This is a genomic window from Mesorhizobium sp. BR1-1-3 (assembly GCF_020165455.1).
Taxonomy (GTDB): Bacteria; Pseudomonadota; Alphaproteobacteria; order Rhizobiales; family Rhizobiaceae; genus Mesorhizobium; species Mesorhizobium ciceri.
On sequence record NZ_JAIUIC010000021.1, the window covers coordinates 1 to 50,989 of the forward strand.

53 protein-coding genes and 1 pseudogene are annotated in these 50,989 nt (G+C 63.7%); 20 read left to right on the forward strand and 34 right to left on the reverse strand.

What is annotated here, in order from left to right:
- Positions 1-231: 231 nt before the first annotated feature.
- From LB559_RS30795 to rplS, 6 genes are all read right to left on the reverse strand, one after another.
- Entirely contained in the window at positions 232-867 is a 636-nt protein-coding gene (locus LB559_RS30795; RefSeq protein ID WP_027163296.1) for a class I SAM-dependent DNA methyltransferase, read from the reverse strand.
- A 56-nt stretch (positions 868-923) separates the two neighbouring features.
- Entirely contained in the window at positions 924-1,733 is an 810-nt protein-coding gene (locus tag LB559_RS30800; RefSeq protein WP_027163295.1) for an amino acid ABC transporter permease, read from the reverse strand.
- A gap of 201 nt (positions 1,734-1,934) precedes the next feature.
- Positions 1,935-2,732: a transporter substrate-binding domain-containing protein gene (locus tag LB559_RS30805; RefSeq protein WP_013528864.1), complete on the reverse strand. Its 798-nt coding sequence runs from the start codon at positions 2,730-2,732 to the stop codon at positions 1,935-1,937.
- A 177-nt stretch (positions 2,733-2,909) separates the two neighbouring features.
- Positions 2,910-3,419: a MarR family winged helix-turn-helix transcriptional regulator gene (locus LB559_RS30810; protein WP_013528863.1), complete on the reverse strand. Its 510-nt coding sequence runs from the start codon at positions 3,417-3,419 to the stop codon at positions 2,910-2,912.
- The gene (locus tag LB559_RS30815; RefSeq protein ID WP_224675747.1) at positions 3,416-3,829 is read right to left on the reverse strand and encodes an organic hydroperoxide resistance protein; all 414 of its coding nucleotides are present in this window, start codon (positions 3,827-3,829) and stop codon (positions 3,416-3,418) included. Before LB559_RS30815 ends, LB559_RS30810 begins: the two co-directional genes overlap by 4 nt.
- 154 nt (positions 3,830-3,983) lie before the next feature.
- On the reverse strand, positions 3,984-4,535 hold the full coding sequence (gene rplS, locus LB559_RS30820; RefSeq protein ID WP_013528861.1) for a 50S ribosomal protein L19: 552 nt from the start codon (positions 4,533-4,535) through the stop codon (positions 3,984-3,986).
- Between the two features lie 329 nt (positions 4,536-4,864).
- Between rplS and LB559_RS30825 the strand changes: the two genes are divergently transcribed.
- Positions 4,865-5,617 carry a sulfite exporter TauE/SafE family protein gene (locus LB559_RS30825; RefSeq protein WP_027163293.1) on the forward strand — a complete coding sequence of 251 codons (753 nt, stop codon included), beginning with the start codon at positions 4,865-4,867 and terminating at the stop codon, positions 5,615-5,617.
- On the opposite strand, the gene trmD is transcribed toward LB559_RS30825, so the two are convergent.
- Entirely contained in the window at positions 5,599-6,300 is a 702-nt protein-coding gene (gene trmD, locus LB559_RS30830; RefSeq protein WP_224675748.1) for a tRNA (guanosine(37)-N1)-methyltransferase TrmD, read from the reverse strand. The genes LB559_RS30825 and trmD overlap by 19 nt on opposite strands.
- Positions 6,297-6,896: a ribosome maturation factor RimM gene (gene rimM, locus LB559_RS30835; RefSeq protein ID WP_013528858.1), complete on the reverse strand. Its 600-nt coding sequence runs from the start codon at positions 6,894-6,896 to the stop codon at positions 6,297-6,299. Before rimM ends, trmD begins: the two co-directional genes overlap by 4 nt.
- A 97-nt stretch (positions 6,897-6,993) precedes the next feature.
- On the opposite strand from rimM, the gene LB559_RS30840 reads away from it, so the two are divergent.
- Entirely contained in the window at positions 6,994-7,932 is a 939-nt protein-coding gene (locus LB559_RS30840; RefSeq protein ID WP_024504979.1) for a tyrosine recombinase XerC, read from the forward strand.
- Between the two features lie 229 nt (positions 7,933-8,161).
- Positions 8,162-9,232 carry a TraB/GumN family protein gene (locus LB559_RS30845; protein ID WP_224675749.1) on the forward strand — a complete coding sequence of 357 codons (1,071 nt, stop codon included), beginning with the start codon at positions 8,162-8,164 and terminating at the stop codon, positions 9,230-9,232.
- Between the two features lie 10 nt (positions 9,233-9,242).
- On the opposite strand, the gene LB559_RS30850 is transcribed toward LB559_RS30845, so the two are convergent.
- The 13 genes and pseudogenes from LB559_RS30850 to LB559_RS30910 all read right to left on the reverse strand — a co-directional run bounded on the left by LB559_RS30850 (position 9,243) and on the right by LB559_RS30910 (position 23,609).
- Positions 9,243-9,836 (reverse strand): DUF2867 domain-containing protein, encoded by a 594-nt coding sequence (locus tag LB559_RS30850; RefSeq protein WP_224675750.1) that lies wholly within the window; start codon positions 9,834-9,836, stop codon positions 9,243-9,245.
- A gap of 183 nt (positions 9,837-10,019) precedes the next feature.
- Complete coding sequence (locus LB559_RS30855; protein WP_224675751.1) at positions 10,020-10,436, reverse strand: hypothetical protein; 417 nt, start codon at positions 10,434-10,436, stop codon at positions 10,020-10,022.
- Positions 10,437-10,551: 115 nt separating this feature from the next.
- Positions 10,552-11,967 (reverse strand): annotated as a pseudogene (gene lpdA, locus LB559_RS30860) (dihydrolipoyl dehydrogenase); the annotation flags it as partial.
- Between the two features lie 76 nt (positions 11,968-12,043).
- Positions 12,044-12,799, reverse strand: coding sequence for an SDR family oxidoreductase (locus LB559_RS30865; RefSeq protein WP_013528853.1), 756 nt, complete (start codon positions 12,797-12,799; stop codon positions 12,044-12,046).
- Complete coding sequence (locus tag LB559_RS30870) at positions 12,796-13,314, reverse strand: hypothetical protein (protein ID WP_224675752.1); 519 nt, start codon at positions 13,312-13,314, stop codon at positions 12,796-12,798. The genes LB559_RS30865 and LB559_RS30870 overlap by 4 nt, the downstream gene beginning before the upstream one ends.
- 59 nt (positions 13,315-13,373) lie before the next feature.
- Complete coding sequence (odhB, locus tag LB559_RS30875; RefSeq protein WP_013528851.1) at positions 13,374-14,648, reverse strand: 2-oxoglutarate dehydrogenase complex dihydrolipoyllysine-residue succinyltransferase; 1,275 nt, start codon at positions 14,646-14,648, stop codon at positions 13,374-13,376.
- A 47-nt stretch (positions 14,649-14,695) separates the two neighbouring features.
- Entirely contained in the window at positions 14,696-17,683 is a 2,988-nt protein-coding gene (locus tag LB559_RS30880; protein WP_027163286.1) for a 2-oxoglutarate dehydrogenase E1 component, read from the reverse strand.
- A 126-nt stretch (positions 17,684-17,809) separates the two neighbouring features.
- Positions 17,810-18,712 carry a succinate--CoA ligase subunit alpha gene (gene sucD / locus LB559_RS30885; protein WP_063173365.1) on the reverse strand — a complete coding sequence of 301 codons (903 nt, stop codon included), beginning with the start codon at positions 18,710-18,712 and terminating at the stop codon, positions 17,810-17,812.
- 41 nt (positions 18,713-18,753) lie between these two features.
- The gene (locus LB559_RS30890; protein ID WP_013528848.1) at positions 18,754-19,125 is read right to left on the reverse strand and encodes a cupin domain-containing protein; all 372 of its coding nucleotides are present in this window, start codon (positions 19,123-19,125) and stop codon (positions 18,754-18,756) included.
- A gap of 4 nt (positions 19,126-19,129) precedes the next feature.
- Positions 19,130-20,323 carry an ADP-forming succinate--CoA ligase subunit beta gene (gene sucC, locus LB559_RS30895; RefSeq protein WP_024504973.1) on the reverse strand — a complete coding sequence of 398 codons (1,194 nt, stop codon included), beginning with the start codon at positions 20,321-20,323 and terminating at the stop codon, positions 19,130-19,132.
- Between the two features lie 43 nt (positions 20,324-20,366).
- Positions 20,367-21,335 (reverse strand): malate dehydrogenase, encoded by a 969-nt coding sequence (gene mdh / locus LB559_RS30900; RefSeq protein ID WP_013528846.1) that lies wholly within the window; start codon positions 21,333-21,335, stop codon positions 20,367-20,369.
- Between the two features lie 369 nt (positions 21,336-21,704).
- Positions 21,705-22,904 carry a cell division protein ZapE gene (zapE, locus tag LB559_RS30905; protein ID WP_224675753.1) on the reverse strand — a complete coding sequence of 400 codons (1,200 nt, stop codon included), beginning with the start codon at positions 22,902-22,904 and terminating at the stop codon, positions 21,705-21,707.
- A 165-nt stretch (positions 22,905-23,069) separates the two neighbouring features.
- Positions 23,070-23,609 carry a protease inhibitor Inh/omp19 family protein gene (locus LB559_RS30910; protein WP_013528844.1) on the reverse strand — a complete coding sequence of 180 codons (540 nt, stop codon included), beginning with the start codon at positions 23,607-23,609 and terminating at the stop codon, positions 23,070-23,072.
- 279 nt (positions 23,610-23,888) lie between these two features.
- On the opposite strand from LB559_RS30910, the gene LB559_RS30915 reads away from it, so the two are divergent.
- From LB559_RS30915 to LB559_RS30950, 8 genes are all read left to right on the forward strand, one after another.
- Positions 23,889-24,908 carry an MBL fold metallo-hydrolase gene (locus tag LB559_RS30915; protein ID WP_224675754.1) on the forward strand — a complete coding sequence of 340 codons (1,020 nt, stop codon included), beginning with the start codon at positions 23,889-23,891 and terminating at the stop codon, positions 24,906-24,908.
- Positions 24,909-24,990: 82 nt separating this feature from the next.
- A complete protein-coding gene (locus LB559_RS30920) occupies positions 24,991-25,152 on the forward strand; it encodes a DUF1328 family protein (protein ID WP_013528842.1) in 162 nt (53 codons plus the stop codon).
- A 96-nt stretch (positions 25,153-25,248) separates the two neighbouring features.
- Positions 25,249-26,133, forward strand: a complete 885-nt coding sequence (gene dapF, locus LB559_RS30925) for a diaminopimelate epimerase (RefSeq protein WP_224675755.1) — start codon at positions 25,249-25,251, stop codon at positions 26,131-26,133.
- Positions 26,133-27,446, forward strand: coding sequence for a tRNA (N(6)-L-threonylcarbamoyladenosine(37)-C(2))-methylthiotransferase MtaB (gene mtaB / locus LB559_RS30930; protein ID WP_013528840.1), 1,314 nt, complete (start codon positions 26,133-26,135; stop codon positions 27,444-27,446). Before dapF ends, mtaB begins: the two co-directional genes overlap by 1 nt.
- Positions 27,447-27,458: 12 nt before the next feature.
- On the forward strand, positions 27,459-29,264 hold the full coding sequence (ftsY, locus tag LB559_RS30935; RefSeq protein ID WP_224675756.1) for a signal recognition particle-docking protein FtsY: 1,806 nt from the start codon (positions 27,459-27,461) through the stop codon (positions 29,262-29,264).
- A gap of 61 nt (positions 29,265-29,325) precedes the next feature.
- On the forward strand, positions 29,326-30,000 hold the full coding sequence (locus tag LB559_RS30940; RefSeq protein ID WP_013528838.1) for a septation protein A: 675 nt from the start codon (positions 29,326-29,328) through the stop codon (positions 29,998-30,000).
- A gap of 25 nt (positions 30,001-30,025) precedes the next feature.
- On the forward strand, positions 30,026-30,646 hold the full coding sequence (locus tag LB559_RS30945; RefSeq protein ID WP_024504968.1) for a pyridoxamine 5'-phosphate oxidase family protein: 621 nt from the start codon (positions 30,026-30,028) through the stop codon (positions 30,644-30,646).
- A gap of 40 nt (positions 30,647-30,686) precedes the next feature.
- Positions 30,687-31,217 (forward strand): NADPH-dependent FMN reductase, encoded by a 531-nt coding sequence (locus tag LB559_RS30950; RefSeq protein WP_224675757.1) that lies wholly within the window; start codon positions 30,687-30,689, stop codon positions 31,215-31,217.
- Between the two features lie 208 nt (positions 31,218-31,425).
- Here the strand turns inward: LB559_RS30950 and LB559_RS30955 are convergent, their stop codons facing one another.
- Positions 31,426-31,632: a tautomerase family protein gene (locus tag LB559_RS30955; protein ID WP_013528835.1), complete on the reverse strand. Its 207-nt coding sequence runs from the start codon at positions 31,630-31,632 to the stop codon at positions 31,426-31,428.
- A 76-nt stretch (positions 31,633-31,708) separates the two neighbouring features.
- Complete coding sequence (locus LB559_RS30960; protein ID WP_013528834.1) at positions 31,709-32,629, reverse strand: SMP-30/gluconolactonase/LRE family protein; 921 nt, start codon at positions 32,627-32,629, stop codon at positions 31,709-31,711.
- A gap of 259 nt (positions 32,630-32,888) precedes the next feature.
- Between LB559_RS30960 and LB559_RS30965 the strand changes: the two genes are divergently transcribed.
- Complete coding sequence (locus tag LB559_RS30965; protein ID WP_013528833.1) at positions 32,889-33,056, forward strand: hypothetical protein; 168 nt, start codon at positions 32,889-32,891, stop codon at positions 33,054-33,056.
- Between the two features lie 158 nt (positions 33,057-33,214).
- On the opposite strand, the gene LB559_RS30970 is transcribed toward LB559_RS30965, so the two are convergent.
- From LB559_RS30970 to ccmA, 4 genes are all read right to left on the reverse strand, one after another.
- Positions 33,215-33,790: a DsbE family thiol:disulfide interchange protein gene (locus LB559_RS30970; protein ID WP_063169543.1), complete on the reverse strand. Its 576-nt coding sequence runs from the start codon at positions 33,788-33,790 to the stop codon at positions 33,215-33,217.
- Positions 33,787-33,954 (reverse strand): heme exporter protein CcmD, encoded by a 168-nt coding sequence (gene ccmD / locus LB559_RS30975; RefSeq protein ID WP_063173371.1) that lies wholly within the window; start codon positions 33,952-33,954, stop codon positions 33,787-33,789. Before ccmD ends, LB559_RS30970 begins: the two co-directional genes overlap by 4 nt.
- A gap of 123 nt (positions 33,955-34,077) precedes the next feature.
- Positions 34,078-34,743: a heme exporter protein CcmB gene (ccmB, locus tag LB559_RS30980; protein WP_024504965.1), complete on the reverse strand. Its 666-nt coding sequence runs from the start codon at positions 34,741-34,743 to the stop codon at positions 34,078-34,080.
- A 28-nt stretch (positions 34,744-34,771) separates the two neighbouring features.
- Positions 34,772-35,395, reverse strand: a complete 624-nt coding sequence (gene ccmA, locus LB559_RS30985; RefSeq protein ID WP_224675758.1) for a heme ABC exporter ATP-binding protein CcmA — start codon at positions 35,393-35,395, stop codon at positions 34,772-34,774.
- Between the two features lie 280 nt (positions 35,396-35,675).
- Here ccmA and acnA point away from each other — a divergent pair, with 280 nt between their 5' ends.
- On the forward strand, positions 35,676-38,366 hold the full coding sequence (acnA, locus tag LB559_RS30990; RefSeq protein WP_013528828.1) for an aconitate hydratase AcnA: 2,691 nt from the start codon (positions 35,676-35,678) through the stop codon (positions 38,364-38,366).
- A 79-nt stretch (positions 38,367-38,445) separates the two neighbouring features.
- On the opposite strand, the gene LB559_RS30995 is transcribed toward acnA, so the two are convergent.
- Positions 38,446-39,117 carry a ceramidase domain-containing protein gene (locus LB559_RS30995; RefSeq protein ID WP_224675759.1) on the reverse strand — a complete coding sequence of 224 codons (672 nt, stop codon included), beginning with the start codon at positions 39,115-39,117 and terminating at the stop codon, positions 38,446-38,448.
- A gap of 172 nt (positions 39,118-39,289) precedes the next feature.
- Here LB559_RS30995 and LB559_RS31000 point away from each other — a divergent pair, with 172 nt between their 5' ends.
- Entirely contained in the window at positions 39,290-40,075 is a 786-nt protein-coding gene (locus tag LB559_RS31000; RefSeq protein WP_224675760.1) for a DUF1223 domain-containing protein, read from the forward strand.
- Between the two features lie 429 nt (positions 40,076-40,504).
- Positions 40,505-40,888, forward strand: a complete 384-nt coding sequence (locus tag LB559_RS31005) for a DUF2794 domain-containing protein (RefSeq protein WP_013528825.1) — start codon at positions 40,505-40,507, stop codon at positions 40,886-40,888.
- Positions 40,889-41,019: 131 nt separating this feature from the next.
- Here the strand turns inward: LB559_RS31005 and LB559_RS31010 are convergent, their stop codons facing one another.
- The 4 genes from LB559_RS31010 to LB559_RS31025 all read right to left on the reverse strand — a co-directional run bounded on the left by LB559_RS31010 (position 41,020) and on the right by LB559_RS31025 (position 45,952).
- The gene (locus tag LB559_RS31010; RefSeq protein ID WP_224675761.1) at positions 41,020-41,592 is read right to left on the reverse strand and encodes a GNAT family N-acetyltransferase; all 573 of its coding nucleotides are present in this window, start codon (positions 41,590-41,592) and stop codon (positions 41,020-41,022) included.
- A 108-nt stretch (positions 41,593-41,700) separates the two neighbouring features.
- Entirely contained in the window at positions 41,701-42,480 is a 780-nt protein-coding gene (locus LB559_RS31015) for a Bax inhibitor-1/YccA family protein (RefSeq protein WP_013528823.1), read from the reverse strand.
- 227 nt (positions 42,481-42,707) lie between these two features.
- Positions 42,708-45,257: an ABC transporter permease gene (locus LB559_RS31020; protein ID WP_224675762.1), complete on the reverse strand. Its 2,550-nt coding sequence runs from the start codon at positions 45,255-45,257 to the stop codon at positions 42,708-42,710.
- A complete protein-coding gene (locus LB559_RS31025) occupies positions 45,257-45,952 on the reverse strand; it encodes an ABC transporter ATP-binding protein (RefSeq protein ID WP_224675763.1) in 696 nt (231 codons plus the stop codon). Before LB559_RS31025 ends, LB559_RS31020 begins: the two co-directional genes overlap by 1 nt.
- A gap of 88 nt (positions 45,953-46,040) precedes the next feature.
- Between LB559_RS31025 and LB559_RS31030 the strand changes: the two genes are divergently transcribed.
- Both LB559_RS31030 and thpR read left to right on the forward strand, forming a co-directional pair.
- Positions 46,041-46,685 carry an arylesterase gene (locus tag LB559_RS31030; protein ID WP_024504016.1) on the forward strand — a complete coding sequence of 215 codons (645 nt, stop codon included), beginning with the start codon at positions 46,041-46,043 and terminating at the stop codon, positions 46,683-46,685.
- Between the two features lie 125 nt (positions 46,686-46,810).
- Entirely contained in the window at positions 46,811-47,407 is a 597-nt protein-coding gene (gene thpR / locus LB559_RS31035) for an RNA 2',3'-cyclic phosphodiesterase (RefSeq protein ID WP_013528819.1), read from the forward strand.
- On the opposite strand, the gene LB559_RS31040 is transcribed toward thpR, so the two are convergent.
- Entirely contained in the window at positions 47,311-47,829 is a 519-nt protein-coding gene (locus tag LB559_RS31040) for a low molecular weight protein-tyrosine-phosphatase (protein WP_084015491.1), read from the reverse strand. The genes thpR and LB559_RS31040 overlap by 97 nt on opposite strands.
- Positions 47,830-47,879: 50 nt before the next feature.
- Here LB559_RS31040 and LB559_RS31045 point away from each other — a divergent pair, with 50 nt between their 5' ends.
- From LB559_RS31045 to LB559_RS31055, 3 genes are all read left to right on the forward strand, one after another.
- Entirely contained in the window at positions 47,880-48,176 is a 297-nt protein-coding gene (locus LB559_RS31045) for a 4a-hydroxytetrahydrobiopterin dehydratase (protein WP_013528817.1), read from the forward strand.
- Between the two features lie 123 nt (positions 48,177-48,299).
- Positions 48,300-48,662 carry a YkvA family protein gene (locus LB559_RS31050; protein WP_027162884.1) on the forward strand — a complete coding sequence of 121 codons (363 nt, stop codon included), beginning with the start codon at positions 48,300-48,302 and terminating at the stop codon, positions 48,660-48,662.
- Between the two features lie 271 nt (positions 48,663-48,933).
- Positions 48,934-49,437 carry an invasion associated locus B family protein gene (locus tag LB559_RS31055; RefSeq protein WP_013528815.1) on the forward strand — a complete coding sequence of 168 codons (504 nt, stop codon included), beginning with the start codon at positions 48,934-48,936 and terminating at the stop codon, positions 49,435-49,437.
- Between the two features lie 55 nt (positions 49,438-49,492).
- Here the strand turns inward: LB559_RS31055 and LB559_RS31060 are convergent, their stop codons facing one another.
- The gene (locus LB559_RS31060; RefSeq protein ID WP_224675764.1) at positions 49,493-50,842 is read right to left on the reverse strand and encodes a chloride channel protein; all 1,350 of its coding nucleotides are present in this window, start codon (positions 50,840-50,842) and stop codon (positions 49,493-49,495) included.
- Between the last annotated feature and the right edge of the window lie 147 nt (positions 50,843-50,989).

Consider the following 50,989-nt stretch of genomic DNA (forward strand, 5'->3'; position numbering starts at 1 on the left):
AAGCTCGACGGAGTGGGGGTCGACCGGCTCAAGTGTTGTGATTTCGGGTCGAGGCGATGCATGCGCTGGGTTACCCGGCTGCACGAGATTTGGAGCCAGCCTGATCGTGCTCGCCTGTCGGCGACTGTGCCTTCGAGAACCGCCTTCCCCCCACTCCGTCGCTGCTTCGCAGCGCCAGCTCTCCCCCCTCCGGAGGGAGAGGAAGGAAGCCAAGATCGGAGAACGCGCCGCTCAGATCACTTCAAACACAAACGTCTTCACCAGCGCATCCGGCTCGGCGATCGCATAGCAGCGGAACCACGGGCTTTCCTCGACCGGCCGCCATTTCCCAGTCTGCTCCAGCTCATCGAACACCGCCTGGAAGCCGCCGCTCTCGAACACCCGGTCGCGCACGGTAAAGATCGCATGGCCGCCCTTGCGGGTGATGCGCACCAGTTCGTGCAGGCCTGTCGCCGGCGCATGGCTGATGGTGAACACGCCTGTCGAGAAGAAGGCGCGGAAATACCCGTCCGGCCACGGCAGCGGACCGCCCAGCATTGCCTGCTTCAGTTCGCTGTAGGCATTGCGGCTGCCGGCGATCTTCAGCATATCGTCCGAGAGGTCGAGCCCCGCAATGTCGCGGTAGCCGAGCGCATTCAGCGACGGTCCCGACAGGCCGGTGCCGCAGCCGGCATCGAGCAAGGGGCCATCGTCCGCCGGCACATGGCGCGCCACCCAGGCGGTGATCAGGAAAGGCAGGAGGTAGCCGAGCGAGGCGGTCTCGCTGTCATAGGTCGCGGCCCATGCGGCATAGGCCTCTTCAAGCGCTTCCGGCGTGTCGGCCGTATACACGGAATCCAGCGCCGCATTGGCTTTGTCGACGATCATGGGGGACCTCCTCAACGGGAATGCTCGGGGATCGTAGCGCTGCCTTGGCCGAAAAACTATTCCTCGTGCTGGCGGCGCAGCCGCCGTTCCAGCGCCCTGAGCGCCAGCGACAGGCCGACGGTCAGGATGAGATAGATGTAGGCTGTTATCGAATAGGTCTCGAAGAAACGGAACGAGCCGGCGGCGTAGACCTTGCCCATCTGCGTGATGTCGGCAACGCCGAGCACCGAGACCAGCGAGGAATCCTTGACCAGTGCGACGAAATCATTGCCGAGGGGCGGCAGGATGGTGCGGATCGCCTGTGGAAACACGATGAGCCGGAAGCGCTGCGCGCGGGTCAGCCCGAGCGCCTTCGCCGCTTCGATCTGGCCCTTCTCCACCGCCTGGATGCCGGCCCGGAAAACCTCCGAGATGAAAGCCGAATAGCCGATGGTCAGCGCCATGATGGCGCGCCACAACAGCGACACGTCGCGCACCAAAAGCTCGCCGAACAGGCCGGCGCTTTGCAGCGGCGCGGTCAGCGCGTTCCAGGCCGCGACGAAGGCCGGCGCGCCGGCAAAGGCGATCCAGAACAACAGCACCAGGATCGGCACGCCGCGGATGATCTCGACATAGAAGCGCGCGATCTGGCGCAGCCAGCGCGAACCCGACATTCCCATCAGCGCGATGCCGAGACCGATGGCCGACGCCAGCACGAAGGCGATCACGGTGACGAAGATGGTGACGCCGATACCCTTGGCGACCGTGGCGAACACCTGGGCATAGAGATTGCTGGTGGCGACGAAGACGGCCACCGCGATCGCGATGGTCACGGCCACGACGAGCCACCAGGGGAAGTCGGCTTTGGAGGAAGAGGCGGGAGGCATCAAAAGGATTGCGCCAAGGCAGCCCCCTCTGGCCTGCCGGCCATCTCCCCCTCAAGAGGGGAGATTGGCAGCTTCGTCGACGGCACTCTTTTTACAACTTTGGTGATTGGCGAAAGCGGAAAAAACAGCCAATCTCCCCTCTTGAGGGGGAGATGCCCGGCAGAGCAGAGGGGGGCGTTCAAGCGCGAAGTCAGTGCGAAATCACTGCCCCATCTTGTAATCAAGAAACCACTTCTTGTTCAGCGCATCGAACGTCCCGTCCGCCTTCAACGCCGCAATCGCCGCATTGACCGGCTTCACCAGGTCGGAACCCTTCGGGAAGATGAAGCCGAAATCCTCGGTGCCGAGCGGTCCGCCGATCAGCTTCAGCTTGCCCTCGGAGGCGTCGACATAGCCCTTGCCGGCGGTGCCGTCGGTCAAGACGACGTCAACGTCGCCGGATTTCAGTGCCTGCACCGTGGCGCCGAAGGTCTCGAACAGCTTGATGCGCGGGTTCTGCTCATTGCCGTCGAGCACGCTGTAGACGGCGGTGTAGAAGGGCGTGGTACCGGCCTGCGCGCCGATCAGCCCATCCTTGAAGGCGCCGAAGGTCTTGGCGTCGGTGAAACGGCTTTCATCGCCGCGCACCAGCATGAACTGTTCCGAGCGCATATAGGGGTCGGAGAAATCGACCTTCTCCTTGCGGTCGTCCTTGATGGTGATGCCGGTCATGCCGATGTTGTACTGGTTGTCGGAAACCGCCTGGATCATCGCGTCCCAGGATGTGTTCTGGTACTCGACGGCGAAATTCAGCCGCTTGGCGATCTCGTTCATCGCATCATATTCCCAGCCGATCTGCTTGCCGGTCTTGGCATCGATGAACTGCAGCGGCGGATAGGCGTTTTCGGTCACAACCACCACCTTTTTGCCGCCGAGGTCGGGCAGCGCCTGCGCAAAGGCGGCAACGGGTACCAGGACGAGGGCAAGCAGGCCTGCCAGCAGCAGTTTCGATTTGGTCATGACACACTCCCCGGAAATTGACGGACCCGGGCACGGCCGGGCTTGCAGGAAAATCCGGCGCCGACTTTAGCTTTCCGCAAGCGTCATGCAAGACGGTCCGCTGCGTCAGCGCGCGCGAAAAGGGATTCCGATGCCTTCATTTCCGGGATTCAGGAATGAACGGTGTCGCGGCAGCGATCAGCTCCGCTTCACGATGCCGGCATCCGCCTTGCGCAAGCCGGAGACGAACCGCGTCAGCGTGCGGTGCAGGGATTTCAACTCGTCGGCATCCAGCGGCAGGTTGCAAAGCATCGCCGCCGGCACGCTTTTGGCCTGCTCACGCAACGCTTGTCCCTTCGCTGTCGGCTCGACCAGAACCCGGCGCTCGTCGGCGGGGTCGCGCCGGCGTGTGACCAGGCCACCGGCCTCCAGCCGCTTGAGCAGCGGCGTCAGCGTCGCCGAATCCAGCCCGAGCGCTTCGCCAAGCTCGCCGACCGTGCTTGGAGCCCGTTCCCAGAGCGCCAACATGGCCAGATATTGCGGATAGGTCAGGCCGAGCGGATCGAGCAGCGGGCGGTAGAGCTTCGTCATCAGCCCGCTTGCCGAATAGAGCGCGAAGCAGAGCTGTTGGTCGAGCCGCGGAACGTGAAACGTCCCGGTGGCCTCCGCCGGGACGTCCCTGGTGCTCTTTGTCGTCTTTTCCGTCATGCCGCCTTTACCGAAAGCGCTACGTCGACATTGCCCCTGATGGCGTTGGAATAGGGGCAGATCTTGTGCGCCTCCGATACAAGCGCTTCCGCCGTCGCCTGATCAAGGCCTTTCGTTTCCGCCGCGAGCGCGACGCCGAGCTTAAAGCCTTCGCCATCGGGAAGCAGGCTGACGGTGGAGGTTACCCCGGCATCCGTCAGCGACAGCTTCTGTTTGCGCGCGACAAAGCGGATGGCGCTTTCGAAGCAGGCGGCATAGCCGATAGCGAACAGTTGCTCGGGATTGGTGGCGCCCCCCGGCCCGCCGAGTTCCTTGGGCATTGCCAGATCGACCTTGAGCAGACCGTCGCTGGTCTCGCCATGGCCGGCGCGGCCGCCGGTGACGTGAGCCTGTGTGGTGTAGAGTGCCATATCAAATCTCCAATTACTTTGTGCGCGATTATTTAGTGCACAAAGTAATTCGCCGTCAACAGCCGGATCCTGTGTCTGGCGCTGAAAGCGTTCACAGTCTGGTGAAACGAAAAAAGGCGGCCGAAGCCGCCTTTTTGAATGAGTTCCGAAAATCTTATTCGGCAGGGGTCGCTTCTGCGGCGGCCTTGGCTGCTGCTTCGGCCTCGGCGGCGGCCTTCTTCTCGGCGGCGTCCTGGGCGGCCTTCTCGACGGCCAGGGCCTCGGCTGCTGCCACCTTCTCGGCTTCGATGCGGGCCTTCTCGGCGTTCAGCGCATCGCGCTCCTCATCGTTCAGCTTGCGGGCGCGCACGCCGGTGTTTTCCGAAATACGGGCCGATTTGCCGCGACGATCGCGCAGGTAGTAGAGCTTGGCGCGACGCACCTTGCCGCGGCGAACGATCTCGACGCCTTCAACCATCGGCGAGTAGACCGGGAACACGCGCTCGACGCCTTCGCCGTAGGAAATCTTGCGAACCGTGAAGTTCTCCTGGAAGCCGGCGCCGGCGCGGGCGATGACGACGCCCTCATAGGCCTGAACGCGGGTGCGGGTGCCTTCGGTCACGCGGACCTGGACGCGCACGGTGTCGCCGGGCTGGAATTCGGGAAGCTTGCGCTTGGCTTCGATCTTGGCGGCCTGTTCGGCCTCGAGCTGACGGAGAATATCCATCTCAAAAGTCCACTTCTTGTTCTTCCGACAGTCAGAGCGTCCGACACTCGCCTTGCAGTTCCATTGACCGCTTGGCTATGCCTTTTGTCTCCAAGACATTTGTCTTTGAAACATCAGGCAGGGGCGACTACACCGTCATTGTTGACGGGTCCGGCAGATTCTTTCTGGCCGGTACGGGCGGGCACATACAGCTATTTCGCCGCTTTGTCACGCCTTGGGCGCGCATTTTCTGCTCGCATGGCACCATCGTAATCCTGCCGTGCCGGGTTGCGCCGGTCGTTCAGGCTTTCTAAAGCCTGAAATAACACAGTTTTGAGCGGCCGCAATTCATGTCTGTCTTCGATGCCATCCTGCTGTTTCTAGCGGGCTTTCTGTCAGGCGCCGCCAATGCGGTCGCCGGTGGCGGCACCTTCATCACCTTCGGCGCCATGACGTTGGTCGGCCTGCCGCCGATTGTTGCCAACGCCACCTCCTCGGTGACGCAATTTCCAGGCTACATCACCTCGACCCTCGCCTACTCGGCCGATATCAGGCACTTCTGGCGCGGCGCGCTGCTGCTGTGCCTGATCTCGGCCGTGGGTGCACTGGCCGGCGCTCTGATCCTTTTGGCGCTCGACAATCCCTCGTTTCGCGCTCTGGTGCCGTGGCTGCTGCTAGCCGCGACGGCCCTGTTCGCCGCCGGCCCCTGGCTGAAACCAGTGCCAAAGCCCGGCCATGAAGCGGCGGTGGGCTCGCTGGCCGGCTCGCTCGCACAATTTCTCACCGCCATCTATGGCGGCTTCTTCGGCGCCGGCATGGGCGTGATGATGCTGGCGACGCTCGGCCTCACCCAGGCCGGCGACTATCACCGGCTGAACGCGTTGAAGAACATGCTGGCCATGGTCATCGCCGCTGTCGCGATCGTCGTCTTCGTCTCGGGCGGCGTCGTCGCCTGGCCGCAGGCGATCATCATGATCCCGGGCGGCGCGCTCGGCGGCTATGCCGGCGTCTGGATCGCCAAGCGGGTGCCGCAAAACGCGGTGCGCGGCTTCGTCGTCGCCGTCGGCCTGTTTTTGGCCTTCTATTATTTTGCCAAGGGCTGAGCAGCGGCAAGCAGGTCCGGACGCCTCTCGGCTGTCAGTCTTTCTGACTCCGCCCGCCGCCAGGCGGCGATCTTCTTGTGATTGCCGGAAATCAGGACCTCGGGAATGTCACGGCCTTCGAACTCCTGCGGCCGCGTATAGTGCGGATGTTCGAGCAGGCCGTTTTCAAAACTCTCTTCCTCGCCCGACATCGCGTTGCCCATGACCCCGGGCAGCAGCCGCACCACCGCGTCGAGCAGCACAAGGGCGGCCGGCTCACCACCCGAGAGAATGAAATCGCCGATCGAGACTTCCTCCAATCCCCGCGCGTCGATCACCCGCTGGTCGACGCCTTCGAAGCGGCCGCACAGGATGACGGCGCCCGGCCCAGCGGCCAGCTCGTGCACACGCGCCTGGGTCAGCGGCTTGCCGCGCGGGCTCATCAGCAGCCGAGGCCGCGCATCGCCTTCCGGCGAAGCATGGTCGATGGCTTTCGCCAGCACGTCAGCGCGCATCACCATGCCGGCGCCGCCGCCGGCGGGCGTGTCGTCGACGGTGCGATGGCGGTCGGTGGCGAAGTCACGGATCTGGATCGTCTCCAGCGACCACGTCCCGGCCTCGAGCGCCCGGCCAGCCAACGACAGGCCGAGCGCGCCGGGAAACATCTCGGGGTAAAGCGTCAGCACCGAAGCGGAAAAACTCACCGGTTGCCCCCGGCATCGCTCGGTCCGCGCGGCCTGCCCTTCGGATCGAAGTCTTCCTCACGCGGACCACCGCCATCCTCGTCATCGACCAGCCCGGCTGCCGCCGGATCGACACGAACAAAACCCTCTGCGATCGACACTTGCGGTACGGCAGCCTGTGTGAACGGGATCAGCACGCCCTTGCGCCCGCCCAGCGTCACGTCGAGAATGTCGCCGCCGCCGAAATTGTGCACCGCGACCACCTTGCCAAGCACGGCACCCGTGTCGTCGCGGACTTCGAGGCCGACGAGGTCGGCATGGTAGAATTCGTCTTCCTCGCCATCGTCCGGCAGCATCGAACGGTCGACGAACAGCTCCGTGCCGGCCAGCGCCTCGGCCGCATTGCGGTCGGCAATGCCCTTGAAACGGACCACGACGACGGTGTTGGCGGGCCTGATGTCGACGATCTGGAAGGCGCGCCCGTCCCTGGCGTAGAGCGGCCCGTAATCGGCCAGCGCCAGCGGCTCGCCGGTGAAGGTCTTCACCCGCAATTCGCCCTTGATGCCATGGGCGGCGCCGATCACGGCCATCTGGACAGGATTCTGGAGCTTGCTCATGGCGAAATATCCTTTGGCCTGCTCTAGCCCCACGCGGCTGTCATTTCAATGACGGGCTATTCACCGCTTCCTAACCCGAATATCCGAAAATGCCGCCATGCAGGAATTCCTCATCCCGGCCAAACCCGATCTCCAGGCGGCGCGCGAAAGCTGGCTGAAGATGCTGGCGCGAGAACGTCGGCTGTCGCCCGAGACGGTGGAAGCCTATGAGCGCGACACGCGTCAGTTCCTGCATTTCCTCACCGGCCATTGCGGCGGCTCGCCCGGCATTTCGGACATCGCCGATCTGCGCCCGGCGGATTTGCGCGGCTTCCTTGCCGCCCGCCGCAATGCCGGTGCCGGCGCCCGCACGCTGGGCCGGGGTCTCGCCGGCATCCGCTCGCTGCTGCGTTTCCTCGAGCGGCGCGGCCTCGCCAATGCGGCCGGTGCGGCGGCACTGCGCGCGCCGCGCCAGCCCAAATCGCTGCCCAAGCCGCTGACGGCGAGCGATGCCAAGCATATCGTTTCCATCGAAGGCCAACTGGCGGAGGAACCCTGGATCGCAGCCCGCAACGCCGCCGTGCTGACGCTGCTCTACGGCTCTGGCCTGCGCATTTCCGAGGCGCTCGGCCTGACCGGCGCCGATCTGGCGTCGGCGGCCGACACGGTGCTGCGCGTTGCCGGCAAGGGCGGCAAGACGCGCCTGGTGCCGGTGCTGCCGGTGGCGCTCAGGGCAATCGCCGAATATCGCCGGCTCTGCCCCTACCATCTCGACCCCAAGGGCCTGTTGTTTCGCGGCGCCCGCGGCGGCCCGCTCAACCCGGCCATCGTCCAGCGCGACATGGCCAAGCTGCGCTCGGCGCTCAACCTGCCCGATACCGCGACGCCGCATGCACTGCGCCATTCCTTCGCCACGCATCTGCTCGGCCGCGGCGGTGATTTGCGCACCATCCAGGAACTGCTCGGCCACGCCAGCCTGTCGACGACGCAAATCTACACCGGCGTCGACACCGCGAGGCTGCTCGAGATTTATGAGCAGGCGCATCCCAGGGCGTGAACGCCAGTACCGTTCACCATTTGGCCGAAAGCCTCCCCAACGTCGTCGTCCCTGGGCGAAGCAGGAGCGAAGCTCCGTCGCGGAGACCCTGGGATGACGAGAAATGGGCGTTTCCGCTAATCGTTGAAGCATGAGCCCCATCGACGTCAGTTGAGGGCGATAGCCAGTCCAAGACAATTTCTCAGCACAGGTTAACCGTTTTGCCGCTTTTCAGTCCTAGAAGAGGCCCATGAAACGCGTCATAGCCATCGCCGACCGTGCTGCTTCCGTGTCGCTGAAGCTGCTCGTCGCGCTCAATGTTCTGTTCTTCCTGTCGTTCCTCGCCGTGCTGCTGTTCGCGGCCGGCAAGGCGCATGCCGAAGTCCCGACCTGCACCGGTGCCGACATGCTGTCGGCCCTGCAGAAGAACGATCCGGCGTCCTACCGCAAGATCGAAGCGGAAGCCGCCGCGACGCCGAACGGCAAGGGCCTGTTGTGGAAGCTGGAAAAGCCCGGCGAGAAGCCGTCCTTCCTGTTCGGCACCATGCATATGACCGACCCGCGCGTCACCACGCTGCCTCCCGAAGCGCAGAAAGCCTATGACGCCGCCGGCACCATCATCATCGAAACCACCGACGTGCTCGACAAGCAGAAGATGATGGTAGCGATGCTCAAGGAGCCGGACCTGATGATGTTCACGGATTCGACGACGCTGGCGTCGCTGCTGTCGCCCGACGATGCGGCGGCCATGAACACCGCGCTCGACGCACGCGGCATTCCGCCGGCAACGGTTGCCAAGATGAAGCCGTGGATGCTCTCGGCCATGATGGCACTGCCGGCCTGCGAGCTGGCCCGTCAGTCAGGCGGCGCCCCGGTGCTCGATGTCAGGCTGGCGGAAGGCGCGAAGGCTTCCGGCAAGCCGGTGGAAGGATTGGAGACGGCTGAAGGCCAACTGCGCGCCATGGCCTCGCTGCCGCTGGCGTTTCACATGAAGGGCCTCGTCGACACGCTGAAGCTCGGCGACAAGGTCAACGACATCAACGAAACCATGATCGTGCTCTACCAGCGTGGCGACACCGGCATGTTCTGGCCGCTGTTTCGTGCCGCGATGCCGGACCAACAGGACGACCCCGCGGGCTATGCGGCGTTCGAGGAAACCATGATCACCAGCCGCAACAAGGTGATGGTCGAGCATGCCGAACCGATCCTTGCCAAAGGCAATGTCTTCATGGCGGTCGGCGCCCTCCACCTCCCCGGCCCCGAAGGCTTGGTCGAGGATTTCCGCAAGGCCGGTTACACCGTCACGCCTGTCGGACTTTAGTGACTTCAGCTTACTTCGCCAGGATCTGGGCCAGCATCGCCGGGACGACCATCCGGTGAAACGGCATGATGATCGCGAGATAGGCGCGCCCGAGCCAATTGTGCGTCTTGACGATCGTCGTCGCGGCCACCTCTTGCCGGCCGCTGCCAAGATCCCTGACTTCGACCAGAACACGGAAATCGAGATGTCGGTCGTCGAGGCCAAGCACAACCTTGCCGGGAAACTGGCTGATGAGCGCAAATATCCCGATCCGGCCCGACGGCAACACCGCAGTTTCCAGGCCCGTCTTCAGCCGGAACGGCCTGACGGCAAGATTGCGCAGCGCCATGAGCCTGCCGACCCAGGGCGGCGTTCGCCCCAGAGCGCGTTCGGCCGCGCCGAATGCGGTTAAGGAAAGGCCTTCAGTGACCAGCACATAGCGGTCTGCGAACTGGGCTCTGGCGAGAGCATCGCAGTGATTCGGGACAAGCTGAGCTGACGGATTCGTCACGGCAAAACCCTCTGATTCGACCTTAACAGACGCAAACTTGGCGCGCTGCGTGGCGAAACGACGCCATTCCGGCTGCGGAAGGGCAGGATTGTCCTTGTTTTTGGCGTTTTCCAACCCTAGCGTGAAACCAGTTCAATGATTGCGCGTTGTATGGTGTTGATTGATATTTTTCATCCACGGAGGACACTTTTATGGCGAACACACCGAATCCAAACGACCCGTTCAATTCGTCCACCAACGCACCAAGGCCAAGTGGCGGCGGCGGTGGTAGCGGTTGGCTGATTGCCCTGGTCGTCGTTATTCTGGCGGTTGTCGCGTATTATGTTTTCGGAAGAAGTGGTGAGCACCCGGCACCCGCCGAGCCGCCGGCGGCCAGCACACCGGCCCCAGCGCCTGCACCGGCGGAACCGATGAAGCCGGCTGAACCTGCGCCCGCGCCTGCTCCGGCACCTGCAGAACCGGCGCCTGCCCCGGCACCCGCGCCCGCACCGGCTCCTGCGCCGGCACCAGCCCCTGCGCCGGCACCTGCACCGGCCCAGTGATTGGCTCGATATCAGTTACGAACGGCCCGCTGAAAAGCGGGCCGTTTTGTTTTGTAGGGGCCGCCAGAAAGGCCTTTCCAGAAACTCGCTTCGAGAACCGGAGCGCAGCGGACATTGGGTCCGTGAGCAGCGCATGACCCCGAAGATCAGTCCGATTTTCGGAGAGGATCATGCGCCAATCAAAAAGGGTCACAGCATCCTTTAAGCGTCCAGGAGGGACGCGCGGCGCTGTGAAAGCGGAGAAAACCTCGCCAGATGGCCGACGGAGTAGAGTTTATGAAAGGGCTTTAGATGTGGATCGGCTTGAAGAACGTCGCCAGCGCCGCCTCCTTGATCGCCTCCGACATCGTCGGGTGCGCATGGCAGGTGCGGGCGAGATCCTCCGACGAACCGCCGAACTCCATCAGCACCGCCGCCTCGTGGATCATCTCGCCGGCGCCGAAGCCGACGATATGGACGCCGAGCACACGGTCGCTTTGCTTGTCGGCGAGGATCTTCACAAAACCGTCCGTGTGCAGCATGGCGCGCGCCCGGCCATTGGCGCTGAACGGGAACTTTCCGATCTTGTAGTCGATGCCGGCCTTCTTCAATTCTTCCTCGGTCTTGCCGACCGAGGCGATTTCCGGGCTGGTGTAGACGACGCTCGGAATGACGTCATAGTTCACGTGGCCGGCCTGACCGGCAATGGTTTCCGCTACCGCCACGCCCTCATCCTCGGCCTTGTGCGCCAGCATCGGCCCGGCGATGACATCGCCGATGGCATAGATGCCCGGGATATTGGTCTTGAGATGGCCATCGGTCTTGACCCGGCCGCGCTCGTCGACCTCGACGCCGGCTTCCCCGAGCCCGAGGCTGTCGGCATAGGCGCGGCGGCCGGTGGCGATCAGCACGGCATCGGCCTCGATGGTCTCGGCGGCGCCGCCCTTGACCGGCTCGAAGGTGACGGTCGCACCCTTCTTGGCCTTGGCCACGCCGGTGACCTTGGCGCCGAGCTTGAACTCGAAGCCCTGTTTGCCCAGCAACCGCTGGAATTGCTTGGAGACCTCGCCGTCCATGCCGCCCAGGATGGTGTCGAGGAATTCGACCACGGTGACCTTGGCGCCGAGCCGAGCCCACACCGAGCCGAGCTCGAGCCCGATGACACCGCCGCCGACCACCACCAGATGGCCGGGAACCTTATCCAGCGACAGCGCGCCGGTCGACGACACGATCACCTTCTCGTCGATGTCGACCTTGACGCCGGGAATGCCGGCGACATCCGAGCCGGTGGCGATGACGATGTTCTTGGTCTCGATCTCCTCGACCTTGCCGTCCTCGGAGGTGACCGACACCTTGCCGGCGGCGAGCACCTTGCCGGTGCCGCGGAAACTGTCGATCTTGTTCTTCTTGAACAGGAAGGCGACGCCGTTGACGTTCGACGACACCGTCGCATCCTTGTGCGCCATCATCTTCTTCAGGTTCAATTTCGGCGCCGATATCTCGACGCCGAGCGTGTCGAAGGAGTGGCCGGCCTCGGCGAACATCTCGGAGGCATGGAGCAGCGCCTTGGACGGGATGCAGCCGATGTTCAGGCAGGTGCCGCCGAAGGTCGCGTTCTTCTCGACCACCGCAACCCTGAGCCCGAGCTGCGCCGCCTTGATGGCGCAGACATAGCCGCCGGGTCCCGATCCGATGATAACGACGTCATAAGCCATGATACTGTCCTTCTGTTTTGAGCATGATGCCGAAAAGTGTGACGCGGTTTTCGGATAACATCATGCTCGATCTGCTTGAGAGCGCTCAGCGGCCGCCGCTTACATTCAGGATCGCGCCCGTCGTATAGGACGCGGCGTCGGAGAGAAGATAGAGAACCGCGCCCGCGACTTCATCCACTGTACCGGCTCTTTTCATCGGCAGCAGATCGCGGAACCGCTCCACCCGGTCCGGCTGCCCGCCGGAGGCGTGGATGTCCGTGTCGATGATGCCCGGCCGCACCGCATTGACGCGGATGCCTTCTAGCGCCACCTCACGGGCGAGCCCGACGGTGAAGGTGTCGATGGCGCCCTTGGAGGCGGCATAATCGACATATTCGCCCGGCGAGCCCAATGTCGCCGCGGCCGACGAGATGTTGACGATGGATCCGCCCGACCCGCCATGACGGGTCGACATGCGCTTCACCGCCTCGCGGGCGCAGAGGAACGAGCCGACGACATTGATGCGCATCATGCGCTCCAGCCGCGAAACATCCATCTCGTCGACGCGCGCCTTGACGTCGACGATGCCGGCATTGTTGACGAACGCATCGAGCCGTCCATAGGCGCGGTCGACGGCCTCGAACATGGCCACGATATCGGACTCCTTGCCGACATCGCCCTTGACCGCGAAAGCCTCGCCGCCTGCGGCCTCGATCTCGGCGACCAGCGCCTTGGCGGCCTCCTGGTTCGAAGCGTAGTTGACCGCGACCCGGTAGCCGGCCTTCGATCCGAGCCGGCAGATCGCGGCGCCGATGCCGCGGCTGCCGCCGGTGACCAGCAGCACCTTTTGCGTCCCGCTCATTCCTGGCATCCCTTCAAGGCAAACACATCCCACGGCACTTTCGAAAATCCGCTGCCGCCATAGGCGCTGGATTGGCGCAACGCCGGCCCGAGGTCCGGTAGGATCAGCGTCTTCGGCGCTTCGACGCCTTCAGCCGGCAGCAGTCCGATGTTGCCCTTTTCATCCGCCGTGTAGATGACGCCATGCCAGGGCGTGCAGGCGGCAAGCTCCTCGCCGGTGACGTCGCCCTCGGGGCATTTGTGCATCAGCGCGCCGTTCGGCCGCGATACGCCTTCGTTCCACATGACGATGCCGTTGAGCACCACATCATTGTCGAGAATCATGCGGAAGGTGTTGGTGACGGGCGCCGAGGTGCCGGTCGGCGTGAAATCGATCTCGCTGCCGCTCTGGGCGTCGCCATAGACAGCGAGTTCTATCGGGCAGGCGGCATGGGCGCCGGCAGCGGCCAGCACCATGCCGGCCGCGATCGATGCGATCGAAAGCACCTTGGAAAGGCTAAGGGAACGGGTCGTCATTCTGCCGCGCAGATCCCTTCCTCCGGCACACATTCCAACAGCCGGATCAGCACCAGACCTCAGAGATCAAGCACCAGCCGTTCCGGATCCTCCAGGCTTTCCTTGACGCGCACCAGGAACGTCACCGCTTCCTTGCCGTCGACGATGCGGTGATCGTAGCTGAGCGCCAGGTACATCATCGGCCGGATGACGATCTGGCCGCCCACCACGACAGGCCGGTCCTGGATCTTGTGCATGCCGAGAATGCCCGACTGCGGCGCGTTGAGGATCGGGGTCGACATCAGCGACCCGTAAACGCCGCCGTTCGAAATCGTAAACGTGCCGCCCTGCATGTCGGCGACCGACAGCTTTCCGTCACGCGCGGCGATACCCAGCCGGCCGATGTCCTTCTCGATCTCGGCGATCGACATCTGGTCGGCATCGCGCACCACCGGCACGACGAGGCCCTTTTCAGTGCCGACGGCGACGCCGATATGGGCATAGTTCTTGAAGATGATATCGGTGCCGTCGATCTCGGCATTGACCGAGGGGATTTCCTTCAACGCGTGCGTGACGGCCTTGGTGAAGAAGCCCATGAAGCCGAGCTTCACGCCGTGCTTCTTCTCGAACACATCCTTGTATTTGGTGCGCAGCGCCATCACCGCTGACATGTCTACCTCGTTGAAGGTGGTCAGCATGGCTGCGGTCGACTGCGCTTCCTTGAGGCGGCGCGCGATGGTCTGGCGCAATTTGGTCATGCGCACGCGCTCCTCGCGCGATGCATCGTCGCCCGAGGACGGCGCCCGCACGGCAACCGGTGCCGGTGCTGCTTTCGGCGTCTCGGCCGGCTGCGACGGCGCGCCCTTGGAGATGGCGTCGAGCACGTCACCTTTCAGCACCTGGCCGCGCTTTCCCGAACCGGAGATCTGGTCGACCGAGAGATTGCTTTCGGCGATCAGTTTCGCCGCGGCCGGTGCCGGTGGCATGGTGCGCGGCTCGACCGGGCCGGCATCGCCGGCGATCTTGGCGGTCTCGGCCGCGGCCTGCTTGCCGGTCGATGCCGCATCCGGCGACGAGGCCTGCGACACCGCTTGCGGCTTCGTGGCGGGAGCCGCGCCGCCTGCCGAAATCGACCCCAGCAGCGCGCCGACACCGACCGTCTCGCCTTCCTTGACGGTGATCTCACCCAGAGTGCCGGCGGCGGCGGCAGGCACCTCCACCGTCACCTTGTCGGTCTCGAGCTCGACCAGCGGTTCATCGGCGGCGATTGTATCGCCAACCTTCTTGAACCATTTGCCGACGGTCGCTTCAGTGACGGATTCGCCGAGAGTGGGAACGCGGATTTCGGTAGCCATTGTGCCTGTCCGTTTTCTTTCGGTTCTGTTGTTCGCCCAGATCTTCTCTATTCACCAAGCGCGTCTTCGAGCAAGGCGGCGAGTTGGGCGAGATGCTTCGACATCAGTCCGGTCGCCGGCGAGGCGGCGGCCGGACGGCCGGTGTAGCGCACCCGCTGATGCTTGGCGTCGATATGCGCCAGCACCCATTCCAGATACGGGTCGATGAACGACCAGGCGCCCATGTTCTTGGGCTCCTCCTGGCACCACACCATCTCGGCATTGCGGAACCGCGACAGTTCGGTGATCAGCGCCTTGGCCGGGAACGGGTAAAGCTGCTCGACGCGCAGCAGATAGATGTCGTTGATGCCGCGCTTTTCGCGCTCCTCATAGAGGTCGTAATAGACCTTGCCCGAACACAGCACGACGCGGCGGATCTTGGAATCCTTGACCAGCTTGATCGCTTGTCCGGAAAGCAGCTGCGCATCGTCCCACAGCAACCGGTGGAACGAGCTTTCGCCCGAAATTTCCGGCAGCGTCGACACCGCCCGCTTGTGGCGCAGCAGCGACTTCGGCGTCATCAGAATCAGCGGCTTGCGGAAGTCGCGCTTCAGCTGCCGGCGCAATATGTGGAAGTAGTTGGCCGGCGTGGTGCAGTTGGCGACTTGCATGTTGTCTTCGGCGCAAAGCTGCAGGAAGCGTTCGAGCCGGGCCGAGGAATGTTCCGGACCCTGGCCTTCATAGCCATGCGGCAACAGGCAGACGAGGCCCGACATTCTGAGCCACTTGCGTTCGCCTGACGAGATGAACTGGTCGAACACCACCTGGGCGCCGTTGGCGAAGTCGCCGAACTGCGCTTCCCACAAGGTCAGCGCCTTGGGCTCGGCCAGGCTATAGCCGTATTCGAAGCCCAGAACCGCCTCTTCCGACAGCATCGAGTTGATGACTTCATAGCCGGCCTGAGCCGCCGACAGATTGTTGAGCGGGATGTAGCGGGTCTCGTCGCGCTGGTCGTAGAGCACGGAATGGCGCTGCGAGAAGGTGCCGCGTTCGGAATCCTGCCCCGACAGGCGGATCGGATTGCCGTCGAGCAGGATGGCGCCGAAGGCCAGCGCCTCGGCCGTCGACCAGTCGATGCCTTCGCCGGACTCGATCGCCTGGCGGCGGTTTTCGAGGAAACGGATGATCGTCTTGTGCGCCTCGAAATCCTTCGGCACCTCGGTCAGCTTCCTGCCGATTTCCTTCAGTGTCTTGACCGGCACGGCGGTCTTGCCGCGCCTTTGTTCGTCCTGGTTGTCGGCAGTGCGCAGGCCCGACCAGGCGCCGTCGAGCCAGTCAGCCTTGTTGGGCTTGTAGTGCTGGCCGACTTCCCATTCGGATTCCAGATGCGCCCGCCAGTCGGCCTTCAACTGGTCGAGCTCGGCCTGGGTGAGGTGACCCTCGGCGATCAGCCGGTCGCCATAGATCTGCACCGTCGTCTTGTGGTTGCGGATGTTGCGGTACATGATCGGCTGGGTGAAGGCCGGTTCGTCGCCCTCATTGTGGCCGAAGCGGCGATAGCAGAACATATCGACCACAACAGGCTTGAAGAACTTCATGCGAAACTCGATCGCCACCTTGGTGGCGTGCACCACGGCTTCCGGGTCGTCGCCATTGACGTGGAAGATCGGTGCTTCGATCATCTTGGCGACGTCGGACGGATAGGGCGAGGAGCGCGAAAAGCGCGGGTTGGTGGTGAAACCAATCTGGTTGTTGATGATGAAATGCAGCGTGCCAGCGACGCGGTGGCCGCGCAGGCCGGACAGGCCGAGGATCTCGGCGATCACGCCCTGACCGGCGAAGGCGGCATCGCCATGCAGCAAGAGCGGCAGCACCTTGGCGCGCTCTTCCAGCGGCACGATTTCCTCGCGGCTGCGGCCGAACAGATAATCCTGCTTGGCGCGCGCCTTGCCCATCACTACCGGATCGACGATCTCCAGATGCGAAGGATTGGCGGTCAGGGACAGATGCACCTTGTTGCCGTCGAACTCGCGGTCCGACGAGGCGCCGAGATGGTACTTGACGTCGCCCGAGCCTTCGACCTCATCGGGTGCCGCAGAGCCGCCCTTGAACTCGTGGAAGATGGCGCGGTGCGGCTTGGCCATCACCTGGGAGAGCACGTTCAGCCGGCCGCGATGCGCCATGCCGAGCACGATTTCCTTCATGCCGAGCTGGCCGCCGCGCTTGACGATCTGCTCCAGCGCCGGGATCAGCGCCTCACTGCCATCGAGGCCGAAGCGCTTGGTGCCCTTGTACTTGACGTCGATGAACTGCTCGAAGCCTTCAGCCTCGACCAGCTTCTGCAGGATCGCCTTCTTGCCGGCGGCGGTGAAGGTGATCTCCTTGTCGGCACCCTCGATGCGCGCCTGGATCCAGGCCTTTTCCTCAGGGTCGGAAATATGCATGAACTCGACGCCGAGCGTGGAGCAATAGGTGCGGGTCAGGATTTCCAGCATCTGCCGGATGCTGCCGAATTCAAGCCCCAGCACATTGTCGAGGAAGATCGGCCGGTCGTAATCGGCTTCGGTGAAGCCGTAGTTTTCCGGCGACAGCTCGTTGTAGTCCTCGAGCGGCTTGGCGATGCCGAGCGGATCGAGATTGGCGTGCAGATGGCCGCGCATGCGGTAGGCGCGGATCATCATGATGGCGCGCACCGAATCGCGCGTCGCCTGGTGCACGTCGGCGTCGGACAAGACGACGCCATTGGTGACCGCCTTGTCCTTGACCTTCTTTTCGATCGTCTTCTCGACGATGCCCCAATTGCCGTCGAGCGCCGACACCAATTCGCCATTGGCCTGCAGCGGCCAGGAGGGCTTGGCCCAGGAGGCGCCCTTGGCGTTCCTGCGCACATCGCCGGAATCGTCTTTCAGCCCGGCGAAGAACTCCTGCCATTCGGGATTGACCGAGGCTGGATCGTCCTCATAGGCGGCATAAAGCGCGTCGATGTAATCGGCATTGCCGCCATAGAGGAAAGAGGTGAGCGAAAATTGGTCGTTGGCCTGATCTTGTCTTGCCATTTTTGTCCGCGGAGCCCGGCTCCGTCTCCTGTTTTTGGAGGGGAGTAGGGGAATAAGGGTAGGGGAGTAGGGCTTTTTGCCGCTGCTATTTTCCCTACTGCCCTACTCCCTTACTCCCCTATTCCCTTACCCTTTGATCGCTTCGACCAAGGTCGTGCCCAGCCTTGCCGGCGACGGCGAAACTTTTATCCCGGCCGATTCCATTGCCGCGATCTTGTCTTCGGCGCCGCCCTTGCCGCCGGAGATGACCGCGCCGGCGTGGCCCATGGTGCGGCCGGCCGGCGCCGTGCGCCCGGCGATGAAGCCGGCCATCGGCTTCTTGCGGCCCCGCTTGGCTTCGTCCTTGAGGAACTGCGCGGCGTCTTCCTCGGCCGAACCGCCGATCTCGCCGATCATGATGATCGACTTGGTCTCCTCGTCGGCGAGGAACATCTCGAGCACGTCGATGAACTCGGTGCCTTTGACGGGGTCGCCGCCGATACCGACGGCGGTGGTCTGGCCGAGGCCGACATTGGTGGTCTGGAACACTGCCTCATAGGTAAGCGTTCCCGACCGCGAAACAACGCCGACCGAGCCCTTGCGGAAGATGTTGCCGGGCATGATGCCGATCTTGCATTCGTTGGGGGTGAGCACGCCCGGGCAGTTCGGGCCGATCAGCCGCGAGGTCGAACGGTCGAGCCTGGCCTTGACCCTGATCATGTCCATCACCGGTATGCCTTCGGTGATGCAGATGATCAGCGGGATCTCGGCCTCGATCGCTTCGAGGATGGCTTCGGCGGCGCCTGCCGGCGGCACATAGACGACGGACGCATTGGCACCGGTCTTTTCCTTGCCCTCGGCGACGGTGGCGAAGATCGGCAGGCTTTCGCCCTTGGCGCCGGTCCAGGTCTCGCCGCCCTTTTTGGGATGGATGCCGCCAACCATTTTCGTGCCGTGATAGGCCAGCGCCTGCTCGGTGTGGAACGTGCCGGTCTTGCCGGTCAGGCCCTGCACCAGCACCTTGGTATTCTTGTCGACGAGGATGGACATGGGAGCCCTTTTCTAAAAACCGTTGATCGAGGGAAACATGGTCAGAGCCGCTTCAAGTCGGCGACAGTGAGGTCGCTCTTGGCGTTGCCGGTGTTGAGCGTCGTTGCCGGCTCGAACATCAGCACCACGGGCTCAACGGTGAGCGAGCGCGGCCGGTGCTCGACGCCGCGCGGCACGACGATGAAATCGCCCTCGCCGAGTTCGACCGGGCCGTCGCGGAAATCGATGGCAATACGCCCACGCAGCACGAGGAAGGCTTCGTCCTCATTGTCATGCGCGTGCCAATCGAAGACCTCGCCGAACTTGGCGACCTTCGCCTGGCTGTCGTTGACGTCGCCGGCGATATGCGGATCGAAGACCTTCTTGATCTTTTGATCCGCAGCCTCGACCAGGTTTATCTTATGCGGAGGCACCAGATCAGCCCTTCACCGCCGCCACGATCTTCTTGGCTGCATCGTCGAGATCGTCGGCAGACACGACGTTGAGGCCGCTGTCGTTGATGATCTTCTTGCCCAGCTCGGCATTGGTGCCTTCCAGGCGCACCACCAGCGGCACTTCCAGGCCGACTTCCTTGACCGCGGCAATGACGCCCTCGGCAATGATGTCGCACTTCATGATGCCGCCGAAGATGTTGATCAGGATGCCCTTGACCGCCGGATCCCTGGTGATGATCTTGAACGCCGCCGTCACTTTTTCCTTGGACGCACCGCCGCCGACATCGAGGAAGTTGGCGGGTTCGGCGCCATAGAGCTTGATGATGTCCATCGTCGCCATGGCAAGGCCGGCGCCGTTGACCATGCAACCGATATTGCCGTCGAGCGCGACATAGGCGAGGTCGTATTTCGACGCCTCGATTTCCTTCTCGTCCTCTTCGGTGGTGTCGCGCAGTTCGAGCACGTCGGGGTGACGGAACAGCGCGTTGTTGTCGAACGACACTTTTGCGTCGAGCACGCGCAGCCGGCCGTTCTTCATGACGATCAGCGGATTGACCTCGAGCAGGCTCATGTCCTTCTCGACGAAGGCCTTGTAGAGGATCGGGAACAGCGTATCGCCGTCCTTGGCCGCATCGCCGTCGAGCTTGAGCGCGCCGTTGAGCGCCTTCAGGTCGGCTGAAGTGACACCTTTTTCCGGGTCGATGGCGACGGTGATGATCTTTTCCGGCGTGTCATGGGCGACCGCCTCGATGTCCATGCCGCCCTCGGTCGAGACGACGAAGGCAATGCGGCCGACCGAACGGTCGACCAGGATCGACAGATAGAGCTCGCGTTCGATGTCGGCGCCGTCTTCGATATAGAGGCGGTTGACCTGCTTGCCGGCCGGGCCGGTCTGCTTGGTCACCAGAGTGTTGCCCAGCATCTCGTTGGCGTTGGCGACGACATCGGCCACCGATTTCGCCAGCCGCACGCCGCCCTTGGCGTCCGGGCCGAGCTCGGTGAATTTGCCCTTGCCGCGGCCGCCGGCATGGATCTGGCTCTTCACCACATAGAGCGGGCCCGGCAGCGCCTTGGCGGCGGCTTCCGCTTCGCTCGCCTTGAACACCGGCACGCCTTCGGCCACCGGCGCGCCGAACGACTTCAGCAGTGCCTTGCCCTGATACTCATGGATGTTCATCTGTATGGTCTCCGGATCGACTGGGGGTTCACTTACTGGAGATTCATTTGGAGGCGAGTTGCGGCGCGATCTTGACGCAGGCCTCGGTCAGGCCCTGCACCGTCGCCACGGAGGAGTCGAACATCTTCTGCTCGCTCTTGTTGAGCTCGATCTCGATGATGCGCTCGACGCCGCCGGCGCCGATCACCACGGGAACGCCGACATAGGTATTCTTGACGCCATACTGGCCGGAGAGATACGCCGCGCAGGGCAGCACGCGCTTCTTGTCCTTGAGATAGGCTTCGGCCATCGAGATCGCCGAAGCGGCCGGCGCGTAATAGGCCGAGCCGGTCTTGAGCAGGCCGACGATCTCGGCGCCGCCGTCGCGGGTGCGCTGCACGATCTGGTCGAGCTTCTCCTTCGAGGTCCAGCCCATCTTGATGAGGTCGGGCAGCGGAATGCCCGATACCGTCGAGTAGCGGATCATCGGCACCATGGAATCGCCGTGGCCGCCGAGCACGAAGGCGGTGACGTCCTCGACCGAGACCTTGAATTCCTCGGCCAGGAAATAGCGGAAGCGCGCGCTGTCGAGCACGCCGGCCATGCCGACGACGTGGCTGTTGGGCAGGCCTGAGAATTTCTGCAGCGCCCAGACCATGGCGTCGAGCGGGTTTGTGATGCAGATGACGAAAGCCTTCGGCGCATACTTCTTCAGCCCGGCGCCGACCTGCTCCATGACCTTGAGGTTGATGCCCAAAAGGTCGTCGCGGCTCATGCCGGGCTTGCGCGGCACGCCGGCGGTGACGATGCAGACGTCGGCGCCTTCGATGCCGGCATAGTCGTTGATGCCGGTGAGCCTGGAGTCGAAGCCATCGACAGGCGACGACTGCGCGATATCGAGCCCCTTGCCCTGCGGGATACCTTCGGCAATATCGAACAGCACCACGTCGCCGAGGTCCTTGAGGCCGATCATGTGAGCGAGCGTGCCGCCGATCATGCCAGAGCCGATAAGCGCTATCTTGTTGCGTGCCATGTGAGGATGTTTTCCCTTTGTCGGTGACGACGTCTCAAATCTCTGTGACTTGATGGCGGCGTCGAAGAAGAGGCCGGAATGCTGCGGGGAACCGCGAATTTTCGCCGCACCCAATAGCCCCGGCACGGAAAAAATTCAAACGATTATTTTGGCGTTAGTGTTTTCAATCGGTTAGATCATTTGGGATTTACGTAAACGTCAAAGTTTGTAAGCCGACTTGGGAGGAAATAACCGACGAAGATGGAAATCGTAAGGCTGAATGCGGGTAATGACGCCCTTGTGATGCGGGTGGCCGAGGAGGTTCGAGTTGTAGACGTTGGCATGACAGAGGGGGGGCAAAGGATCGCTACCGACGCATTCCCTGGAAATTCAGGCCTGCGCCTGCTGTGCCTCTGGCGCCGGCTTCCCTTTCTGCCGCTCCGCCCAATCCTCCAGCCAGTCGCGACTTTGCATCTCGATCAGCCGCGATGCGGTGCGCTCGAACTCGAAGACCTCCACGCCGCGCTTGGCGGCATAAAGCGCTTGCGGCGGCGCTTCGGCGCTCACCACCAGCCGCACATGATGGTCGTAGAGCGTGTCGATCAGAAGGATGAAGCGTTTGGCCTCGTTGCGCTTGCCTTCGCCGAGCACCGGGACGTGGTCGATGAAAATGGTTGAGAAGCGCCCGGCGATCGCCAGGAAATCGCGCGCGCCAAGCGGCTTTTCGCAGAGATCGGCGAAGGAGAACCGCGCCGCATCGCCTGCCGCACGCGGCACGATCACCTGCCGCCCTTTGAGGGCAATCGATGTCTCGGCGGTCGGCGCGTTGCGCGTCATGGCTTGCCAGGCCTCGTCGAGTAGCTGGTCCGCCGCCGCATCGGCCGGCGTGACATAGACCGGTGTCCGGGCGAGCTTTTCCAGCCGGTAGTCCTTGTCGGCATCGAGCGCCAGCACCTGTGTGTGCCGCTCCAGTATGCCGATGAAGGGCAGGAAAAGCTGACGGTTCAGCCCGTCGCTGTAGAGGTTTTCCGGCGCCACATTCGAGGTGGCGACCAGCACCACACCGCTGGCAAACAGCGCCGAAAACAACCTGGACAGGATCATCGCGTCGGCGATGTCGGTGACCGAGAACTCGTCGAAGCACAGCACCCAGGCTTGCTCGGCAAGGGCCTTGGCCACCGGCGGGATCGGGTCGTCCTGCTTGACATCGCCGTTCTTGCGCGCCTGCCGGTGCTTCTGGATACGGTCCTGCACGTCCGCCATGAAGTCGTTGAAGTGGACGCGGCGCTTGCGCCGCACCGGCAGCAACTCGAAGAACATGTCCATCAGCATGGTCTTGCCGCGACCGACGCCGCCATGGATGTAGAGGCCTTTGACGGCCTCATGCGTCTCGCGCTTGCGGGCGAACAGCCAGCCCAGCGCGCTCGACTTATGCGCCAGCCGCTTGGCCGAAATCTCATCGGTCAGCAGGTCGAGCGCCGCAACGATCCGTTCCTGCGCCGGATCGCGGTCGATCGTACCGGTTTCCACCAGATGGTAGTAGCGCTGCCTGACGGTCGCATGGGTCTGGAGGCCGTCACGCAGATGCATCGGTCACGTCATTTGTTTATGCATGTCGCTGTCCCGAAACCGGGTCACTTCTGCGCGACATGCATTCGGAGGACTAAAGCGGTCGTGTCTGAACGGATTCAGACGACCCGCTTTAGATCTTTGTTTTCCCAAAACCGCGGCCACTTTTGGGCGACATGCGTTAGCCTACCTTGTAAGCGAAATCGGCTGGCCGTTGGAAGTCTGGCCGTCGAATTTCGAGCCGCCCGAGGAATAGAGCCGCGCCAGCGCACCGCCACTCTCGTCATAGAGCGTCAGCTGCTTGCCGGCGACGTTCCACGACTTGACGCCGTCCATCGGCGCCGGGCAATGCAGCGGCCCGGCGCGGAAGCCGGCGCCGAATTTGGTCTGCGGTGTCGCCACCTTGCAGCTCTGGCCCGCAACGCTGGCGTTCCAGACACCGGCGACGCTGGCGGCAGTCACGTCCGAAGCGCCGGCCGGCGCCGAACCATCCGAAGGCAGCGCGGCAACCTGCGTGTTCGCAGGAGCGGTCGGGAATTGAGACGGGTCGGTGGTGCCGGGCGATGCCGGCGGCGGCAGTTGGTTCGCCGTCACCTTGCCGGCGGGCGCGGCCTCCAGCGGTGCCGGCTGCTGGTCATCCATCGAGGAGAAACGCGAGGTCGAACAGCCGCTCGCAACGAGCGCCGCCAGCGATACGGCCACCAGACCGGTTTTCGAAAAAGTCATTCCAACCTCCGTCGGATCCGGCTGGGGGGAAGCCGTCCGCACAATCTCACCCCCACCAAGATGGAGAAGGTGGCGAAATTTCAACCCGATATGGTTAAAATACAGTTTGCAGCAAGAATTGTTGCAAATTTATCGCAATCGCGGCGGCTGACCGCTTGTCGCGCGTCGCCTGGGGATCCGGTCAAAGCAGTGCAGCGCCGACATTCGACGGTTGGACGCTTGCGCGAGCCGCCTTAGCGCCTATGTCTGGAAAACGAAACACCTGCCGGAGCCGCAAAATTGGCCGCGAGAAAGACAGCCGCCAATCGCTATTATAGCGGCCCGCCCAGCGACCATTTCGACGGCGCATTGTTCTTCAATCCCGACGGCCAGCCACCCGGCCGTTTCGCCGACCTGCTGAAATGGCAGTTGAATGGCCAGCGCTCGAAATGGCCGGCGAGCGATGCAAGCCCCTTTCCGCAGGCGAAACCGACGGCTCGGGTCGAGGGCGCCGCGCTGAAAGTGACCATGGTTGGCCATTCCACCTTGCTGGTCCAGACGGCCGGTCTGAACATCCTTACCGATCCGGTGTGGTCGCTGCGCGCCTCGCCGCTTTCCTTCGCCGGACCAAAACGCATCAATGCGCCAGGCATCGCCTTTGCCGACCTGCCGCCGATCGATCTCGTGCTGGTCAGCCACAACCACTATGACCATCTCGACCTCGCCACGTTGAAGCGGCTGAAGGCCGGCCACGACCCGCTGGCGCTCACTCCGCTCGGCAACGACGCCATCATCGAAGCCGCCGTGCCCGGCATGCGGCTGTCGGCGCATGACTGGGGCGACAGGGTCGAGATCGGCGACGGCGCCGCCGTTCATGTCGAGCCGGTGCATCACTGGTCGGCGCGTGGCGCCCGCGACCGGCGCATGGCGCTCTGGGCCGGCTTTGTCGTCGAAACGCCTGACGGCAAGCTCTATTTCGCCGGCGATACCGGCTTCCACGATGGCATCAACTACCGGCTGATGGCCGAGAAACATGGCGGTTTCCGCTTCGCCATCCTGCCGATCGGCGCCTATGAGCCGCGCTGGTTCATGGCGCCGCAGCACCAGAATCCCTGGGAAGCCGTGCAAGGCATGACGCTGTGCAACGCCGCCCATGCCGCCGGCTGTCACTGGGGCACCTTCCAGCTCACCGACGAGCCGATCGACGAGCCGGCGCGCAAATTGACCGAGGCGCTTGACGATCGAGGCATCCCACGCGAGCGCTTTCGCGCCTTGCGGCCGGGCGAGGTCTGGGATGTGCCGGAGCACATAGCGCCCTGATCCGCATCGGTTCGACGGAACCCCAGCGCTGCAACCGCGTTTTCATGTGGTTGAAATATTTGCCGGTTTGCGAGGCATTGTCATGCTCAAATGGATTATCATTCTCCTGATCGTCGCCGCGGCGGCGAGCTTGCTCGGCATGCCGGCACTGGCAGGTGCCGCGGCCACCGGTGCGCGTATCCTTATCGGCATCGTTCTGATCATCTTCCTGCTGGTGGTGCTGGGCATTTTCGCCGTCACGTAAGTCCGGCGCTTTCGCCGAGACCAAGCGGCTGCGCACTGGTAATTCCTGCCCGTTTCCGCCATATAGCGCCAAACGGACACGGAATTTTTCGGAGCAATGGCCAGCACTGCCCCTTTCGCCAAGATGAACGGCATCGGCAACGAGATCATCGTTGCCGATATGCGTGGCCGTGCCGATCGGGTGACGGCGGCGGCGGCGATTGCGCTGAACGCCGATGCTGCGACCAGCTTCGACCAGATCATGGCGATCCATGACGCCAGGACGTCTGGCACCGCCTTTTTCATCGACATCCTGAATTCCGATGGAACCGGTGCGCAGGCCTGCGGCAATGGCATGCGCTGCGTCGTCCAGGCGCTCGCCGCCGAGACCGGCCAGAAGATCTTCACCTTCGAGACCGTGGCGGGCATCCTCAATGCGCGCGAACACGCCGACGGTTCGATCTCGGTCGACATGGGCACGCCGCGCTTCGGCTGGCAGGATATCCCGCTGGCCGAGGAATTCCGCGACACCCGCATGATCGAGCTGCAGATCGGCCCGATCGACGCCCCCGTGCTGCATTCACCCTCGGTCGTTTCGATGGGCAACCCGCACGCGATCTTCTGGGTCGACAACGACGTCTGGTCCTACGAGCTCGACCGCTTCGGTCCGCTGCTCGAGAACCACCCGATGTTCCCCGAGCGCGCCAACATAACCATCGCTCAGGTTACTTCGCCCGAAACCATGATCATCCGCACCTGGGAACGCGGCGCCGGCCTGACCAAGGCCTGCGGTTCGGCCTCCTGCGCGGCCGTGGTGGCCGCGGCCCGCACCAACCGGACCGGCCGCAGCGTCAGTCTGTTGACGCCAGGCGGCGGCACGCTGCATGTCGAATGGCGCGACGATGACCACGTGGTCCTGACCGGCGCCGCCGAATGGGAATTTTCCGGCAACTTCGACCCGTCGATCGGGACATGGGCCCGCGACACTGAAAGCGCGGCCTGATGTCCGCTCTGCCCAAGAGCCCGGCGTCCCCGGGGATCGATGTCGTCACCTTCGGCTGCCGGCTCAACACCTATGAATCGCAGGTGATGCGGCGCGAGGCTGAAAGTGCGGGCCTCGGCGCGTTGGAAGGTGGCGCCGTGATCTTCAACACCTGCGCCGTGACAGGCGAAGCAGTGCGCCAGGCCAAGCAGGCGATCCGCAAGGCGCGCCGCGACAACCCGCGAGCCCGCATCATCGTCACCGGCTGCGCCGCGCAGACCGAGCCTGAAAAATTCGCCGCCATGGACGAGGTCGATCTCGTGCTTGGCAATGAAGAGAAGCTGAACGCGAATTCCTACCGCGCGCTGCCGGATTTCGGCGTCAACGACACCGAGAAGGCGCGCGTCAACGATATCTTTTCGGTGCGCGAGACCGCGGGTCACATGGTCGACGCCATCGAGGGCCGCGCACGCGCCTTCGTCCAGGTGCAGAACGGCTGCGACCACCGCTGCACCTTCTGCATCATTCCCTACGGCCGCGGCAATTCGCGCTCGGTGCCGATGGGCGCCGTGGTCGAGCAGGTCAAGCGGCTCGCCGGCAACGGCTATGCCGAGATCGTTCTGACCGGCGTCGACATGACTTCATTCGGCGCCGACCTGCCGGGCGCGCCGAAGCTCGGCAAACTGGTGAAGACCATCCTGAAACAGGTGCCCGATGTTAAGCGCCTGCGGCTGTCGTCGATCGATTCCATCGAGGCCGACGACGATTTGCTCGACGCCATCGCCACCGAGCCCCGGTTGATGCCGCATCTGCATCTTTCGCTGCAGTCGGGCGACGACATGATCCTGAAGCGGATGAAGCGAAGGCATCTGCGCGATCAGTCGATCCGCTTCTGCGAGGATGTGCGCAAGCTGCGCCCCGGTATCGTCTTTGGCGCCGACATCATCGCCGGCTTCCCGACCGAGACCGACGAAATGTTCGAGAACTCGGAGAAAATTGTCGAGGAGTGTGGCCTGACCCATCTCCACGTCTTCCCCTTCAGCCCACGCGAAGGCACGCCTGCCGCGCGCATGCCGCAGCTCCGCCGCGAGGTGGTCAAGCAGCGCGCCGCCCGGCTGCGCGCCGCCGGTGAAGTTGCTTATGTCAGGCATCTGTCGTTGCTCACCGGTACGCGTCAGTCGATCCTGATCGAGCGAGACGGCCTTGGCCGCACCGAGGGTTTTACGCTTGCCGCACTCGGCACGGGCGCACCGGGTGAGATCGTCGAGGCCGATATATCGGGCCACGATGGTACCAGGCTGATCGCGGCGCCGCTTGCCGCCCGCGCCGCCTGAGAAACGCAAAGCATGGCTGGTTTTTTCAAGAAGATATTTTCGTTCGGCAAGAAAGAGGTGGTCGAGGAACGGATCGACGAGACCGCCCCGCTACCGCCGATCAAATGGGAAGCACTCGATGCGCTGAAGCCGGCGGCCGAACAGGTCGTCCCGGAGTTCTTGAAGCGCGACGAGCCGCGGCCCGAGGCAGAAACGACGCCGACGGTCGAGCCGGAGGTAATTCCTGCGCCGGAACCGGCGCCTGTCGAGGAACCGGTGCCCGCGCCGGAGCCGACCATCCCGCCAGCACCGGAGCCGACTGTTCCCTCCGAGCCGGAACCTCTGCCGGAGCCCGCGCCGAAAGAAGAACCGGCGCCCGCGCCAGAGACTCCAGAGCCGCCGGCGCCCGAGGAAGTTCCGCTCACCCCTGCGACTCCCGAACCCACGCCCGAACGGCAGCCGCAAGAAGTCCCAGCGCCGGCGCCGGCCGAACCGGAGATCGTCCCGTCACGCCCGGAAAAGCGGCCGGAGCCGGCCCCGGTCGAAGTGCCGACGCCGGCCGAGGTTCCGGCAGAAACACCAGCGCCGATCGAGGTGCCCACACCGGCGCCGTCCCCTCTTCAGCCGTCTTCAAAGGCCGGCGCCGCCCCTCATCCGCCTGCCGGCACCTTCTCCCCGTATAGCGACGGGGAGAAGGAAGAAGTTTCAGCGCCGACGCCCGAAGCACCCGCCGCCGAAATCGCACCTCCCATTCGCCAGCCTGCGCCGATCGAATCGCAGCCGGTCATTGCGGAAATTGCGCCCGAGCCGCAGCCTCTTCCACCACCCGCGCCGGAGCCGAAAGCCGCCCCCGGCAAGGTGACCGTCACCAAGAAGGTCGAGCAGAAGGCCGAGCCGCAAAAGGCGCCGGAGCCGGCACCGAGGCGCTCTTGGTTCCAGCGCATGAAGGACGGGCTTGCCCGCTCGTCCAAGGAACTGACCGGCAACATTGCCGGCGTCTTCACCAAGCGCAAGCTGGACGAAGAGACTTTGCAGGACCTGGAGGATGTGCTGATCCGCGCCGATCTCGGCATGGAGACGGCCTTGCGCGTTACCGACGCGCTGGCCGCCAGCCGCTACGGCAAGGACGTTTCCGACACCGAGGTCCGCGCCATCATGGCGGCCGAGGTGGAAAAAGTGCTGACCCATGTCGCCATGCCGCTGGAGCTCGACCTCTCGCACAAGCCGCATGTCATCCTGGTGGTTGGCGTCAACGGCACCGGCAAGACCACCACCATCGGCAAGCTCGCCGCCAAGCTGACCGATGGCGGCCTGTCGGTCATGCTCGCCGCCGGCGACACGTTCCGCGCGGCAGCCATCGAGCAGCTGAAGATCTGGGGCGAGCGGACGAAATCGCCGGTCATCGCCTCCAAGCTCGGCGCCGATGCCGCCGGCCTTGCCTATGATGCATTCGAGCGGGCGAAAGAGGCCGGCTCCGACGTGCTGATCATCGACACCGCCGGCCGTCTGCAGAACAAGACCGAACTGATGGCCGAGCTCGAAAAGATCGTCCGCGTGCTCGGCAAGCTCGATCCGGAAGCGCCGCACACCGTGCTGCAGACGGTCGACGCCACCACCGGCCAGAACGCGCTCAACCAGGTCGAGATCTTCCGCAATATCGCCGGCGTCAACGGCCTGGTGATGACCAAGCTGGACGGCACGGCGCGCGGCGGTATTCTGGTGGCGATCGCGGCAAAGCACAAATTGCCGGTCTATTTCATCGGCGTCGGCGAACAGGTCGACGACCTCGAACCTTTCTCAGCAAGCGAATTCGCCAGGGCGATCGCTGGAGTAGCTTAACAAGCATGTCCCAAAAAGGTGCAGACTTTTTGGATCAGATCATGCGTAAGAAAGAGATTCCATGAACCCACCCATTCTCGAACGCGATCCGTCGGACCCGCAGAAGCAGAAGAAGGAAGGCGTCAATCCGCTGCTCAAGCTGGTGCTGGAGCTGGGTCCGTTGATGGTGTTCTTCTTCGCCAATGCGCGCAGCGGATGGCTGGTGCAGAAATTCCCTGTTCTGGCCGAGTTCGGCGGGCCGATCTTCGTCGCCACCGGCCTGTTCATGGCCGCCACGGCAATCGCGCTGATCGCCTCGTGGCTGCTCACCCGCACCTTGCCGATCATGCCGATGGTGTCGGGCGTCGTCGTCTTCATTTTCGGCGCGCTGACGCTCTATCTGCAGGACGACATCTTCATCAAGATGAAGCCGACCATCGTCAACACGCTGTTCGGCGGGGTGCTGCTCGGCGGCCTGTACTTCGGCAAGTCGCTGCTTGGCTATGTCTTCGATTCAGCCTTCAGCCTCGACGCTGAAGGCTGGCGCAAGCTGACCTTCCGCTGGGGCCTGTTCTTCCTGTTCCTGGCCATCGTCAATGAGGTGGTGTGGCGCAATTTTTCCACCGACGCCTGGGTTACTTTCAAGGTCTGGGGCATCATGCCGATCACGCTTCTGTTCACCTTCAGCCAGATGCCGCTGATCCTGCGCCATTCGCTGGACGACAAGACCGGCAAAGAAGAGAAGGCCGGGAAATAGAGCCTGCAAATAAGGGGAAAGGGCCATGGAATTCGTCACCACGCGCGACCAGTTGAGGACGATCTACAAGACGCCACGGCCGACCGACGGTTCTATCCGCAAGGAGCTGAAAAAACTTGACGGCCATTGCCGCTCCTTCATCGGCAAGAGCCCATTCGTGCTGATTGGCTCGTCCGACGGTGCCGGCAATGCCGACGTGACGCCGAAGGGCGACAAACCGGGCTTTGCCACCGTTCTGGACGACACCACCATCGCCATTCCCGACCGGCCCGGCAACAACCGGCTCGACACGCTGGAAAACATCCTCGTCAATCCCTCGGTCGGGCTGCTCTTCCTCATCCCCGGCATGAACGAGACGCTGCGCGTCAACGGCGATGCCCGCATCACCGTCGACGCAAATCTTCGCGAACGGCTCGCCGTCGACGGCAGGGAGCCGCAAAGCGTTGTCGTGGTCAGCGTCAAGGCGGCCTACATGCACTGCGCAAAAGCCTTCATGCGCTCGGATTTGTGGAAGCCGGAAACCTGGTACGACCGCGCGACGCTGCCGACGCTCGGCCAGATCATGCGCGATCAGCTGGCGGTTGCCGATTCCGCCGAGGCGACCGACCGCTGGCTCGACGAGGAATACAAGAAGACGATGTGGTAGTTTTTGCGGCCGCGATTCGCGTCTGGACCGATTCCATACCTTGCTGAACATCCTTGCCATTTCCGGCAGCCTGCGCGCGGCCTCCACAAATTCGGCGCTGATCGCCGCACTGGCGCGCGAAGCGCCGTCCGGCTGCCGCGTCACCGTCCATGACGGGCTTGGCCGTTTGCCGATCTTCAATCCCGACGATGAAGGCGAGCGGACGCCGCTCGAAGCCTCCAAGCTGATCGATGCCGTCAGTCGAGCCGACGGCCTGATCGTCTCCTGTCCGGAATATGCCCATGGCGTGCCGGGCGGGCTGAAGAACGCGCTCGACTGGCTGGTCTCGCGCGATGCCGCCGTCGCCAAGCCCGCCATGCTGGTACACGCCTCGCCGCGCTCGCTGTTCGCCCGCGCCGCATTGGCCGAGATCATGCGCACCATGTCGTTCGCGCTTTACGACGATGTGCTGGAGATCGCCCTGCTCGGCAGGAAGCCGCCGGAGGTGGCGGGCATCCTGGCGGCGCCGGCGAACCGGCAGGCGATGCATGATGCACTGAATGCCTTCGCGGAGTTTATCCGCTCGCATTGAGCGGCGGCCTCTCTTCCTTCTCCCCTTGTGGGTCTAAAGGACGGGGCGAGACCCGTTGCTCGCCCCAGGGTGGTGGCCTCGCGAAGCGAGGTCGGATGAGGGATGTTCCAGCTTGGCACCGACGGCAATCCGTCACCCACCCCTCAACCGTCTCGGCGCTGCGCGCCGATCCACCTCCCACAACAAGGGGAGAAGGAAAGATCGCGCACTACCCCTTTCGCAGCGTCTCCACATCGGTCTTCCCCACGTACCAATCGCGGGCATTGACCTCTTCAAAAACCACCCAGACATCGTCGTTGCTCAGCCCGGTGGCGTCCATGATGGCCGCGGTGACCTTCTTGGCGATATCCGCCTTCTTGCCCGCCGGATCGGCGGCGATCACTTCCTTGACGATGCGGATGTTGACGAATGGCATTTCTTGTCCTCCCGGGGATGTTCGTGCTCACGACCCGCTTCGATGAAACCGTCGAACGGTCGCCAGTGTTCAACTCTCAGTATGTCTTGGCGCCGTTGACCATCAGCCGCACCATGTAGAGCGACGTGGTGCCGGCGATGTAGAGGCAATTCAGCTTGTTACCGCCGAACACGCAATTGGCGGTGACTTCCGGCACCTTGACCTTGCCGATCAGCGTGCCGTCCGGATCGTAGCAATGGATGCCGTCGGCGGCACTGGTCCAGATGCGGCCGTCCTCGTCGAGCCTGAAGCCGTCGAACAGGCCGGCGGTGCAGTCGGCGAAGACTTTTTCGCCGGAGACTTTCTTGCCGCCCTTGCCGACATTGAACACCCGCATATGCGCCGGATTCTGCGCGCCATGCGTGCGGCCGGTATCGACGACATAAAGCTTGCTCTCGTCCAGCGAGAAGGCGAGGCCGTTGGGCCTGACCATGTCGGTGATGACGGCTTCGACCTCGCCGGTGCCGGGATCGACCCGGTAGACGTGGCAGGCGCCGATTTCGCTCTCAGCCCTGTCGCCCTCATAATCCGTATCGATGCCGTAGCTTGGATCGGTGAACCAGATGGAACCGTCGGATTTCACCACCGCGTCGTTGGGCGAATTCAGCCGCTTGCCTTTCCATTTGGCCGCGATCGTGGTGACCGAGCCGTCGAACTCGGTGCGGCTGACGCGGCGGCCCGAATGCTCGCAGGTGATCAGCCGGCCCTGCCGGTCGACGGTGTTGCCGTTCGAGTTGCCGGACGGCTGCCGGAAGACGCTGACATTGCCGTCGGTCTCGTCATAACGCAGCATGCGATTGTTGGGGATGTCGGACCAGACGACATAGCGGCCGGCGGCGAACCAGGCCGGCCCCTCCGCCCACTGGCATCCGGTGAACAGCTTCTCGACCTGCGCGTTGCCGTTGAACAGGCGCGCGAAGCGCGGATCGAGAATTTCATAATAGTCTGCGGCCGCCATGCTTTCCTCCCGGCATCAATGACAGGGATCAAGCCAGCCGGAGGGACAGAAGGCAATGTGGGTAAGCACAGTGTCCCACAAAAGATCGCTTGCCGGCTCTGCGCATGACGTTAGCGCCGCATTAACCGGCTATGCGTCCAGCGCAATGGTGCATTGCAACATCTTCTTTTTGCAATGCACCATTACTATGTCATGCTTCGTATCGATCAAGGGAGGAAGAAACCGCCGCCGAAATGCGGCGCCAAAAAGGAACCTTGCTATGATCCTCGACAGTCTCATGACCCGCGCTCGCAACAGCATTGCCAAGCGCAAGCACTACAACCGCCTTGTCGCCGAAATCGACAGCTTTTCCAGCCGCGATCTGGCCGACATGCGCGCCGACCGCTCGGAAATGCTCTACCAGATCCACAAGCAGATCTACGGCTGATCTCAAGCCCGATAAGACGCGCCGCCAAGGTGCGTTGAGATTCAGATCAGGCCGAGTCGAAAACGGTGGTTTCCGAGAACCGGAGCGGAGCGTACTTTTGGTACACGAGCACCGGACGCGCAGGAAGCCGCTGTTTGCAGGCCGGAATCACCGGAATATCAATGCGCTGCCAGTGCCTTGTCGATCTGCGGCAACAGCAACGCCTGCACCGTCTCGGGCGTCAGCGGGCCGACATGTTTGTAGGCGATCTTGCCGTCCTTGCCGATGACGAAAGTTTCCGGCACGCCGTAGACGCCCCAGTCGATCGCCGCGCGGCCCGCTTCGTCGACCCCTATCGCCTGGAACGGATTGCCGAGATCGCCGAGGAACCGGCGTGCGTTTTCGGGCCGGTCCTTGTAGTTCAGCGCTGCCATGGTGAAACGCTTATCCTGCGACAACGCCAGAAGCACCGGGTGCTCTTCGCGGCATGGCGCGCACCACGACGCGAAGACGTTGACCAATGTGACCTTGCCGGCGAAGGTTTTCGAATCGAGCCCCGGCAGGTTTGAGCCCTCCAGCGCCGGCAGGCTGGTTTGCGGCGCAGGCAGACCGATCAAGGCCGACGGCACTTCCGAAGCATCGCGCCCCGACAGCAGTTGCGACAGGAACAGTCCGGCCAGGCCGAGGAAGATCAGCAGCGGCAGAAGCACGAACAGGCGACGACTGGGCGGCGGCGTTTCCGTTTCGGTGCTCATGGCTTGGCGACCTTGTCGGAGCGACGCCTCACGCCGGACGCCTCCAGTTCGACAAGCTCACGCTTGCGCGCCCGCTGGTCGAGCAGGATCCAGCCGATCAATCCGGCCAGCACCACGGCAGTGATGCCATAGGCGGCGGTCACGTAGAGTGCATGCGCACTCATGCGGCAGGCCCCGCTGAAGTGGGGCCTTCCAAGCCGATCATGTCGCCCAGTCTAGACATGCTTTTCCTTAGCCTCGCTCCGTCGGCTTCGCAATCGGTCGCCGAGCCACAGTCATACGCTGCGTCAATCCGTGCCATGGCGCAGCGCCAGCGCCGCCGAGACCGGACCCAGCACGCCAAGAAACAGGGTCAGCGCGGCAAGAATGAGGAAGGGCTGCAGAAACGGGTCGGGATTGGCGGTCGCCCCATAGCTTGCCGAAACGCCGAAGATCAGCACCGGGATGGTCAGTGGCAGCACCAGCACCGAGATCAGCAGCCCGCCACGCGGCAGCGCCACCGCCACCGCCGCACCGGCGGCGCCGATGAACGTGATGGCCGGCGTGCCGACCAGCAGCGTCAGCGCCGTGGCGCCGATGCCGAGCGGCTCCATGTTCATGAACAGGCCGAGCAAGGGAGCCGCAATGACCAGCGGCAGCACGCTGCCCGCCCAATGCGCCAGGCATTTCACCAGCACCGTCAAGGCCAGCATGTGGCGATCGTTGCCGAGCACCAGGAGATCGAGCGAACCGTCCTCGCGATCGGCCTGGAACAACCGGTCGAGCCCGAGCAGGCAGGACAACAGCGCGCCGATCCACAGGATGGCCGGTCCGATGCGGGCCAGCAGCTTCAGGTCCGGCCCGACCCCGAACGGGATGGTGACGATGACGGCGAGGAAGAAGATGACCCCGGTCAGCGCTCCGCCGCCGGCACGGATATTGAGGCGGATGTCGCGCAGGAAGAGCGCTAGCATGGTTTGAGATGCTTTCGCCCAGACACCATCAACCGGCTTCCCCCATCCTCAACTCCATCCCCTCGATCCCGAGCGGCAGATGCGTCGCCGCGACAATCATCCCGCCATCCGCGCAATGCCTCGCCATCAACCCCGCGAACCGGCCCTCCGAAGCCTTGTCCAACCCAGCCGTCGGCTCGTCCAGCAGCCACAATGGCCGGTGGCTGACCAGCAGTTTCGCGATCGCCGCGCGGCGCCGCTGCCCGGTCGATAGATAGCCGAACGGCAGGTGGCCGATGCCGCCGAGCCCGACCGTTTCCAGCGCCTCTTCGACGCCGAGCTGTCCGTCGCCATTGAAGTCTCGCCAAAAGCGCAAATTCTCCGCCACGCTGAGCGCCGGCTTCATTGCGTTCTGGTGGCCGAGATAGTGACAGGCCGAGGCGACAGACGGAAACGCTTCGCCCCCGTCTTCAACCTTCATGACGCCCTCAATCCTCACGCTGCCTTCCGCCGCCGGCAGCAGCCCGGCGATGATCCGCAGCAAGGTCGACTTGCCCGATCCGTTCGGCCCGGTGACGATAAGCGCCTGACACTGCTCCAAGGCAAAGCCGATGCCGGAAAACACCGCGTCGCCGCCTCGCTCGCCGCCCAGATTTTCGGCGATCAGCCGCATTCCTCGCCTGCCCTGAAACCATGTGTCGCGGCCGCTGCCGCATCGCACAAAATTGCTTTCCAACTGTCTAGAACTATTCCAGAAAATTCTCTATATGCGGTGCATCCGTGCCAGCGGTCGGCACGGGAACAGAATTAGCGCCGAACCAGCGCACGCGCCGCCTTGAACGGCTCGGGTTGCTTGGGAACGGACAGCGGAAATGGCCGTACCCGCACCTTTGCGCGTGATTGCATGCCATCGGCGTCCGTTCCCTTTCAGGCTGAACAGACAAGGATCGCACGTGTCAAAATCTCTCGACAGTTTCAATTGCCGCCGCACGCTGACCGCAGGCGGCGCTGAATATGCCTATTTCGATCTCATCGAGGCCGAAAAGAACGGCCTTACCGGCATCTCGCAACTGCCCTATTCGATGAAGGTGCTGCTGGAAAACCTGCTGCGCAACGAAGACGGCCGCTCCGTCACCAAGGAATCGATCCAGGCGGTGGCCGGCTGGCTGACCGATAAGGGCACCGCCGGCGTCGAGATCGCCTATCGCCCGGCCCGCGTGCTGATGCAGGATTTCACCGGCGTCCCGGCCGTGGTCGACCTTGCCGCAATGCGCGACGCCATGGCTTCGCTCGGGGGCGATCCGCAGAAGATCAACCCGCTGGTGCCGGTCGACCTCGTCATCGACCATTCCGTCATCGTCGACGAATTCGGCACGCCGATGGCCTTCGCCCGCAATGTCGAGCTGGAATATGAGCGCAACGAAGAGCGCTACAAATTCCTGAAATGGGGCCAGCAGGCGTTCCGCAACTTCCGCGTCGTGCCGCCCGGCACCGGCATCTGCCATCAGGTCAACCTCGAATATCTCGGCCAGGTGGTGTGGACCAACACCGAGGACGGCGAAACCACAGCCTATCCCGACACCTGCGTCGGCACCGATTCGCACACCACCATGATCAACGGCCTGGGCGTGCTCGGCTGGGGCGTCGGCGGCATCGAGGCCGAGGCGGCCATGCTCGGCCAGCCGGTCTCCATGCTGCTGCCGGAAGTCATCGGCTTCCGTCTCACCGGCAAGCTGAAAGAGGGCGTCACCGCCACCGACCTCGTGCTCACCGTCACCCAGATGCTGCGCAAGAAGGGGGTCGTCGGCAAGTTCGTCGAGTTCTTCGGCCCGGGCCTCTCCAACATGACGCTGGCCGACCGCGCCACCATCGGCAACATGGCCCCCGAATATGGCGCCACCTGCGGTTTCTTCCCAGTCGACTCGGAAACCATCCGCTATCTCACAATGTCCGGCCGCAGCGAGGACCGCATCGCGCTGGTCGAGGCCTACGCCAAGGCGCAGGGCCTGTGGCGTGAAACCGGCTCGGCCGACCCTGTCTTCACTGATCTGCTCGAGCTCGAACTTGGTTCCGTCGTGCCGTCGATGGCCGGCCCCAAGCGGCCTGAAGGCCGCGTCGCCCTGGAAGGCATTCCGGAAGGCTTCGCCAAGGCGATGGAGACCGAATACAAGAAGGCGGCCGAAATCTCCAAGCGCTATGCCGTCGAAGGCACCGACCATGATCTCGGTCACGGCGATGTCGTCATTGCCGCCATCACCTCCTGCACCAACACCTCGAACCCGAGCGTGCTGATCGGCGCCGGTCTTTTGGCCCGCAATGCCAACCGGCTCGGTTTGAAGCAGAAGCCGTGGGTGAAGACCTCGCTGGCTCCCGGCAGCCAGGTGGTCGCCGAATATCTGGAGAAATCCGGCCTGCAGAAGGAGCTCGACCAGATCGGCTTCAACCTGGTCGGCTTCGGCTGCACCACCTGTATCGGCAATTCCGGCCCGCTGCCGGCGCCGATCTCCAAAACCATCAACGACAAGGGCCTGATCGCCGCCGCGGTCCTGTCAGGCAATCGCAACTTCGAAGGCCGTGTCTCGCCTGACGTGCAGGCCAACTATCTGGCCTCGCCGCCGCTGGTCGTCGCGCACGCGCTGGCCGGAACTGTCACCAAGGACCTCACGACAGAGCCGCTCGGCGAGGACAAGAACGGCGAGCCGGTCTACCTCAAGGACATCTGGCCGAGCTCGGCCGAAATCCAGGAGTTCATCGAGAAGAACGTCACCCGCGAGCTGTTCGCCCGCAAATATGCCGACGTCTTCAAGGGCGACGAGTACTGGCAGAACGTCAAGGCGCCGGAAGGCCAGACCTATGCCTGGGACGACAACTCGACCTATGTGCAGAACCCGCCCTATTTCGCCGGCATGACATCAGGTTTCGGCAAGATCGGCGACATCAAGGGCGCCCGCGTGCTCGGCCTGTTCGGCGACAAGATCACCACCGATCACATCTCGCCGGCCGGATCGATCAAGGCAGCGTCGCCGGCCGGAAAATATCTCACCGACCACGGCGTCGGTGTCGCCGACTTCAACCAGTACGGCACACGGCGCGGCAATCACGAGGTGATGATGCGCGGCACCTTCGCCAACATCCGCATCCGCAACCACATGCTGGGCGAGAACGGCCGCGAGGGCGGCTACACCATTCACTACCCGTCGAAGGAAGAGGAATCGATCTACGACGCGGCGATGGAGTACAAAAGGGAAGGCGTGCCGCTGGTCGTCTTCGCCGGCGTCGAATACGGCAACGGCTCGTCGCGCGACTGGGCGGCCAAGGGAACCAATCTGCTCGGTGTCCGCGCGGTCATCGCCCAGTCTTTCGAGCGCATCCATCGCTCGAACCTGGTCGGCATGGGCGTCATCCCCTTCGTCTTCGAGGAAGGCACCTCATGGGCATCGCTCAACCTCAAGGGAGACGAGCTGGTCGAGATCGACGGGCTGAGCACCATCAAGCCGCGCCAGACGATGATCGCCAAAATCACCTATGGCGACGGCACGGTGAAGAACGTGCCGATCATCTGCCGCATCGATACGCTGGATGAGCTCGACTACTTCAAGAACGGCGGCATCCTGCAATACGTGCTGCGCGATCTGGCAGCTTAGTAAGGGAGTAGGGAAGTAGGGAAGTAGGGAAGGGAATACCTATTCCCCTATTCCCCTATTCCCCTATTCCCCTATTCCCCTATTCCCTTACTTTCGGCGCCCCAAACCGCGCCGCGGCGGCCAACAACACACCCAGCATCAGCCCGTTGAGGATGTGCCAGAGGAAGTGCGTGCCGAGCGGGAAGCCGCCGCAGACCAGCGGGTCGATCATCCGGCAGACGACGGACACCACGAAGATCGCCGACCCGGCCAGATTGTACCAGCCGGCGCGATTGCCGCTGGCGGCCACCAGCGCGCCGAAGAAGGCGAGCGCCAGGAACGGCGGCAGATAGCCCGTCGTGCCGTTCGACGCCTGGCGCAACCAGTCCGGCACGGCAACGGTTATCGCCCCGGCAATCACATAGAAGGCGATGAAGATGGCGATGGCTTTGCCCCATCGCATGCCGAGGAAGCGACGCAGATTGAACAGCGTGTAGGCCAGCGTGAAGCCGGCGATCGGCAGCACGTCGGCCCAGACCGTGCCCTTGGTGGCAAAAGTATGGAAGATCGTCGAGCCGATGCCGATCGCCACCACCCACCAGGCCAGCACCTCGGCGAAGGCGCCGGTGCCCAGCCTTCGCACCTCGCGCACGCCCCACAGGCCGGCGGCGATGAAGGCGAAGTTGGTCAGGGCGTTGACCGGTTCGGACCAGAATTCCGGGCCGGTCCGCTCGCAATAGAGGTCGACCGGCGCAAAAAACGTTTGCCACATCGCGATTGCCGCCCGAATCGGTTTCTATCCTGAAGCGCAGATCCTTGCTATTGCGCGGTTGCGGTCGGCTGCAACGGCAAAATTTCACCGCAACGTGACTTCCCGTTGACTTCCGGTTCTGCCACATATTTCAGCAATCAAGATAAAGCCGGCATCACCGGCGGGAATCGGAATGGCCATGGCCTCGCGAAAATCATTGTGGCTGGCAGCTCTTGCGCTGGCCTTCTCGGCGTCTGCCGGCGCCGGGCATGCCGGCGAATCCGATCGCGCCCAGACCGACCGGGTCCAGATCGAAAAGCCATTGGGCGTGGTCGAGCTGTTCACCAGCCAGGGCTGCAGTTCCTGCCCGCCGGCCGATACTCTGTTCTCCGAACTTGCCGCCAAGGAAGACATCGTCGCGCTCGCCTATCACGTCGACTACTGGGACTATCTCGGCTGGCAGGACACGCTCGGCCGCAAGGAGAACACCGAGCGGCAATACGACTATATGCGCGCCTTCGGCAGCCGCTCCGTCTATACGCCGCAGGCCGTCATCAATGGCCGCGTCCATGTCAACGGCGCCAACCGCGGCGAGGTCGATGGTGCGCTCGCCCGCATGGCCAAGAGCGGCGAAGGCATGCGCGTCGCCGTCAAGGTCAGCCGCACCAGCGATCGCGTGATGATCGACGCCGGCGATGCCGGCAACGGCCCCAGCGACGCCCATGTCGTCATCGTCTATTTCGACCCGCCGCAGACGGTCAAAGTCGGCGAGGGCGAAAATACCGGCCGCAAGATGACCTACTGGAACGCCGTCACCGGCATCCAGACCGCCGGCATGTGGCATGGCAAGGCACAGCGCTACGAACTGCCGATGAGCGAGATTGCCAAAAAGGACGGCTGCGCCGTGCTGCTGCAGTCGGTCGGCAAGGACGGCATGCCCGGTCCCATTCTCGGCGCCGCATTCATCCACAAGCCTTGAGAGCGCTCAAACCCCTGCCGCGGTAGCGCGAAGGCTCACCTATCACCAGCCAATAAAAAACCGACGTCAGCTTGCTTCTGACGCCGGTCATTTAGGTTTTGGGATCGTCGCTCCCGGTTCTTCCGAAGAAGAGCCGAGGTTGGTTCGATCCGACGCAGACCCGTGGGCGGGGGGCTTGGGGTTTACGAGCCGGTGCCGGACCGAACCGTCTCAGGCAACGCCGGTAAATTCGTCGGACATTGGGGCATGAGCGCGGATAAAAAAAGGCAGAAATGTGGCGGAACATCACCAATTCCAACACGGCGTTTCATAAAAGTGACTGGACGTGACGGAAACGGCGCGGCGCGGGGCTCGGTTCGCCGGGCCTTGCAATTCAGTCGCGAACACGCCAACTTTGGTTGGCAAAGATTCATTTTGAAGGATCGAGGCATGACCGATGACAGTGGCGGGACGGGGGATGGGGACGCATCCGCAATAATCCCGCTGCACGAGGCGCGACGCGAACGTCTCGATCAGCCGGTGCGGTTCGATCGACGCGAGCTGGACCAGATCCTCAGGCTCTACGGACGCATGGTCGCCGCCAATGAATGGCGCGACTACGCCATCGATCATCTCGCCGACCGCGCTGTCTTTTCCGTCTTCCGCCGCACCAGCGAAGTGCCGCTGTTCCAGATCGTCAAGGATCCGAAACTGGCCCGCAAGCAGGGCGCCTTTGCCGTCATCGCCGCCGGCGGCCGCATCTTGAAACGCGGCCAGGAACTCGGCCGCGTGCTCGGTGTGTTCGACAGCAAGTTGAAGCTGGTCGAAGCCTGAGCAGGGAATTAGAGCAGGGGAATTGAAGAAATGGAGAATTGATGAGTTGAGAAAAGGCCTCGGCGTCATCTGTTGCCGCCGCTTCTTTTTATTCTTCAGTTCTTCAATTCCGCAATTCGTCAGTTCCTTCTTCAGTCCGCTCTAAGGCGAAACTTCCGCTCTGGCAGCGAACTCGGATCGGGCGGCGTCGAGGCACCGCCATTCATGGACAGCTGCATGAACACCGTGTCCAGCCAGCGGCCGTGCTTGTAGCCGGAGCCTTCCAGGCGGCCCGAATGGCGAAAGCCGAGCTTTTCGTGCAGCCGCACCGAGGCGCTGTCGGGACGGCCATCGCCGATCACCGCGATGATCTGGCGAAAGCCCGCCGTCGTCACCGCCTCGATCAGGCTTTGCATCAGCTTGAGCCCGACGCCCTGGCCCTTGGCCTCGGGCGCGACATAGACCGAGTCCTCGACAATGAAGCGATAGGCCGGGCGTGGCCGGAAGGCACCGGCATAGGCGTAGCCGAGAACCGCGCCGTCCTTCTCCGCCACAAGGTAGGGAAAGCCGCCGGCCATCAGGCTGTCGAATCGAACACCCATCTCCGCGCGGCTCGGCGGCTCCAACTCATAGCTCGCCGTGCCTTGGGCGACCGCGTCGGCGTAGATGCCGGTGATGCTGTCGAGGTCGGCCGCTGTCGCCGGGCGAATCGTAATAGTGCTCATAATTTATGCGTGCCATTTCTCTGCTCGCGATAACAGCAAAGCCCGGCACAAAAGAAAAGGGCGGCCGTTGGGCCGCCCTTTTGGAACTCGATGGTCCAGCATGCTGAACTAGCGACGATCGCCCATGAACTGCAGCAGGAACATGAACAGGTTGATGAAGTCGAGATAGAGCGTCAGCGCGCCCATGATCGCCTTGCGGCCGGCAACGTCCGAACTGTCGCCCTCGAAATACATCTCCTTGATCTTCTGCGTGTCATAGGCGGTGAGGCCCGCGAAGACCAGCACGCCGATCGCCGACACGGCAAACGACAGCGCCGACGACTGCAGGAAGATGTTGATCACCGACGCGATGATGATGCCGAACACGCCCATGATCAGGAACGAGCCCATTGCCGTCAGGTCGCGCTTGGTGGTGTAGCCGAACAGCGACAGCGCACCGAAGGCGGCGGCCGTGGCGAAGAAGGTCTGTGAAATGCTGGCCGTGGTGTAGACCAGGAAGATCGAAGACAGCGACAGGCCGACGAGACCGGCATAGACCCAGAACGTCGTCTGCGCCGCCGAAACGCTCATCGACTGGACGCGGAACGACAGGAACAGCACGGCGGCCAGCGGCGCCAGCATCACCACCCAGCGCAGCGGCGAGCCGAAGATCGCGTAGCCGAAGGACGTCAGCATCTCGCCGCTCGGCAGCGTCGCGACAGCCGAAGCCGGATCGGTGGTGGTGGCCAGCATGATCGTGCCGACAGCGGCAAGACCGGTGATGAGGAGGCCAAGCCCCATCAGATTGTAAACCTTGATCATGTAGGCGCGCAGGCCCTGATCGATGTCGGCACCGACGCCGACGCCGGGCACGGCGCGCGTCTGGTAGTTGCGAATGGGATCAGCCATTGTAGTCCTCTATTGCTTCTGCCCCGTCCGGTGTCAGGTCCTTCCGGACCCAGGCGCCGCTGGCAGGGCTCCAGCATGCCTGTGGCGAAATATGATGGTTATTCGCGTCAAGAACAAGACCGTAACCGGATGTAACGGTTCGTGAGAGGGCGAAGCGCCGATTCCTCGGCTTTTCGGACGGCTTTCTTACCAAGATTTAATCCAGGGTGCCCGTTCCGGGCCTGTCGTCACAGGTTGCGCAGCACCGGTGCTGCCTTGTGGCCGAGCACCCGCCAGGTGCCGGCGAGACCAATGCCGACCGTGATCACCAGCGAAAACAGAATGGTTGCCACCGCCACCTCCGGCATGAAATGCGACGGCAAAGTCATGATGCGCGCGACGACGAACCAGGCGGCTGCGCTGCCCGCCGCCAGCGCGAAAATGGCGGTGGCCAGCCCGATCAGCATATATTCGAGCGAGAAGGCCGATATCAGCGTCGTGCGTGTCGCGCCCAGCGTCTTCAACACCACCGCATCATGGATGCGCGCCCGGTTGCCGGCTGCAAGCGCGCCGGCCAGCACCAGCACCGAAGCGATCAGCGCCACGCCAGCGGCCGCCCGGATCGCCGTGCCGAGCTGCCCGACCAGCCGGTTGACGACGTCGAGCGCGTCCTTGACCCGCACCGTCGTCACCGCCGGGAAGGCGCGGGTGACGGCGTTGAGGATGCGGGCGTCGTCGGCCGTCGATGCACTCTTTTCGGTCAGCGTCGCCATCCAGCCATGCGGGGCGCCCGCGAATGTGTTGGGCGAGAAGACCATGACGAAATTGATACCCATCGTCTCCCATTCGACTTGGCGGAAACTGGCGATCCTGGCCGTGACGTTGCGGCCCAGCACATTGACGGTGATGGTGTCGCCGAGCTTCAGCCCGATCTCCTTGCCTTCTTGGGCCGAAAACGAAACCAGCGGTTCGCCGCTGTAATTTTCGGGCCACCAACTGCCCTCGGTCAGCGTCGCGTTCTCCGGCTGCCTGGTGTCATAGGTCAGGCCGCGATCCCCCCTCAGCACCCAGGCGCCTTCCGCCGGCACCTTCACCTTGTCGACATCGACACCGTTCAGCGCCATCACCCGGCCGCGCAGCATCGGCACCTTGGCCAGCACGCCCTGCGGCGCCTCCTTGCCGATCAGCGCCGAGAAGGACGCGACATCGGCGCTCTGGATGTCGACGAAGAAGAAGTTCGGCGCCCGTTCCGGCAGGCTGCCCGAGATCTGTCGCCTGAGATTGCCGTCGATCAGCGCCAGCGTCACCAATAGCGTCAGCCCGAGCCCAAGGGACAGCACCACCGATGGCGTCAGGGCGCCTGGCCGATGGATGTTGCCGATGGCGAGCCTGAGCGCCACGAAGCGCACGCGCGGGCTTTTCCTGGCCGTCCATTGCACCAGTGCGCCGACCGCGCGCAGCACCAGGAAGGCGAAGACGGTAGCGCCGACAAAGATCGAGGCGATGCGCTGGTCGCCCGAGAATAGAATGGCCAGCGCCGCAAGCAGCAGCGCGATGCCTATGGCCGCCGCGACATAGGCGGGGCGCGGCAAGCCGCGGCCTTCCAGCCCCATTTCGCGAAACAGCGCGGTTGCCGGCACGTCGCGGGCGCGGCCGAGCGGCAGCAGCGCGAAAGCCAACGTCACCAGCAGACCGAACAGCGCCGCCATGCCGAGCGCGCCGGGATAGAAGCCGCCTTCGGCCGGCACCGGAATGACGGATTGCAAGGCCGCGCTCGCCGCGAAGGGCATTAGTGCGCCGAGCACAAGGCCCAGCACGATACCCAATCCGGCTATGATCAGGATCTGCACGAGATAGACGGCAAAGACGAAGCCGCCCGAAGCGCCCAGGCTCTTGAAGGTGGCGATGACGCCGCGCTTGCCGTCGAGATAGGCGCGCACCGCATTGGCGACGCCGACGCCGCCGACCACCAGCGCCGTCAGCCCGACCAGGGTCAGGAACTGCGAGAAGCGTTCGATGTTGGACGACAGCGCGGGCGCCGCGTTGCTGCGCGTGCGGATCGACCAGCCGGCTTCCGGAAAATCCGTGGCGGCCTGATCCTGGATGGCCTTGAGCCTCGTCTCGTCGGCGTCCGCCGGCAGCCGGATTTTGTAGGCATTCTCGACCAGGCTGCCCGGCTGGATCAGTCCAGTGGCCGCCAACCCTTCGGTCGAGATCATCAGCCTCGGCGCGAAGCCGAAACCGTCGGACACGGCGTCCGGTTCGGCGACCAGCTTGGCGCGCAGTTCGAAAGTGGCGGTGCCGAGCTTCAGCCGGTCGCCAAGCTTGACGTGCAACCGCTCGAACAGCAGATCGGGCGCTGCCGCACCGAAGACGCCGAACTCTTCGCCGAACAGTTCCTGTTTCGACAGCGCCGGCTCGGTCTCCAGCGTGCCATAGAGCGGATAGACATGGTCGACCGCCTTGGCCTCGACCAGCGCCTGGTCGGATCCGTCGGCCAGACGCGCCATCGAACGCATGCTGGCGGTCCGCGAAACCGTGCCGAGCCCGTCAAGGAAGCTGCGCTCCGCCTGGCTGGCGTCACGCTGGTTGATCTGGAAGCGAAGATCGCCGCCAAGCAGCGTCTGGCCCTGATTGGCGACACCGGCGGTGATCGAACGCGCCACCGAGTTGACGCCGCCGATGGCCGCGACGCCGAGCGCGATGCAGGCGAGGAAGATCAGGAAACCGGACAGGCCGCCGCGCATCTCGCGCAGCGAGAAGCGGACAGCGAGCCTCAACGTCCGGGACAGCGGCATCAGGCCGTCACCTTGACCGGCGCCGGTGCCTCGATCCGGCCCGAGCGCATCGAAACCTGGCGCGAACAGCGTGCCGCGAGCGCCGGATCATGCGTGACCAGCACCAGCGTCATGCCGCGCTCGGCCGCCTTCGCAAACAAGAGGTCGGCGACCTGCCGCCCGGTCGCCTGGTCCAGATTGCCGGTCGGCTCGTCCGCGATCAGGATGCGCGGCGACGGCGCCAATGCGCGGGCGATCGCCACGCGCTGCTGCTCGCCGCCCGACAATTCGCCGGGATAGTGGGTGACGCGGTCGCTGAGGCCAACCGCCGCCAGCTCGCGCGCCGCCACCGCGAACGGATCGGCATGGCCCGCCAGTTCCAGCGGCACCGCGACATTTTCGAGCGCCGTCATGTTGGGAATGAGATGGAAGGACTGGAACACGATGCCAATGTTTCGGCCACGAAACGATGCAATCTGGTCCTCGCTTTTGCCGTTGAGCAGCTCGCCGGCGATTCGGACCGTACCCGAATCGACCCTTTCCAGGCCTGCCAGGACCATCAGCAAGGTCGACTTGCCGGAACCCGAAGGTCCGACGATGCCGGTCGCCTCGCCGGTCGCCACATCGAGGCTCACCCCCTTCAGCACATGGACCGATGAAGCGCCCTCGCCAAGGGTCAGGGACACATCTTTCAGCGCGATGACGGCTTCTCTCAAAATGAAATCGTCCTATATCTGGGAATGAAGGCTCTGCTTGCCGGAAGCCGTCGACTGAAGAATTCCTAGCTCATATGGGGCCTGCCGCATGTCTTTCAAACGCAGTATTGCCGCAGGCTTCGTGGTTTTCCTCGCCATTTGCGGCGTCATGTCGTCGGCGCGTGCCGAGCCGTTCAAGATCGTCGGCTTCGGTGACAGCCTGATGGCGGGCTATGGCCTTGGACCCGACCAGGGCTTTACCGACAGGCTGCAGGCAGCGCTTGGCGCCAAAGGCCACGACGTGACCGTCGCCAATGCCGGCGTCTCCGGCGACACGACGAGCGGCGGCCTGGCGCGGCTTGACTGGTCGGTGCCGGACGGCACGCAGCTGGTCATCCTCGAACTCGGCGCCAACGACATGCTGCGCGGCGTCTCGCCCGACATCACCAAAAAGAACCTCGACGAGATGCTGAGCAAGCTGAAGCAGCGCAAGATTGCCGTGCTTCTGGCCGGCATGCGCGCCGCACCCAATCTCGGTCCCGACTACCAGAGCGCCTTCGACGCCATTTTCCCGGACCTGGCGAAGAAATACGACGTCGCGCTCTACCCGTTCTTTCTCGATGGCGTCGCCGGCCAGCCCGGCATGCAGCTCGAGGACGGCCTGCATCCGAGCGCACGAGGCGTCGACCAGATGGTCGAACGCATCCTGCCCACGGTCGAGAAGGTGATCGCGGCGGTGCCGGGCGATTCCTAGCGGGTTGGAACTGTTTCCGCCCGGCGAGCTTTTAACAGGGACTGTGGCCAACAAACCTCTTGCTCCGTTTGACTATCGATGATTCGCTATGGGTGACAGTTCGATTCGAGGAAGGGAGGCTCTTCATGCCGCGTCTTTTCACCGCCCTCGAAATTCCGCGTGACGCTGCCCTTTCGCTGTCCCTGCTGCGGGGCGGCTTGCCGGGAGCCCGCTGGATCGACGTCGAAAACTACCATCTGACGCTGCGCTTCATCGGCGATGTTCCCGGCCATGTCGCCGACGAGATCGCCAACGCGCTCGACCGCGTCCACCGCCCTTCTTTCTCGCTGGCGCTGACCGGCGTCGGCGCTTTCGGCCAGAAGAAGCCGCATGCGGTGTGGGCGGGCGCTTCCGCCTCGCCCGATCTGGCCGCCCTTCAAGGTGAGATCGACCGCATCTGCCAGCGGCTCGGCATCCCGGCCGACCCGCGCAAATTCATGCCGCATGTGACGCTGGCGCGCTTGCGCAATTCGACCCCGCTGGACGTTGCCCAATATCTGTCGGCGCGCGGCAATTTCTCGACGCTGCCGTTCCGCATCGGCCGTTTCGTTTTGATGTCGTCGCGCGATTCGGTCGGCGGCGGACCCTACATCGTCGAGGAAGCCTGGCCGCTGTCAGGCACGGACGCCCGCGCCTCCAGCCTTGTCGCCAGCGCCTCCGACGCCTCGCGGATCATGCGATAGGCGGAAGCGAAGGCTTCTGCCTCGTCATGATAAGGATCCGGCACGTCGCGTGCCTTTCCCTGCGCGAACTCCAGGAACAGATGGATGCGGTCCTGCACGGCCGCCGGCGCCAGCGCCTTCAGGTCGGCGACATTCGACCGGTCCATGCCGAGGATCAGGTCGAAGCGGTGGAGGTCCTGCGGCGTGACCTTGCGCGCCCTCTGCCCGGAAATGTCGACGCCGTGCCGCATGGCGACCGCGATCGCGCGTCGATCGGGGGCAGAGCCGGCCTCCCAGTCACTGGTTCCCGCCGAATCGAGCAGGATATCCCGGGCCGGCCCGCGCTCGGCCCAAACGGCGCGGAAGACACCTTCCGCCAGCGGCGACCGGCAGATGTTGCCGAGGCAGACGAAGAGAATGGAATTTATAGGCTTCGCGCTCATCGATCCGTCGCTATGGTGAGGGTCGTTTTCGAATAGCACAGGATAGGGACATGGCGAGAGAGAAACTGGGCAGGCAAGCCGCTGAAGCCGCATTGACGGGCCTCGACGGCTGGGCGCTGGCGGAAGACGGCGCCTCCATCAAGCGCACATTCACCTTCGCGAATTTCTCCGAGGCTTTCGCCTTCATGACCCGCGTCGCGCTTGCCGCCGAGGCGATGGATCATCATCCCGAGTGGTCGAATGTCTACAAGACCGTCGACGTGACGCTGAACACCCACGACGCCGGCGGCGTCACTGCGCTCGATATCGATCTGGCCACGAAAATGAACCGTTTTGCCGGCGCCTGAGGCCTGGTATCGCCTCGGCAGGCCCAAATCGGCACCGGCATCTTGTAGCGGGGGTCGGGTTTCACCACATTTTCCCCCGCGGGGCAGGCGCCGGATGCGCATGAGCCCCGCAAGGAGAGACTGATGGCGCAACAATCCGGTTTTGATTTCTTCGGCTTTGGCGGCAAGCCGTCAGACGAGAGCGAAGTGCGCGAGAAATTCTGGCGCACAGCCAAGAAGGCCGCGCGGCAGATCCCCTTCATGGAAGAGGTCGTGGCCGCCTATTATTGCGCCATGGACAAGAACACGCCGCTGCGCGCCAAGGGCATTCTGCTGGCCGCGCTCGGCTATTTCGTGCTGCCGGTGGATGTCATCCCCGACTTCGTCTTCGGGCTTGGCTTCACCGACGACATCGCCGTGCTCACCGCCGCGATCACCGCCGTCAGTGCCCACATCACCACTGCGCACCGGCAGGCCGCCAGGGACGCCATGGCCGACAAGGGCTGAACACGCGCGCGGAACGCCGTTGAAGCCGGCTTTCGGCGACAGCGTAAAAAGTCAAACTCTTGCCGCTTTCGTGGCCTCCAAGTCGCCAAAGGGATGTCGCGCCACCCGCTCGCAGGGCGGCGGCGCGGGTATGGTGGCGGTTTTCCTCGGGGTGAGGGTCCTTTTCTCTTCGGAAATTCACCGTTTGGTAACCCAGATTAAATCAAAATGAAGCGACGGGCAGGACGCCAAGCCGGCCTGCCTCCGCACCATTTGGAATACGGGAAAAGCGATGCGCGGATTGATTGCGATAGTTTCGAGTCTGGCCCTGGTGGCCGTGGCAGCGCCGGCACTGGCGCAGTCGGCGACCAAGATCGGCCAGCACAATGCCTGGGGCACCTACAGCTACCAGGCATCGGGCGGCAAGGTCTGCTATGTCCTGACCGTGCCGACCGACAAGCAGCCGCCCACGCTCGACCATGGCGATATGTTCTTCTTCGTCAGCCAGCGGCCCGGCCAGCAAGTGTCCTACGAGCCGCAATTCATTGCCGGCTACAATTTCCAGGAAGGCTCCAAGGCCACCGTGACCATCGACAAGAAGACGTTTTCGATGTTCACCCGCGGCAAATCGGCCTGGGTGGAGAATGCCGCCGAGGAGCCGGTACTGATCGCCGCCATGAAGACCGGCACCGACATGAAGGTGACGGCGAAGTCCGGCCGCGGCAATCCCACCTCCTATGTCTTCTCTCTGAAGGGCATTTCAGCGGCGCTGACATCGATCGCCAAGTGTAAATAGGCAAGCTACTTTTTTTGAGGGAAAGGCCGGGCCGCGAAGCCCGGCCTTTTTTCTTTCATACTTGCCCCGGCCCGGCCTCCGCCCGGCGGCGCCGGATCGCCTCGGCGATGAAGACACGCGATAGCGCGTGATAGAGCGGCTCGTGCGAGATCATGCGCGCCGTGCCGTAGCCCAGCATCGAGGCCAGCATCAGCGCGATGACATTGTCGTGATTGCCGGTCATCTCCAGGATGATGACGAAGGCCGTCATCGGCGCTTGCACCACACCGGCGAAATAGCCGGCCATGCCGAGCAGTGCCGCCACCCCAGTGCTCGCGCCAAAGAGGAGGCCGAGCGAACTGCCGATGCCGGCGCCGACAGCCAGCGAGGGCGCGAAGATACCGCCCGGAATGCCCGAGATCATCGACAGCAATCCCGCCAGGAACTTTTCGGCGAAGAAGAACCACGGCAGCGGCGTGCCTTCGACGGCGCCCCGCGCCTGCACGTAACCGGTGCCGAAGGTCAGCCCGCCCGAGGCGATGCCGATCACCGCCACCGCAAGCCCGCAGATTGCGGCCACGATCAGGGCGCGCCGCAAAGGCTGCCCAGTGTTCCAGCGCCGGATCCGCCGCGTCGCCTTCAACGCCAGCAGCGAGAACAGCGCGCCGAACCCGCCGCCGATGATGCCGCAGGCAAGCACCAGCGGCCATTCGGCGGCAAACGAGATGGTGTCCCTGGCGACGCCGAAATAGGTGTAGTTGCCGAGCAGGCCGAGCGAAGCGAGACCGGCCAGGATCACCGCCGTCAGCACCAGCCCGTTGGTTCGCGCCTCATAGGTGCGGCCCATCTCCTCGATGGCGAAGACGATGCCGGCCAGCGGCGTGTTGAAGGCGGCAGCAATCCCGGCGGCCGACCCGGCCAGGATCAGACCCCGGGCCTGCACCATGCCGCCCCAGCGTGCCGCCTGCAGCATCAGCGACGCGCCGACTTGCACCGTCGGACCCTCGCGGCCGATCGAGGCGCCGCAGAACAGGCCGACGATGGTGAGCATGATTTTGCCGGCTACCAGTTTGAGGGACAGGATGTGGCTGCGGTCCTCGTCGTCACGCAGATGGCGGGCGGCGATCGCCTGCGGAATGCCGCTGCCTTGCGAACCGGGAAAGAAGGTGTGGGCGAGCCAGGCGCACAGCACGAAACCCAACGGCGTAATGGCAAGCGGCAGATAGAAACGCCAGCCGCCTGCATCTCCTGTCATCAGTTGAAACAGTTCCTGCGCCCTGTCGGCCAGCACCGCGAACAGCACGCTGATCACACCGATGCCAAGCGCGCCGGCCCAGAACACCAGGCGCGGCTGCCAGACCCGCCGTGAGCCCCACATCGCGCGCGAACGCCGCAGCATGGGATATTTTCGCGATGTGCCGGCCATGTCTGTCCTCGAGCGGGGAATGTTTCGGCCTAACACAGCTGGGCAGTCTATTAAACTAGCGCCGGAAAAACCTGTCGTTGGCGCTCGCCTGAGTGCCAGGCGGAAGCATCGCTTCGGTGAAAGGTCGACCCCCACTCCGTCGAGCTA

Bases quoted from the DNA above. Each gene is read 5' to 3' on its own strand.
- LB559_RS30795 (WP_027163296.1), bottom strand. From the start codon at position 867: ATGATCGTCGACAAAGCCAATGCGGCGCTGGATTCCGTGTATACGGCC.
- LB559_RS30800 (WP_027163295.1), bottom strand. From the start codon at position 1,733: ATGCCTCCCGCCTCTTCCTCCAAAGCCGACTTCCCCTGGTGGCTCGTC.
- LB559_RS30805 (WP_013528864.1), bottom strand. From the start codon at position 2,732: ATGACCAAATCGAAACTGCTGCTGGCAGGCCTGCTTGCCCTCGTCCTG.
- LB559_RS30810 (WP_013528863.1), bottom strand. From the start codon at position 3,419: ATGACGGAAAAGACGACAAAGAGCACCAGGGACGTCCCGGCGGAGGCC.
- LB559_RS30815 (WP_224675747.1), bottom strand. From the start codon at position 3,829: ATGGCACTCTACACCACACAGGCTCACGTCACCGGCGGCCGCGCCGGC.
- rplS (WP_013528861.1), bottom strand. From the start codon at position 4,535: ATGGATATTCTCCGTCAGCTCGAGGCCGAACAGGCCGCCAAGATCGAA.
- LB559_RS30825 (WP_027163293.1), top strand. From the start codon at position 4,865: ATGTCTGTCTTCGATGCCATCCTGCTGTTTCTAGCGGGCTTTCTGTCA.
- rimM (WP_013528858.1), bottom strand. From the start codon at position 6,896: ATGAGCAAGCTCCAGAATCCTGTCCAGATGGCCGTGATCGGCGCCGCC.
- LB559_RS30840 (WP_024504979.1), top strand. From the start codon at position 6,994: ATGCAGGAATTCCTCATCCCGGCCAAACCCGATCTCCAGGCGGCGCGC.
- LB559_RS30845 (WP_224675749.1), top strand. From the start codon at position 8,162: ATGAAACGCGTCATAGCCATCGCCGACCGTGCTGCTTCCGTGTCGCTG.
- LB559_RS30855 (WP_224675751.1), bottom strand. From the start codon at position 10,436: ATGATCCTCTCCGAAAATCGGACTGATCTTCGGGGTCATGCGCTGCTC.
- LB559_RS30865 (WP_013528853.1), bottom strand. From the start codon at position 12,799: ATGAGCGGGACGCAAAAGGTGCTGCTGGTCACCGGCGGCAGCCGCGGC.
- LB559_RS30870 (WP_224675752.1), bottom strand. From the start codon at position 13,314: ATGACGACCCGTTCCCTTAGCCTTTCCAAGGTGCTTTCGATCGCATCG.
- odhB (WP_013528851.1), bottom strand. From the start codon at position 14,648: ATGGCTACCGAAATCCGCGTTCCCACTCTCGGCGAATCCGTCACTGAA.
- LB559_RS30880 (WP_027163286.1), bottom strand. From the start codon at position 17,683: ATGGCAAGACAAGATCAGGCCAACGACCAATTTTCGCTCACCTCTTTC.
- sucD (WP_063173365.1), bottom strand. From the start codon at position 18,712: ATGTCCATCCTCGTCGACAAGAATACCAAGGTGCTGGTGCAGGGCCTG.
- sucC (WP_024504973.1), bottom strand. From the start codon at position 20,323: ATGAACATCCATGAGTATCAGGGCAAGGCACTGCTGAAGTCGTTCGGC.
- mdh (WP_013528846.1), bottom strand. From the start codon at position 21,335: ATGGCACGCAACAAGATAGCGCTTATCGGCTCTGGCATGATCGGCGGC.
- zapE (WP_224675753.1), bottom strand. From the start codon at position 22,904: ATGCATCTGCGTGACGGCCTCCAGACCCATGCGACCGTCAGGCAGCGC.
- LB559_RS30910 (WP_013528844.1), bottom strand. From the start codon at position 23,609: ATGACTTTTTCGAAAACCGGTCTGGTGGCCGTATCGCTGGCGGCGCTC.
- LB559_RS30920 (WP_013528842.1), top strand. From the start codon at position 24,991: ATGCTCAAATGGATTATCATTCTCCTGATCGTCGCCGCGGCGGCGAGC.
- dapF (WP_224675755.1), top strand. From the start codon at position 25,249: ATGGCCAGCACTGCCCCTTTCGCCAAGATGAACGGCATCGGCAACGAG.
- mtaB (WP_013528840.1), top strand. From the start codon at position 26,133: ATGTCCGCTCTGCCCAAGAGCCCGGCGTCCCCGGGGATCGATGTCGTC.
- ftsY (WP_224675756.1), top strand. From the start codon at position 27,459: ATGGCTGGTTTTTTCAAGAAGATATTTTCGTTCGGCAAGAAAGAGGTG.
- LB559_RS30940 (WP_013528838.1), top strand. From the start codon at position 29,326: ATGAACCCACCCATTCTCGAACGCGATCCGTCGGACCCGCAGAAGCAG.
- LB559_RS30945 (WP_024504968.1), top strand. From the start codon at position 30,026: ATGGAATTCGTCACCACGCGCGACCAGTTGAGGACGATCTACAAGACG.
- LB559_RS30955 (WP_013528835.1), bottom strand. From the start codon at position 31,632: ATGCCATTCGTCAACATCCGCATCGTCAAGGAAGTGATCGCCGCCGAT.
- LB559_RS30960 (WP_013528834.1), bottom strand. From the start codon at position 32,629: ATGGCGGCCGCAGACTATTATGAAATTCTCGATCCGCGCTTCGCGCGC.
- LB559_RS30965 (WP_013528833.1), top strand. From the start codon at position 32,889: ATGATCCTCGACAGTCTCATGACCCGCGCTCGCAACAGCATTGCCAAG.
- LB559_RS30970 (WP_063169543.1), bottom strand. From the start codon at position 33,790: ATGAGCACCGAAACGGAAACGCCGCCGCCCAGTCGTCGCCTGTTCGTG.
- ccmD (WP_063173371.1), bottom strand. From the start codon at position 33,954: ATGAGTGCGCATGCACTCTACGTGACCGCCGCCTATGGCATCACTGCC.
- ccmB (WP_024504965.1), bottom strand. From the start codon at position 34,743: ATGCTAGCGCTCTTCCTGCGCGACATCCGCCTCAATATCCGTGCCGGC.
- ccmA (WP_224675758.1), bottom strand. From the start codon at position 35,395: ATGCGGCTGATCGCCGAAAATCTGGGCGGCGAGCGAGGCGGCGACGCG.
- LB559_RS30995 (WP_224675759.1), bottom strand. From the start codon at position 39,117: ATGTGGCAAACGTTTTTTGCGCCGGTCGACCTCTATTGCGAGCGGACC.
- LB559_RS31000 (WP_224675760.1), top strand. From the start codon at position 39,290: ATGGCCATGGCCTCGCGAAAATCATTGTGGCTGGCAGCTCTTGCGCTG.
- LB559_RS31005 (WP_013528825.1), top strand. From the start codon at position 40,505: ATGACCGATGACAGTGGCGGGACGGGGGATGGGGACGCATCCGCAATA.
- LB559_RS31010 (WP_224675761.1), bottom strand. From the start codon at position 41,592: ATGAGCACTATTACGATTCGCCCGGCGACAGCGGCCGACCTCGACAGC.
- LB559_RS31015 (WP_013528823.1), bottom strand. From the start codon at position 42,480: ATGGCTGATCCCATTCGCAACTACCAGACGCGCGCCGTGCCCGGCGTC.
- LB559_RS31020 (WP_224675762.1), bottom strand. From the start codon at position 45,257: ATGCCGCTGTCCCGGACGTTGAGGCTCGCTGTCCGCTTCTCGCTGCGC.
- LB559_RS31030 (WP_024504016.1), top strand. From the start codon at position 46,041: ATGTCTTTCAAACGCAGTATTGCCGCAGGCTTCGTGGTTTTCCTCGCC.
- thpR (WP_013528819.1), top strand. From the start codon at position 46,811: ATGCCGCGTCTTTTCACCGCCCTCGAAATTCCGCGTGACGCTGCCCTT.
- LB559_RS31040 (WP_084015491.1), bottom strand. From the start codon at position 47,829: ATGAGCGCGAAGCCTATAAATTCCATTCTCTTCGTCTGCCTCGGCAAC.
- LB559_RS31045 (WP_013528817.1), top strand. From the start codon at position 47,880: ATGGCGAGAGAGAAACTGGGCAGGCAAGCCGCTGAAGCCGCATTGACG.
- LB559_RS31050 (WP_027162884.1), top strand. From the start codon at position 48,300: ATGGCGCAACAATCCGGTTTTGATTTCTTCGGCTTTGGCGGCAAGCCG.
- LB559_RS31055 (WP_013528815.1), top strand. From the start codon at position 48,934: ATGCGCGGATTGATTGCGATAGTTTCGAGTCTGGCCCTGGTGGCCGTG.
- LB559_RS31060 (WP_224675764.1), bottom strand. From the start codon at position 50,842: ATGGCCGGCACATCGCGAAAATATCCCATGCTGCGGCGTTCGCGCGCG.